We start from the raw sequence: 57,671 nt of genomic DNA, 5'->3' as shown, positions 1-57,671 counted from the left end.
TATTGTGGCTGCTATCTTAGAAAAAGACAACGCTGTTGAAGATTTTAGAACTTTAATCGGTGCTACTAATCCTGCTGAAGCTGCTGAAGGAACAATCCGTAAAATGTTTGCTACTTCTATTGGTGAAAATGCTGTTCACGGTTCAGATTCTGATGAAAACGCTGCTATCGAAGGTGCTTTTCATTTTTCTGGAAGAGAAATGTTTTAAGACCAACATTCTTTTTAAATATATAAAAACTCGCTACAATATTTTTGTAACGAGTTTTTTTACACTTATTTTCTGAAGCTATTTCCCGCTTTCCGCACTCGCTTTTTTTATTTTTTTAAAAGAAAAAAACAAAAAAGAGCTCAAACAATTGCTTCAATCGGGGCTAGGCATTTTTACTATTTTCAAATATTACACAAATAAGATTATTTTTTGCTTAAAAAAATTAAACAACATCTTTTACTAAGTCGTATTTTATTTCCGAATAATTAGCAATTACTTTTTGAGCTAACGAATAATCTTGTGCTTTAGAGTGTTCACTTTTATAAGCAACACAATAAATTCCACCGTCGTAAGCGGCTTTTATTCCGTTTGTAGAATCTTCAATTACTAAACATTCTTTTTTATCGAAACCAGCAATATCGGCTGCTTTTAAAAATATTTCAGGATGCGGTTTTGATGCTTTTAAATCGGCACCACTAATCTTACCTTTAAAATATTTATTTAAATCGAACTTATTAAAAACGTTATCAATAGTAACCATCGATGCCGATGAAGCTAAAACTAAGGTAACACCATTATTATAATAATCTTTAATTAAATCTAAAACTCCCGATAATAACTGTAAATCATTTTTATCAGAAAAAAATAATTCTTTAAAAAAAGCACGTTTATAATTTACTAATTCGGTCGCATCAATAGTTAAATTAAATTTAGCTACTAAATCTTTACAAATTTCTAAAGTTGATTGTCCTGTATAAGAATTATAAAGCTCTTGAGAAACCTCAATTTCTACTTTATCAAACATTAAAAAATATGCCTGTTTGTGTAATGGTTCAGTGTCTACAATTACACCATCCATATCGAATAAAACTGCTTTTAAAGCCATAGTATTTAGTTTGTGTTGTTTTGCAAAAATAATCATTTGACTTTAGAGAAAACACTATTTATGTTTACATTTTTTTAGGTATCTCCCCTACTTTTTCATCAAAAAAAGCATTTACTTTTACTTTATATTTATTGTTAATACTACATTTTCAGTAACCTTAAATTTTGCATCTTTATATTTTGGAGGTCCCATAAAACCTTTGGCATCATTAGAAATGCCTATTGGTTCTTTAGGAATACCTATAAAATTAGTATCCATTTTCTTGTTATCATTTACATCATGAAAAGCCGAAACTGCATACGTTCCTACTGTAATATCTTTTAATACTACCCTTGCTTTTTTATCAATAATTTTTATAATACTTCCTTTTAAAGGTTCTTTTAAAAAACGATCCTCTTTATTATAAATAGCAATGTATAAACTACCTTTATCAGATTTCATTCCTTTAAAATGCAATGTAACCGTATGTTTTTCTTGACTTATAGAATTTAAAATTCCGATTATAATAAATATTCCTGCTAAAATAATTTTCTCCATAATTTTATTTTTTATTAATAATTCAAATATTTAGACTTTATTTATTTTTAACATTAAAACGCTATTTAAAATATTTTCTATCAAAAAAGTTTTTCATACTGCTTTAATATAAATAAAAAATGATTAATTCTATTCGTATTTTATATCCGTAAATCACTATCATTTTAAAACTTAACGTAAAAATACCTACTTAACTTTATAAAATTAATAGTTAACTATTTTTTATCATAAACTTTAACACTAATAAGCGGATATCCCTATGTAATGTTAATATTTCTTTACTATTCTTTCTAAATTTTCTATTGAAATCGTTTAAATATTTGATAAAAAATGTATTTTTACATAGTATAAAAAATAATAATGTCACACGATTTAAGTAATTATAGAAAATCATACGAAAAAAAAGAGTTGCTAAAAAGTAACTGTCCTGAAAACCCTATTGAATTATTTAGAAATTGGTTTTTTGCTGCTGATGCATCAGAAATGGTTGTTGAAAGTAATGCCATGAATGTTTCATCGATAGGTTTAGATGGTTTTCCTAAAAACAGAATTGTATTATTAAAAAAATATACTTGGGAAGGGTTTATTTTTTACACAAATTACAATTCAGAAAAAGGAAAAGCAATACTTAATAACGGTAATGTTTGTTTATCTTTTTTTTGGGCAGGCTTAGAACAACAAATAATCATCAAAGGAAAAGCCGAGAAATTAGCTGAGAATTTATCAGATGGATATTTTGAGTCAAGACCAGATGGAAGTAAATTAGGTGCTTGGGCATCTAACCAAAGTGAGACCGTTAACTCTCGTAAACAACTTGATACACAATTAAAAGAAACCTCTGATAAATTTGAAGGAAAAGAAATTACACGTCCACCACATTGGGGCGGATTTATTGTAAAACCTATTTCAATTGAATTTTGGCAAGGACGACCTAACAGAATGCATGATCGTATAAGATATACTTTAGAAGAAGATTTCTCTTGGAAAATGGAACGTTTAGCTCCTTAAATTACATATTTACATATCTTTAAAATTAAATGAAAACACTTTATATTGTTCGTCACGCAAAATCATCTTGGTTATACGAAGGTATAGAAGATATCGATAGACCTTTAAAAGAACGTGGTATTAATGACGCACATCTTTTCTCAAAACATTTAGCTAAAGAAATTATAAGACCAGATGTTTTTGTTTCTAGTAGTGCTAATAGAGCTTTACATACTGCTATTATATTTTGTGATAACTTTAAATATCCGCTTTCTAACCTGCAGATAAAACGTCAATTATATAATTTTAGTGATGGATATTTAGTAAAAGTAGTAAATGCTTTAGATGATAATTTTGATAGTGCAATTATATTTAGTCACGATCATGGTATTAATACTTTTGTAAATAAATTTGGTGATACACCAATATTACACGTACCTACCTGCGGAATTATTGGTATTCAGTTTAAAGATAATCATTGGAAAAACTTAAAAAAAGGAAACACTATTTTAGTAGATTTCCCTAAAAATCATAGATAAAATTATATATTTTGAAAATTAAAAAATATGGCGCTATAGATATTGGTTCTAATGCCGTAAGACTCTTAATATCAAATGTTATTGAGCAAAAAGACAAAGAACCTTTATTTAAAAAATCATCTCTAGTACGAGTTCCAATTCGTTTAGGTAGTGACTCCTTTGTTTCTGGTATAATATCAAAAGAAAATATCGATCGAATGGTTGATGCTATGGCTGCTTTTAAACTGATAATGAAAGTTCATGGTGTTGAAAAATATAAAGCATGCGCTACCTCGGCTATGAGGGAAGCTGAAAATGGCACGGAAGTTATAGACACTATTTTAAAAAAAACCGAAATTCAAATTGATGTTATTGACGGTAAAAAAGAAGCTGCTATTATTTTTTCTACAGATTTACACCACTTAATTAAATCGGAATCAACCTATCTTTATGTTGATGTTGGTGGTGGTAGTACAGAATTCACCTTGTTTTCAAAAGGTAGAATTGTAAAATCAAAATCTTTTAAAATAGGTACTGTTCGATTAATTAATAATAAAAAAACAGAAAACAATATTATTTTTAAAGAAGTACAAGAATGGGTTGAAGAGAATACTAAAAACTACAAACGAATTTCTCTTATTGGTTCTGGTGGAAATATTAATAAAATATTTAAAATGTCAGGTAGAGAAGTTGGAAAACCAATCTCTTATATTTATTTAAATGCACAGTATCAATTTTTAAAAAATATGACTTACAAAGACCGAATTTCTGAGTTAAGTTTAAACCCTGATAGAGCTGATGTTATTGTTCCTGCAACTAAAATATATCTTTCAGCAATGAAATGGAGTGGTGCTAGAAAAATATTTGTACCTAAAATAGGACTATCAGATGGTATTATTAAAAGCCTATACTTCAACAACCTATAATTAACTTTAACATAGCTTTAAGACTCCTTAAAAAATGTTATATTTGTTTATATGTGACTTTCAATTATGTTGTGTGTCACATAACAAACTAATAATCTTTAAAAAAATTTTACTTATTATGAAAAAACTACTATTAACGGGAGCTTTATTAGCTTTCTACTTCACTGCCTCGGCACAAGATTTGCCGACAAATGCAGAACCCGGAAAATGTTATGTACGTTGTAAAACTCCAGAAGTATGGAAAAACCAAGATGTAACTATTGAAATAGCGCCAGCCTATAAAAGAATTGTTACACATCCAACTGAGTACAAATCTGTAACTGAAAGCGTTTTAGTTGACGAAGGAAGTCAGAAATTGGTTATTGTACCAGCTAAATACACAACTGAAACATATTCTGTTGTTAGTAAAGAAGCTAGTCAACGTATTGAAAGAGCTTTATCTAAACCTTCTTCTGCTACAGAAACTATAGTAACAAAAGAAGCTTCACAAAGATTAGAGTTAGTTCCTGCTAAATATGAAATGCGTGATGTTGTTGTTGTTACTAAAGAAGCTTCTCAACGTTTAGAAATCGTTCCTGCTAAATACGAAACAAGAGATGTTGTTGTTGTTACTAGAGAAGCTAGTCAACGTTTAGTTAAGATACCTGCTAAATCAAGTGTTGTAACTGAATCAATTGTTGTTAAAGAAGCTGCTCAACGTTTAGAAATTGTTCCTGCTAAATATGAAATGCGTGATGTTGTTGTTACTGTTAAAGAAGCATCTCAACGTATTGAAGTTGTACCTGCTAAATATGAAATGCGTGATGTTACTGTAATGGTAAAAGAAGCTTCTCAGCGTTTAGTTGTAGTTCCTGCTGTTTACGGAACTGAAACTATTTCTTACAAGAAAAGAGATTATGGTTCTAAATTAAGTGTTATACCTGCATCATTTAATAACGATAGTGAAACTATTGAAATTAAAGCAAAATCTGCTAGATGGCAAATGAGCGAAAAAGCACCTGATTGTGAATCTTCTGACCCTAACGACTGTCGTTACTGGTGTTATAAAGAAGTACCTGCACAATACCAAACAATTAATAAAACTGTTTTAGGTAAAAATGCTACTGTTGTTTCTACTCCTGAGTGTAACGAAAGTACTTCTCCTAATGGATGTGGTAACGCTACTTATACAAAAAGAGTTGTTAAAACACCTCCTACGACTAGAGTTATTGATATCCCTGAAGTAACTAAAGTTATTAAGAAAAGAGTTATGGTAACTCCTCCTACAACTAGAGCTATTGATGTTCCTGCTATAACTAAAGTTATCAAGAAAAGAGTTATGACAACTCCTCCTTCAACTAGAACTATAGCTATTCCTGAAGTAACTCAAACAGTAAAAAGAACTGTTATTACTCCTGAAACAACTAGAGTTGTTGAAATTCCTGAAATAACTAAAATAGTTAAGAAAACAGTTATGGTAACTCCTCCATCAACTAGAACAATAGCTATTCCTGAAGTAACAAAAATTATTAAGAAAAGAGTAATGGCAACTCCTCCTTCAACAAGAGTTATTGCTATTCCTGAAGTTACTACTACAATTAAAAGAGCTATTCCTGCAGTTACTACAACTAAAGTTATTGATATTCCTGAAGTTACTACTACAATGAGTAAAACTGTAATGGCAACTCCTCCTACATCTACAGAGATTAAAGGAAAAGCTGTTTATAGAACTTTAAAGAAAACTGTTTTAGTTAAAGATGCTTGGAAAGAAGAAATTCCTGTAGCTGCTAAATATAAATCAATTAGTCAAGAAGTATTAGTTTCTAAAGGTGGATTAACATCTTGGAAAGAAGTTGAATGTAAATTAGTTGAAAACACTCTGTTACCAATCAACTGGAACTTAGGTAGTTCAACATTAACTTCTGGTGCTAAACGTTTAATTGACACTAGGTTATTACCAATTTTAAAAACTGGTGTAGCTGCAGCTGTTGAATCTCATACAGATGCAAGAGGTAGTAATGTAAACAACCAATCTTTATCTGAAAGAAGAGCAAGATCAGTTGTAAACTATTTAATTTCTAAAGGAGTTAACGCTAGTCAATTAACTGCTAATGGTTATGGTGAAAGCAAATTAACTAACAGATGTGCTGATGGTGTTTCTTGTACAGAACGTGAGCATGCTGCTAACCGTAGAACAACTTTTAGAGTTATTAATCAGAAATAATTCTGAATACTACTTCTAAAAAAATAAATAAAAAAAACCGAGCTTATGCTCGGTTTTTTGCTTTTAAAATAGTTTTAACTATTGTTAAGAATTTTTTATCGCTAAAAAATTGAATCCGTCAAACTAAATTTATTTCAATTTCACATCCTGATTTTCCGTAGTTTTATCAAAAGCGATATTTTAATCCAATATTTGCTTGTAATTGATTCCCTTCTCTATTATTACTAAGTTCTTCTGTTAAATAACCAAACCCTACAGATACATTATAATTATGACTTACTGATTTTGTAGCTCCTAAATTTATATAATAAGAATTTAAATTTGGATTAGGTATAACCTGTGTAAATCTTGATGATTCATCAGGAGAAATACCTGTTCCTACTCTTAAAAATAAATAATCTTCGGCACTTTTATAATAATAACGAATATTTGCTTGATAATTCTGTATAAAATCATCACCTATTTTGGGTCCAATAAATACACGAGCATTTAAATAAAATTTATTTTGATAAGAAGTAGCTCCAATTACATAAGATGTAAAATCATCTGTATTATAACTTAAATAACGAAAACCAGCTTCAACCTCAAGCCACTTTAAAACAGTATAATATATTGATGATTTTATCCCTAAATTTTGAAAAAAATCTGATTTAGAAGAACCACTAACATTAACAAATCCATATATTTTTTGATTAAATACAGGATACGATTCTAGCTCATATAAAAATGCATCATCAATAAAACGTTTGCTATGAGTTATACGTACTCCTACTGAATGCATCCCTATAAAATTCATGTATTCTAATTGAGTAGTATGCCACGTTTTTTGAGTTGAGTATTCTTTTTTAAAAGTAGTTATATCGTAATAAACACCTATCTGATTCTTATTGATTTTTTTAAGAAGTAAACGATATCTATATTTTTGTTTATCATTTAATATACGCTTACTTATTTTATACATTACATTTCTAGTACTTCGAATGTCTTTAAATCGAAAATAAGATTCGGCAACAAATAAATCAAAATCAGAATTATTCTTATAAAACACATCAACTTCATTAATAAAATCGGTGAGTCTTTTAGTCGTTTCAATTTTATTTAGCTGATTAAATACAAATATTTTATAATCTTCAGATTTATCTAAAGACAAAAGCTTTAATAAGTCTTTTTTTGATGAATCTAAATCGAGTAATTGTTGAGATATTTTTATACGTAAAACACGAATATCAATATATTCAGGAGCTATATTAAGTGCCTTATTTACTATTAAAAATGCTTTATTATATTCTTTATTTTTGTATAAATAATTAGCTTTATAATATAAAGAATCTACATTTACCGAAATATCTTGTGCTTGAATTATCGTTAAATAAAATAGACAAAAAACAGTTATTATTTTTCTAAAAAACACAATCTCTTTATCAAATATCATCATTCGTATATTTTAACTTTCTTGGTTTTCTTCTTCATTAAAACCTTCTCTAGACATAGTACCCCAACCTGTATCTATTTTAAATATCTTCTTAAAAAAACCTTTTAACTGCGCATATAACATTATAGGATGACTATAAAAAGACTCTACATAAGAGGCTATTAATAATTGTAAAATCATTTTTGGTTTTGAGTAATGCTTATAGTGTATCGAATACATTAATATAGCAACAGTAGAAAATAAACATCCTAATAAATAAACAGCTATAGCCAAAAGAATTGCAACTGGCCAATAAATAAAATCATTAACTATATAATATATTATATATAGCATCCCTAAAAATTCTACTATAGGAGCTCCTAATTCAAAGAAAACCCAATATGGAAAAAAGAACTTCCCCATATTACCATATTTTTTATTGAAAAATAACTTTCTATGTTTATACATTGTTTCCCATAAGCCACGCGCCCAACGATCTCGCTGTGAAATGTAAATTTTAAAATCAGGAGGAGCCTCTGTCCAACATAAAACTTCAGGAATATAAACAACCTTATATGGTTCTTTTAAGTCTTCCATATGTTTTCGTAATCGTATACACAGCTCTAAATCTTCACCAATAGTATCTTTGTCAAGTCCACCAACCTCGAGTAATCTATGTCTTGAATACAAGCCAAAAGCTCCTGAAACAAGCATCAAACCATTAATGTGTCCCCAAGCCATACGACCTAATAAAAAAGCTCTAATATATTCGACTATTTGTATGCGTGGTAACATTTTTTCAGGCATTTTCACCTCTTTAAGAATACCATTTTTAATTACAGAATCATTTGCTAAACCAATGATACCACCACTCGCTATTACTTCTCTTTCTGTAGCTTCAATATAAGGACGCACCATTTTTAATAAAGCATCTTGCTCTATAATACAATCAGCATCAGTACATAATACCAAGTCTGATTTTGCGAAAATTATCCCACAATTAATAGCATCAGAACGCCCTCCATTTAGTTTATCTACTACTGTTAAATTAACATATTTTGGAATTGAACTTTTATAAATTGTTTTAATTTCTTCACATGATATTCCTGTTGTATTTTTTTTAAAAGGAATTTCAATTAAATTAAAAACATTTATTAATTGACTCATAGAATCATCACTACTTCCGTCATTTACTATAATTAATTCATAGAACGGATATTGTATCGACAATAATGATGTTACATTTGTTATAATTGTTTTTCCTTCATTGTAAGCAGGTGCTATTAAACTTATAGAAGGTAAATCATGAGAACCTTTAATATAATGAACGTTTAAAAAAGTAGCCTTTTTTTTTGATTTTTTAATAGCTTTTGATGCTAAAAAAATTAATAAGAAATAAATAAAAAAAATTAAAACACCGTAAATAAAAAAGAAGTATTCAATACTACTTCTAACAAAATAATCCATAAACTAAGCTTATTTTTAACTTTAATACACTGCAGAAAATAAACTAGTATACTTCTACTTTCATACTAGTATTATTACTTTTATTTAAAAATTCAACTTCAATTGTTTTGATTTCATCAACAGATGTTTCTAAAACTCTTAAGGTTTCAACAGCTATATTTATTAACTTATAATTATTCGAAAAAAGTTGCTCTGTAACATAAGATTTATACTGTTCTAACCTAAAATTTTTTATAATTCTGATTATTAATTCTATTACACTTTTATTTTCAGAAGCCAATGCCTTATTTAAATAAGCGAAATCTAACTCATCTTTGGTTTGTGCTAACTTTTCAATAATTCTGATTTGTTGCCACAATGAAATTTTTTTAGTTATATAAGGAAAAAAAGATAAGCTCCTCCACCCTAAAAAACTAACAATTGCTATTTGTGCTTCACGTCGTACTAAAGTGTTTTCATCATCTTTATAACGACTAATTATTTTAATGTTTTTTTCTAACTCAAATTCATAAGATAACCATATTGCTTTAGCTTTAACATACCAATTTTTGCTAAGCATTTTTTTAGCAAGTATATTATTTACTCGTAAATATTTAAAAATTTTTTGAAATTTCTTCTTCTTAGAAAACTTTACAACACGATTAAATTTAACAAATATAGCTGCTGATCTCCAAAGATATTCTGAATCTTTTTTTAGGTATTTTTTTAAACTTTTAAGCTTCTTTTCAGTTTCTTTTATTTCAACATTTGAATAAACGGAAATAATTCCTTCTAAAAATTCTTTTTCAAATTTTATTTTATTTTTAGCATGAACTTTTTTTTCTTTTATAAAAAAGATAATAAAACCCCATAATAAAACAAGTAAAAAAGATAAAACAGCTACAATAATACATAGGATATTAAAGACACTCATAAATAACAATTAATCGATTTTTGGATATCTAAAGAAGTAAAAGGAAAAGAAATAAAATCATTGATTCCTATTTTTTTAGCAAGATGTACAATAACATCTTGATCTATTTCAGACATTACAACAATGGGTGACTCATTCGCCATTTTTTTTAAGTCTTCTAAATATTGAAAAGTAAAACTACCTTTCATTGCTGCATCAGTAATAATAAGATCGTATTTATTATCTTTAAGCGTTGTTACTGTTTCATCATATGAATTAGTAATTTTAAAAATAGTGTTTACTGATGATAACATCATTTTAATCAAAGATGAAATACTAACATCATTATTTACTATTAAAATACTCTTTTTCATGTCTTATTAAATAAAGTGAAAACTATTTTTTAGTTTTATTAAATTCAAAAATAAAAGGGGAACTTTTATTTAAAAAGCACTAGAAATTCATACTTGATATAATTCAAACCAATTATATCAAGTATAAAACAGTAATTTTTAGACATGCAAATATTCCTATTTAACTTTAAATTAAATAGGAACATTGATTAATAAAACATTAATTTTATGTAAAAAGAAAGACTATTTAACTAAATTTATTTCTATTTTAAGTTCTTTTTGTAACCAATTTTTAAGTTCTTTTTCTTTGTCCTTAATTATTGAATCAGAAATTTTAGAACTCCATTTAACTGATAATTCTGGAATAGTATCAATCTTAATAAAGTCTTTTGAAGATAATCTTTTAGAAAAACTAATAGCTTTAATATCATTAAATCTAATTTTAGCTTCTTTTGCTATTTTACTAAATGGTACAGTATTTTTATCTCTATTTAAAGCCTCTTGTTCTATACTATTATTTAATGTTGAAATAGTTTTTTGTAAGTCTTGTATTTCTCTTTGTAATCCTTTAATAATATTATCTTTTTCATCTAAATCAACAATTGCTCTATCATAAGCATCAACTACTCTATCTACACTACGTGCTTTATTTTCATTTACAACTAACTCGTAAACATCTAATTTAGGATATGTTTTTAATTCATTTCTTAAAAAAGTTTCTGTAGCATCTGTTACATCACCATTAAAAAACAAGCTGATTTTTTTACTTTTCTTATCTATATTTTCTCGCTGTAACCATAAATCTTTATTAGCAAATACTTCCTCTTTTAAAAATTTATCATAATTAGCTTTAACAACACTCTCTTTATAAACACTAACAAAAGTAAATATTGCAGGAACCATTACTAAAAAAGCAACAAAAGAAGCAATTTGTGCTATTCTTTTTCTTTTTTCAGAATTCACATAACGAATCATTGTAAATCCTAATAATTTCAATACTACAAAAGTAGCTAATGCTATAAAAATAGTATTAATAGTAAACAGATACATTGCGCCAAAAAAGTAATCAAAATTACCAATAGCCAAACCATACCCAGCTGTACATAAAGGTGGCATTAATGCCGTAGCAATTGCAACTCCAAAAATTACCGATGCTATTGTTCCTTTTTTTGTACGAGCTATAATTAAAGCTAAACCACCAAAAAAGGCAATTAATACATCTCTAATATCAGGTTTTACTCTACCTAATAATTCTGATGTTTCTTCTTTTAAAGGAAACAAAAAGAAAAACAAAAATGCTGTTAATAAACTTAAAACAATCATGGTTGCTAAATTTACCATTGATTTTTTTAAGGTGTCAATATCATTAATAGCCAACGACATTCCTATTCCTAAAATAGGTCCCATTAATGGAGATATTAACATCGCTCCAATAACAACCGCTGTTGAATTTGCATTTAAACCAATAGATGCAACGAATATTGAACAAATTAAAATCCAAGCTGTAGCACCTTTAAAAGGAATATCTACTTTTATCGCTTCAATAGTTGCTTCTTGATCCGTATCATCACGAAAATCTAACAGCTCTACCAAAAACTTTTTAAAACTTTCCCATAAACCTTTTGCATCCTCATGAACAGCCTGTTTAGACTCCGCTACATTTTTATCTTTATTTATCTTTTCTTCCATATATATTTATTTTTTATAACGCAGGAAAGATACAAAATTTCGCTTTATTTTATAAAAACAAAAAAGCTCGAAGAAATATCTTCGAGCTTTTTATTTATAATTTTAAAATAAGAGTTACTTAATGTTTAGTTTCTTTTTTAAACCTTTTGAAACTCCATCTTTATGTAATAATACAGAAATTGTTTTTAATTTAAAATAAGGGACAGACATATAAATATATCCTTTATTTCCTACTTTTGAACCCCAAGAATTTTTTACTTTGAAATACTTATTTCCTTTCTGATCTTTCATTAATCCGACAATGTGCATTAAATGATCATCTGTAGTATTAAAGTTTTCAAATTCTGATTGACGAAAACTTGGTGTAATATTCTTTTCTTTAACTAATTCAGTTAAACCTTTTTTACCTTCTGAACTGCTAGCAGGAATAATTGCAATACCATTTTTTGATGAAAATGTTTTTTCAGAAACATCACAGTCTAAAGCAATTGTATATCCTTTTTTAATAGCATTTTCTGTTACTGAAACTAATTCATCTAATGAAACATTATGAAATGCCCCGTTTGAAAAATTATCAGGAATATTCAATACAAATTCATCATACATTTTTGCATGCTGAAAAGAAGTTAATGAAACATAATTTTCAGGGTTAATTTTGATGTGTTCTGCAAAACTTTTTGGAGTATAACTAGCTCCATCAAAATTAAATGTTTTTTTATTTTCACCTAAATAAACATCTAAAACACTTTCTGTTGCTTTTTTCCATCTAGGGCTTAATTCTTTAGCTGGATTTTTAATGTAAGCGTTTAACATCGATTTTAAAACTTCAACAACCTCTGCATGATTATGTCTATCTTGACCAGCATCTAAACCTGAAAAAACTTGCTCAGGAGCTAACCCGTAATTTGCTACCGAATTAATTACATCGTGTGCTAAACCTCCCTGACTAAATTGTGCTTTTCCTTGACGATATAAATAATTATTAGCTTTTTCTGAATACGTATTACGAACCGTATACATTTCTGATAAATCAATATTTTTACCTGTTAATCTTATAACTTCCGATTCTAAAAATGAAGTTGTTGAAAAACTCCAGCAAGTACCTGTACTTCCTTGACTTTTTACCTGAGTACTTTCTACGTCTTCTACTGTTTTGAATTTGTATTGTTGAGCTGTAATTGAACCGATACTTAAAAAGCAAAAAGCGGCTCCGATAAACAAGTTTTTCATGGAATAAATTTAAGTTAGACGAGCAATTTACTATTTTTTAACAGAATATTAAAAATTTAGACATATTAAAAATCTACAATCACTCCTATTCTTGGTAAAACATTACCCGATGTACTTTCTATTTCTTCTAAAACATATCTTGATGAATCATTAGGGTTTGAAACTCGTCCATCAGCATCTTCTATTGGTAATAAAAAAGGTTGCTCACTAGCACTACTAGCGTAAACATTCTGAATATCAACATATAAATTAATAGCTACTTTCTTTAAAAACCATGTTTTATCAACTCTTAAATCTAATTGTGTGTATGTATCAAAACGTTTTTCATTTAATCTTGAAAAGTCTAAAATAGCTCCATTTGCAACATCATAATTAGTTTTTAATGATGAAGCATTTCTATCATAAGGCGTGTAAGGTCTTCCTCCAACTAATCTAAATTTAGTTCCTATTTCCCAATTTTTCTTTAATTTTTTTCCTGCCGTTATTGTTAAAAGATGTTTATTATCCCAAGTAGAAGGAATATAACTTCCTAAAGCATCTTTAAATTCACTTCTCACAAAAGTATATGAAGCTAATCCGTATAAACCATTAAATGATTTTTTCTGAGCCAAAACTTCAAAACCATAAGCACGTCCTTTTGAATTAGAAACGACCTCTTCATTTCCTACAACACCAAAATCAGCTCCTAAATTTGCCAAACTAATTTGATTTCTTACTGAAAATGGATAATTATCATATGCTTTATAAAATCCTTCAAAAGTAATTTTAGAACTCGTATTTGGTTTGTATGATAATCCACTTACAAAATGGTCTGACTGTATATATTTTAATCCTTTTTTGTTGATAAATTCTCCTGAATTATCTTTAAACCCTAAAACAGTATAAGACGGTAATTGATAATAACGCCCTACCGATGAACTTAAACTCATTTTATCATTTAAGCTATAATTTAGTGAAAGCCTTGGCGAAAATTGATTGAATGAATTTTTCATTTCTTTATTATAATCAACACCATCAATTCTAAATCCGAAGGAAACACCTAATTTATTATTTAAATATTCTTTTGATATCTGACCAAAAACACCATATTTAATAAAATTGATATCAGAATTAAAAGTATCTTCAAAAACTCCTTGAGAATTTGCCACTTTTCGATACGTATTATTTAAATAAGTAGCCGTTTCTATGTTTGTACCTATGTTAACTTTATAATTATTTGAAGTGCTAAAATTATTTTCATATCGAAACTTAGTTTCTATTTCTTTAGAATTATAATCTAACAATAAATTTGCTGGTACTTCTTGATTCAAAAAATATTTTTCAGCAGTATTTTTCAACTCATTTCTACTTAAAACCACTAAATGTGTCGAGTTTTCAGCAAAATACTTATAACTAGCACCAACCGTATAATTCCATTGACTATTTACAGGAACAGTGTTTAAAACAATATTATTTCTTTTTAAAATATCTTCATCTGTTATATCATCATTTACAGATTCATTCAATTTAAAATTATCGATTGCTCCTAAAGCAATTATTGATAATTCACTATTTTTTGATAATTGCGATTTTACATTTAACTGAAAATCGTTATAAGTTGGTAAAAAAGGTAATTTTATCAGCTTGAATAAAAACTGCAAATATGATTGACGAACAGACAACATAAAAGTAGTATTATCACCTAAAGGACCATCTAAAGTAATTCCTGCATCAGAAGTTCCTAAAGTAGCTCTTGTATTTAAAGCAGTTGGATTTCCTTGTTTTTGTGTAAATTCTATAACCGAACTTAACGTATTTCCTCTATTTGCAGGAAAAGCACTCGAATAAAAATCAACCTTACGAATTAAATCGGCATTCATTATTCCTACAGGTCCACCAGTTGCGCCTTGTGTTTGAAAATGATTAATTACAGGAACTTCAATACCATCTAAATAAAATTTATTTTCAGATGTTGCGCCTCCTCTAATTATAATATCATTTCTAAAACCAGGATTAGAAGCAACACCAGGAAAAGATTGAATTACTTTTAAAACATCTCTATTTCCTCCGGGATTTTTTTCAATTTCAGCAACTCCTAAAGATTGTAAAGACAACGGACTTTGTACCGATTTTTTAAACAAATTAGCCTTTACCTCAACTTCATTTAAATTAGTCTCACTTTCTTTTAATTCAATGGTTACAAACGGGATATTATCATTTGTAACTAAATATTCATCAGAAATTAACGTTTCATAACCAATAAACGATACTTGTATTTTATTATATCCTAAAGGAATATTAGTTATTTTAAAAGCTCCATTTTCATCAGAAACAACTCCTTTTGTGGTTCCATAAACCAATACATTTACAAAAGGAATAACATCTCTTGTTTTAGCATCAATTATTTTTCCTGAAATAGCACCATTATTTTTATCTTGACTTACTACAATTAATGTCTGTAATAAGATTATTAATATAAATACTTTCTTCATAAATAAAACAATTTTCAACTAGCTAAAGTACATAATGTTCAATAAAAATAAATTGAATTTCATCAAAAAATATGAAAATTTTATATCAATAAAAACAGCTCTTTTAGTTTTATAAACTAAAAGAGCTATTATGTAAAATAGTCTGTTAGTGAACAAGTTTTAGTTCTTCTACAGGTCCAAAAAACTCATAATTTATATGATTATTATCAACATTTAAATCATCTAAAATATCTAAAACATTTGCCATAAAAGGCGTTGGTCCACAAAAATAGAAATCGCTATTATTAGAAATTTCTAAATAATTTAAAATTTCTTTTGTTAAATATCCTTGATAATCATAATTTTCACCTAATACATCACTTTTTAAAGGATTACTATAAACTGATACCGAAGCTGAGTTATCTCTTAGCAACGCATCAATTTCATTTTTAAAAGCATGAGTATCGCTATTTAAAGCACATTGGATAATTATAATTTCTTGATTTTTATTTTTAACAGCCTCTTTAAACATACTCAATATAGGTGTAACTCCTATACCTCCACTTATTAAAACTAATGGTTGAGTAGTTTCTTGTAAAACAAATTCTCCTGAAGGCATCCCTATTAATAAAGTATCACCAATAGTAACATCAGAATGTAGATAATTTGAAACTATTCCATCAGGATTACCAGTTTCTTTTTTAACACTAATTCTTAAATAATCTTTATCATTAGAATCTGACATACTATAATTTCGAGTATGCTTATGAGGTGTATTTGGTATTTCAATATTTAAAGCAATATATTGCCCAGCAATAAAACTAGGTACTGGCTCTTCATCTTTTCTTTTCAAATAAAATGATGTAATCACATCATTTTCAAATATTTTATTAACTACCACAAACTCTTTCATACCTCTAAAACCACCTATACTACTTTCTTTATCAGTATAAATAGCCTCTTCTTTACTAACAAAAATAGCTGCTAAATCTCCATAAGCCTCTGCCCAAGCATCCATTATTTCAGGGGTTGCTGCATCACCTAAAACATCTTTGATTGCTGCTAATAAATTTTCTCCTACAATAGGATATCCTTCTTTTGGTATAGACAAACTTACATGTTTTTGTACAATGGTATCTACCATACCACCTAACATTTCTAATTTATCAATATGTTGCGCATATTTAAAAACAGCATTTGCTAATGCTTTCGGTTGATTTCCTTTTTTTTGATTAGTCATGTTAAAAATATCTTTTAACTCTGGATGATTTTCAAAAAGTAATCTATAAAAAACTTTCGTAATAGCTTCTCCATGTTGTTCTAAAACTGGGGCTGTTGATTTTACGATTTCAATTGTTTTTTTACTTGCCATAATTAATTGTATTTAATTTATCTTTTAATTTTGAAAATGAATAAATAATTAATAAACCTGTTGTAATTGGATATAAAACATACCAATAACCTAAACTTTCTATTTCTGAATTAGACAATAACGGAATAAGAGTTATAGCTCCTGCAGGAGGATAACTTATATCAAGAAGGTTCATTATTAAAATACAAGAGCTTATCGCTAGTATTATTTTAATGATTAAATCGAAATCAAACTCATTTAACAATACACCAATAAAAGCCGCTAGTATCGAACTAATAAACACTTTAATAGCTGAATGTTTTATTGTATTATTTGAAAAAACTAAAACTGCAGAAGCTCCAAAAGCAGCTATAATATAAGTAGTCTCAATTCCATTAAATAAAAATTTATGAAACAAATAAATACAGGTAAAACATGCTATTGATAGTAAGTAGTTTACTATGTTATTCATTTTCTTAACTTTGTTGAGTGGCAAAACTACTTTACTATATTTGTAATAACCTATGACTTAAATCATATGATAAAAGAAAAAACATTAAAAGAATATGGTTGTGAAATCGTTCATTTTTCAAAAGGAGAGTATCTTTTTGAAAAAGGAAATAGTCCTAAATACTACTATCAAATTATAAGTGGTGGTGTAAAAATGAATTACTATAATGAAAGTGGTAATGAATTTATTCAAGGTATTTTTGGTAAAAACAGAAGTTTTGGTGAACCACCTTTGTTAATTGATACAAATTATCCTGCAAACGCAATAGCTTTAAACTCATTAAAGGTTTATCGTTTAAAAAAAGAAATTTTTAAAGAGCTATTATTAAATAATAATGAAGTGCATTATGCTTTTACAAAAATGATTTCTAAAAGACTTTATTTTAAAGCAACTATAGCAAATGGTATTACATCTAATTCTGCGGAAGAAGCTATTTTAACTCTTTTAAATTACTTAAAAAATGATATTCACGAAAACAACCTACCTTTTAATTTAAAAATAGATTTTACAAGAAAAAACATCGCCGGTTTACTAGGCTTAAGTATTGAAGCTACAATTAGAACCATCAAAAAAATGGAAGCTAAAAAATTAGTAAAAATCATTAACAAAAAAATATATTATTAAATTTAAAACATAAAAAAAAGCCTCAGTTTTACTGAGGCTTTTTTTATAATATACTTTTATTTAATAATTAAAAGTCCCAAATTCACTATTTATAGTAAGTTTTTTGGTTTCAGAAGCTTCTACTCTACCTACAATTTGTGCATTCACATTGTACGATTTTGAAATCGCTATAATATCATCTGCAACTTCAGGAGATACATAAATTTCCATTCTATGACCACAGTTAAATACTTGATACATTTCTTTCCAATCTGTTTTTGATTGCTCTTGTATCAATTTAAATAAAGGCGGAACTGGAAACATATTATCTTTTACAATATGTAACTCATCAACAAAATGTAAAATTTTAGTTTGCGCTCCACCAGAACAATGAATCATTCCGTGAACCGTATCAGAATTAAATTTTGATAAAATTTCTTTAATAATTGGTGCATATGTTCTTGTTGGAGATAAAACTAATTTACCTGCATCAATTGGAGAATTTTCAACAGCATCTGTTAATTTCATTTTCCCCGAATACACTAAATCCTCAGGAACAGCTGCATCAAAACTTTCAGGATATTTGGTTGCTAAATAGTTGTCAAAAACATCATGACGAGCAGATGTTAATCCATTAGAACCCATTCCACCATTATACTCAGTTTCATAAGTTGCTTGTCCAAAAGACTCCAAACCAACAATTACATCACCAGCTTTAATGTTTGCGTTATCAACAACATCAGTACGTTTCATACGAGCTGTTACGGTAGAATCTACAATAATTGTACGTACTAAATCACCAACGTCAGCAGTTTCACCACCTGTTGAATGAATAGTTACTCCAAAACCTTTTAGATCTTCAATTAACTCTTCAGTTCCGTTAATAATTGCTGATAAAACTTCACCAGGAATTTTACTTTTATTACGTCCAATTGTAGACGATAACATAATATTATCGGTTGCTCCAACACATAATAAATCATCAATATTCATTATTAATGCATCTTGTGCAATTCCTTTCCAAACAGAAATATCTCCTGTTTCTTTCCAATACATATAGGCTAACGAAGATTTTGTTCCCGCTCCGTCTGCATGCATAATTAAACAATAATCTTCATCATTGGTTAAATAATCTGGAACTATTTTACAAAAAGCTTTTGGAAATAAACCTTTATCAATATTCTTTATAGCATTGTGAACATCTTCTTTAGATGCCGATACTCCTCTTTGCGCGTAGCGTTTAGATACTTCGTTACTCATGTGTTATGTTGTTGTTGACTGCAAATTTAAAAGAATTCAAAAGGGTTTCCTATTTAATTTTTAGTTAATTCTTTTTATTACCTCTCTTTTATCTGATAAATAGCAATTCTCTATACTTTGTTAAAGGCCATAAATTGTCATCAACTAATAATTCTAACTTATCGCAATGATAGCGTATTTCATCAAAAAAGGGCTTTACTTTATTACAATAATTATCTGCATTTTTCTGACCAACAAACGTATTTGTTATTTTACGTTCTTCGGTCATTTGTTCTATTTTAGAGTTTATTCCTGCAATATGTCCTGATATTTTTTTGATTAAATCAAGCTGTTCTTTAGCATATTGTTCAAAACTAGTTCCAAAAATCTCTTTCAATCCTTTTACATTTTCGATTAATGTATTTTGATATTGAATAGCCGTAGGAATTACATGATTTCTGGCAACATCTGCCAATACTCTACTTTCAATTTGAATTCGTTTTGAATATTCTTCTAATTCAATTTCATGACGAGCAACTACTTCTATCTTATTCATCACATTCATCTCTTCAAAAAGAGCAATTGATTTTTCTGATATTTTAGCTTTTAAAGCCTCTGGAGTTGTTTTATGATTACTTAAACCACGTTTTTCGGCTTCTTTTTCCCATTCAATTCCGTAACCATCGCCTTCAAATCTAATTTTTTTTGATTCCTTAATATATTCTCTTAACACATTAAAAATGGCTTCATCTTTTTTAAGACTTTTAGCATCTATTAATTTATCTACCTCAACTTTAAATTCTTTTAACTGCTTCGCGATAACCGTATTTAAAACCGTCATTGGTCCTGCACAATTAGACCAAGAACCTACGGCACGTAATTCGAATTTATTTCCTGTAAAAGCAAAAGGAGATGTTCGGTTTCTATCCGTGTTATCTAATAATATTTCAGGAATTTTACCTACGATATTTAATTTTAAATCTGTTTTTTCTTGAGGAGATAATTTTCCTTTAGTAACGTTTTCTAATTCGTCTAATACTTCGGATAATTGCGTTCCTATAAAAACTGATATAATTGCTGGCGGAGCTTCATTTGCTCCTAATCTATGGTCATTACTTGCACTTGCTATGGATGCTCTAATTAATGCTTCATAATCATGAACTGCTTTAATTGTATTTACAAAAAAGGTTAAGAATTGTAAATTTTTCATCGGAGTTTTTCCAGGGCTCAATAAATTAACACCTGTATTGGTTGCTAAAGACCAGTTATTATGTTTTCCTGAACCATTGATTCCTTCAAAAGGTTTTTCATGAAATAAAACTTTAAACTGATGACGTTGCGATACTTTTTCCATCACATCCATTAATAATGAATTATGATCAACAGCTAAATTAGCTTCTTCAAAAATGGGAGCTAACTCAAACTGATTCGGTGCAACTTCATTATGACGTGTTTTTACAGGAACCCCCAAAAGCATTGATTCTTGCTCTAAATCACGCATAAAACTCATCACTCTATCAGGAATTGATCCAAAATAATGGTCATCTAATTGTTGTCCTTTTGCAGGAGAATGTCCTAAAAGTGTTCTTCCTGTCATCATTAAATCAGGACGAGCAGCAGCCAAAGCGGTATCGATTAAAAAATATTCCTGTTCCCATCCTAAAGTTGCATTTACTTTTGATACATTTTTATCAAAATACTTACAAACTGCTGTTGCCGATGTATCAACAGCTTGCAAAGCTCTTAATAACGGCGCTTTATTATCCAAAGCTTCTCCTGTATAAGCAACAAAAACCGTTGGAATACATAAAGTTGTACCGTACACAAATGCTGGCGATGTAGGATCCCAAGCCGTATAACCACGAGCTTCAAAAGTATTTCTTATCCCGCCATGCGGAAAACTAGAAGCATCAGGTTCTTGTTGTACTAATTGTCCACCATCAAAACGTTCCATTGCTCCACCACCTTCAATCGTTTCAAAAAAAGCATCATGTTTTTCTGCAGTTGCACCTGTTAATGGCTGAAACCAATGTGTATAATGAGTCGCATTTTTAGACAACGCCCAATCTTTCATACTTACCGCAATTTGATCGGCAATTTTTCTATCAATTTTATTTCCGAATTCAATTGCATCCATCACACTTTTATATGCAGCTTTTGTCATATACTGACGCATTGCTTGTTCGTTAAAAACATTTTTCCCAAACAATTCCGAACGACGCCCTTTTTCTTCAATAAAAACAGGTTTTCTATGTAAAATTTCTTTTAAAGCATTAAATCTTAAAGTTGACATTATATATAAGTATTAAAAAAAAAGTTAAAAAAAGTTAAAAAAGTATAAAACTGAACATCAAAAATACATAATATCATCAATTAAAAATAACAACCCCTAAAAAAATAGGGGGTAAATTAAATTAAAGTTAATTTTAAATATTTCACCCCTATAAATTTTAGCATACAATATATATTATTTATTTTTGCAACGAATTTGATCATAAAAATAGATTCTTATTATCATGGCAAAAATTAAGTTAGAGTACATTTGGTTAGATGGTTACAAACCAACACAAAACCTAAGAAGTAAAACAAAGGTTGAAGAGCACGAAAATTTTCAAGGAACACTTGAAGAGCTAAAAAACTGGTCTTTTGATGGATCTTCTACAAGACAAGCTTCAGGAGGCGCTTCTGATTGCGTTTTAAAACCTGTTGCAATTTATCCTGACCCTGCTCGTATTAACGGATATTTAGTAATGACTGAAGTTCTTAATTCTGATGGAACTCCGCACGAATCTAACGCTCGTGCTACTATTAATGATGATGATAACGATTTCTGGTTCGGTTTTGAACAAGAATATTTTATCATGGATAGAAAAACACAACTTCCTTTAGGATTTCCTGTTGGCGGATATCCTGGACCTCAAGGAATGTATTACTGTTCTGTTGGTGGAAGAAATACTCACGGTAGAGATTTCGTAGAACAACATGCTGATTTATGTATTGATGCAGGTTTAAACTTTGAAGGAATTAACCAAGAAGTTGCTTCAGGGCAATGGGAATTTCAATTATTTGCTAAAGGTGCAAAAATTGCTGGTGATGAAATCTGGATTGCTAGATATTTATTAGACAGATTAACAGAACAATATGGTTACTACATCGAGTATCACCCAAAACCTGTAAAAGGAGATTGGAATGGTTCTGGAATGCACGCAAATTTCTCTAACACTGTGTTAAGAACTTGTGGTTCTAAAGAAGTTTACATGAAAATATGTGAAGCTTTCAGACCAGTAACTAAAGAACATATCGATATTTACGGAGCTTACAACGACCAACGTTTAACAGGTTTACACGAAACTGCTTCTATTACCGATTTCAGTTATGGAATTTCAGATAGAGGTGCTTCAATTCGTATTCCTATTTTAACAGTTGATAACGATTGGAAAGGATATTTAGAAGACAGAAGACCTGCTTCAAACGGAGACCCTTATAAAATTGCTTCAAGAATTATACAAACGGTAAAACCTGTTTGCGATAATTTATAATATCTTATAAAAAATATAAAAAGCCCTTAAATTAATTTAAGGGCTTTTTTTTGTGCTATATTTTATAAAAATTATTTGAAGCAATTTCCCGCTTTCCGCACTCGCTTTTTTTATTTTTCAAAAGAAAAAAATAAAAAAGAGCTCAAACAATTGCTTCAATCGGGGCTAGAAATTTTGCTAAACTTAATAACCTTAAATTCTATTTTTTAAACAGATACTTAACTCAATTTTAAATATACAAATGTTGTATAAGCGACTAATAATATAATTCCGTGTATCCAGTTTAAACGTAATTTCTTTGGGAAAAATGCAAATGGCAATACAATAAATGAAATTGCCAACATCCAATAAATATCACTATTAACTAAACTTAAAGCATCAGTACCTAATTTTATAGGCGTAATAATTGATGTAATTCCTAAAACTGCCAAAATATTAAATACATTCGAACCAATTAAGTTTCCTAAAGAAATCGCTTTTTCCTTTTTTAATACTGCAATAATTGATGCTGCTAATTCAGGTACACTTGTTCCTACTGAAACTACTGTAACTCCAATAATTGCATCACTTACTCCCATACTTTTAGCTAAATTTGTAGCTCCATCAATTAACCATTCAGAACCTAACCACAAACAGAAACCTCCAACTGCTAAAAAAGCGATAACTTTATATACGGGCATATTTTCATCATCTTCTGAAATCTCATCAACTTCAACTGGTGTTTTCTGAAAACGTAGTAAATAAACTAAAAACACTACTAAAACAGTAAATAAAATAATACCTTCATATTGTTGAATCGTATGATCAAAAGCGATAAAGAAATACAATAATCCAGATGCAAGCATCATTATAGGCCAATCTGTTTTATAGAAATTTTTCTCAACTTCAATAGTCGATAAAATTAATGTAATACCTAATACCAAACCAATATTTGCAATATTAGAACCAATTACATTTCCCACAGCCAAACCAGGAGATCCGTTTAAAGCTGATTTAATACTAACAATCAATTCAGGTGCAGAGGTTGCAAAAGAAACAACCGTCATCCCAATTACTACTTTAGGGATATTTAATTTTAATGATAATCCTACAGCTGCTTTTAAAAGCCAATTCCCTCCAAGAACTAATAATAACAATCCTAATGCTATGTATACAATATCCATCAATATATTTTTTACGCAAATATAGAACTTTGACTTGAAAATAAACAAACACAAAAAATCTTTAAAAAAGAGCAAAACAACATTTATCAGCACTTATTTTAATTTAATTTTTAAAAAAAAGAACAAAAGCCCTTTACACAATTACACTTTAAAACAATAAATAAATTATTCAACTACAAATTAAAACACATTTATAGATAATGACATTTCATAATTAAACCATTTAATGTTATTTAAGTTATTATTTAAACTCAAATAAATCAAACTATAAATATCTTTTTGGAAATATACTTGGCTTTACTATATATTCATAAAAAATTCAAAAAACTAACTAACTTAAAATTCAAAAAAATGATTGCTATTACGCTTAAACTAATAATTATTGCAATAAAAATTGCAACAATTATCACCTTTTTATATTAATTAATTTTTAAAACCAAACAAAAATCTATGCTAACATTTATCGGAGTATTACTAATTATTACAGGATTAATAACCATTGTATTAAAATCTATTATAAAAGACAATAAAATATTAACTTGGTTTACTTTAAAAAGAAGTATTCAATTAACAGCACTTGGTGCTTTTATGAGTATTATAACAGGAATGTTTTTTTATGCAGATGCAGGTACTGCTTATGCCGTACAATACGTATCAGGAGGTGATAAAATGATAACCACTCAAGGTTTAAAATTAAAATGGTGGGGAAGAATTATTCCTTTATCATATGAAACATCAATAAAAGACATTATCGTTAAAGATGAAAGTGAATTACCAAAAAGTGATAGAGGAATTTATAATAGAAAAGCTCAAAAATGGGAATTTAGCGATGCTATTAAAGCTGAAATAAGTACTTCTGTAATTGTTGGTGTAAATATTAATGATGAAGCTGTTTTCTTAAACATGGCAGATAGAAATAGAAGTGAATCTAAATTGATTTACGGAAGAGTTTTACCAAATATTGATGCTGCTATAAAAAATACTTGTAAATTAATGGATGCTCAAGATTATATTTCTGGACAAGCTTCTGATTTTGATAGATATTTTAGAGATCAATTAGAAAATGGAATGTATCAAGTAGAACAATATTACGAAGCTGAAAATAATAATGAAATTGTAGGAGATACAACTACTATTAGAAAAATAAAAATTGGAAAATCAAGCAAACAAAAAAAGTTTAGAATAAAAAGAGCTAAAGATGGTAGTATTAGTAGAGATAACTCTAATACTTTAAAACAATATGGTTTAAAAATTTACCAAGCTCAAGTAACAGGTATAGATTGGGAAGCTTCTTTTGATGAACGTTTAGACTTACAAAAAAATGAAGTTGCACAAACTCAATTAGAAAAACAACAAGCCGAACGTGAATACTATAGAGCTAAAAAAGAAGTTGCAAAAGGAGAGTCTGAAAAAGCAAAAGAAAGAGCTAGATTAGAAAAAATTCAAATTCAACAAACTATAGAAGCAGAAACAGAAGCTAAAGTTGCTGGATTTAACCTAATAAAAGAAAAAAAGCAATTTGAAGTTGAACAATATAAAGCTAAAAGTAAAAAAGTTGCTGCAGATGCACAGTACTATGAAAATGCTAAATTAGTAAGTGCAGGTCTAACACCACAAGAAAAAGCAGAATGGGAATATAAAACAGCTGTAGGAGTAGCAGAGCAAATAAAAGACCTAAAACTACCTTCTACTTATATTGAAGGAAGTAAGAATGGAGTAAATACAAACGGAAGTCTATTACAATCCTTAATTGGTGCTAGTCTTGCTAAAAAAATGATGGAAAATAAAAAATAAAATTAGTATTTTTACTATTAGGTGAAGTAAAAGATATTTCACCTAATAGTAATAGGTTATTTTTTAAAGTATTTTTGAGGTAGAATTAAATATAAAATGAAAAAATATTTTTTTAAAGCTATAGCAAAAATAAATAAACTACTACTGCCCTCTTTTACAAAAAGAGATTTAGATATTTCTAAAGCATCTAAAATTCAATTAGCAATTATTGGGTGGCGTGCCTTTATTACTATAAATTCATTAGATTAAAAATTTTAAATTATGAAAGAACACATTAAAGTATACACAGGAACTTCAATTTTAGCAAATAGGCTTGCTTTTTTACTTGATGAAGCAAAAATTCCTAGTTTAATTAAAGATTCAAAAGAATCTGGAAGATTAGCAGGTTTTGGTTCTACAGGTGATTCTTCTGAACTATTTATATATAAATCTGATAATGAGAAATCTAAAGAGATAATAAATAACTTCAAAAAAGAGTTAGAATAATTTTTTTTTAAAAAAAGTAAAAAAAACACAATTTTATTTTTTTAAACCAGAAAACAGTTGTAGATTTGCACTCGCAATACGACGGCCTCGTGGCGCAACTGAATAGCGCACTTGATTACGGCTCAAGAGGTTGCTGGTTTGAATCCAGCCGAGGTCACAACAAAACACTAAGAATTTATTTTCTTAGTGTTTTTTGCTTTTAAAGAAGAATCTTCAAGCTATTTTTTCTTATAACAGCTCTTCAATTACTTTTACCTATCTATTTTTTATTCGTTTTGTCTTTTGTTGAAATCGTATAAATGTCTTATCGGTTTTTGTTTTTTTAATACTATCTTAGTAATTCATTAAAAATAAACGCCCAATACTATGAAAAAAACATTATTAATATTATTAATAATAATGGCACCTATTGCTATGGTAAGCCAAAAGAAAAAAACAGAAATTGTTAAAAATGTAATTGAAATTAACAAAACGAAAACTATAGATAGTTTAAAAAATCAAATAAACTTATTCCACTCCAAATTTGCTCATATTTCTAAAGAAATAACTACAGTAAAAGATTTAAATATTTCTACTGAAAAAGAATTAATTTCTTTAAGGTCAAAAACAGATTTTTATGCTACATCTTTAAATCTTCAAACAGGTTTTTATCTTTTTATAGTAGGTTTAATAGGGCTTATTACATTTGCATCTATTAATAAGAAAATAAAAAAAGTAGAAGTTAAAGCTAAAAAAAGAATAGAACTTCAAAAAGCAGAATTCGATAAAGAACTAGAAAGAATTGATAAGATTGAAGGAGATTCCTATTTTACTATGGGTAATTTAAATGTATCTCTTGCGCAATTCTGTGCTAAAGAACAAGAAACTTATGCAACAATTAATTATACATTAGAAGGAATAAAATACATCCTATTATATAGTTATTACCTCCATAATGAAAAAGAAGAAAAACTTGATTTTACTACAGGAATCTATAATTTAGAATATGTAAAAAAGTTAATTGATTTTATTTCTGATAATCCTACAGAAATAGAAAAATATGATATTAAATATGATCATAATAAGTTATTAAAAATATTAGATGAAATCGATCCAGCTAATCATACAGTTTTAAAAAATGAAATAGCAAAAGTAAGAGTAGCGTTAATTGAATTAAATAAAAAAATTGAAGAAGAAAATTTAAATTAATTTATAAAAACAAAAACCACACCTTAACACTAACCAAAAACAAAAAACACTTTTCATTTTTATTGAAAAGTGTTTCTTATTGATATCTAATCTGATTCTTTTTCTTTTAACATTTCTAAATAAACATCTTCAACATGCTCTCTAGCCCAAGTTGTTCTTCTTAAAAAACCAAGGCTTGATTTCATCGTAGGATTATTTATAAAACAACGAATATTCACACGTTCTCCCAAATACTCCCAACCATAATACGCAACTAAACTCTCTAAAATTTGAGCTAATTTTACTCCGTGAAGTGGATTATTTAATTGTTCTTGAGTAGCCTGTCTTCTTTTTCGTTTAACAGGTTTTTCTTCCTTCGAGTTTTCCTCATTTTTTAACGCTACATCTTCTGAAAACTTTGACTCCTGCTGTTTATCAGTTGGCTGATTATTATTATTATTGATATCCATTATTAATTACCCTATTTTTAATCAAAATTAGGAATTAAAATTTACTTATTTTTAATTTCAGAAGCTCCTTTTAAAACAAATTATATTAAAAAAACGAAAATATATAAAATAGAAAAGACCTTAAGCTTCCGCTTAAGGCCTTTTCATCTAACCAAACTTAGTATAAAAACTAACTACTACTATTTTTAATACTTTAAAATCTATTAAAACTTCTCTTTTCCGAAGGTTCCTAAAAAGGGAATCTATAGGCATTTATCTTACTCAGAGAAGTAACCGAGGACATTTTAAAGCTTTTATATTTCTTATTTTTATTTTGTAAACTACTTACACTATATAAGACACGCTTATATTTAAAGCGTCACATTAAAACAAAAAAAAACTCAAAAAAAGTTTTTTTTTGAGTTTTTAATATAAATATTTCCTTAAAAATACACGATGAGCTGGTATTGATTTATTATATTTTTCAACTAGTACCTCTAGTATTTCAGGAGGCTTAACACCTATTTCATTTTCATTATTATATTTAGAAACATATAAGTTATAAGTTTCTTTATCTTTCTCAAAAATTAAAAAATGTTCTTCATTTAATACTGTGTAGCAAATTTCATTTCCCGAAAAAGAAGCCGATTTATCATTTATAAAATCAGAAAATTCGTAATACCTAAAAATACTTTCCATATTAAATTATTTCTGCGGATAAACCTAATTGTAACAACTTACTACATCTTGGTTCTAAATCTTTATACTCACCTGTTTTTACGGCGCATTTACCCTTATAATGAACTAACACAGAACATTGCTCTGCTTGCTCTGGTGTATGATTACAAACATCAATCAAACTATCGATTACAAAATCGAAAGAATTTACATCATCATTATGTAAAATAATTTCATGCTGTTTTGTTTCTTCTACCAAAACATCAAGCTCTTCTTGTATTTTCTCTATCGTACTCATTTACACTGTTTTTTGATACTGCAAAGCTACCCAATTATTTCTTTTAATTGTTTTCTTTAATGTTAAACCGTATTTTGAAACTTCCGCATCTATCAGAGGAATATCTTCACTATAGAAACCGCTTAATAATAAAATACCTTTTTTATTCAAGCAACTTGTATATATTTCCATATCGCTCAATAAAATATTACGATTGATATTTGCAATAATAACATCATACTTTTTATCGGTTAATAAAGATGAATCTCCTTCAAAAACCGAAATATGCTTACCCCCATTTCTTTCTACGTTTTCTACTGAATTTTCATAACACCAAGCATCAATATCAATAGCATCAATAGGTTGTGCGCCTTTCATTTCAGCAAAAATTGCTAAAATTCCTGTTCCACAGCCCATGTCTAATGTTTTTTTATTGGTGATATCTAAATCAATTAAATGCTGTACCATCATGTGAGTTGTTTCATGATGACCTGTACCAAAACTCATTTTTGGCTCAATAACAATATCGTACTTTAAATTAGGGTTCTCATGAAATGGCGCTCTTATACTTACTAAATCATCTACTTGAATTTGATTAAAATTCTTTTCCCATTCAGCATTCCAATTTGTTTGTTCAATTTCTTTATGATTAAAAGATATTGAAAACTCTTCAGATTTTAATATAAAAACATCTTCTAAGATATTTTCTTTCCAATCATTTTGCTGAATATATGCTGTAACTCCATTATCATTTTCTACAAAACTTTCAAAACCAATACCACCTAATTCAGCAATTAAAATTTCAGTTGCTGGATCTTTAGGAGTTACTTCAAAATTATATTCTATATAAATATTATCCATTATTTTTGATTATATTGATTTAATAATCGTTACAAAGTCTTCTGCTTTTAAAGCTGCTCCACCAATTAATCCTCCGTCTACATCTGCTTTCGAAAAAATCTCTTCTGCATTTTCAGGCTTTACACTTCCACCGTATAAAATTGAAATATCGTTTGCTATTGTATCACCATATTCTTTTGCTATAGTTGCTCTAACAAAAGCATGCATTTCTTGAGCTTGTTCTGGTGATGCTGTTTCACCAGTTCCAATTGCCCAAACAGGTTCGTATGCTAAAATAATATTAGCAAAATCTTCTTTCTTCAGATGAAATAATCCATTTTTCAATTGACTTTCTACAACTTTAAAATGATTATCAGATTTTCTATCTTCTAATACTTCACCAAAACAAAAAATAATTTCTAAATTATTTTCAAGCGCAGTATCTACTTTTTGAGCAAGAATAACATCTGTTTCACCAAAATATTCTCTACGTTCAGAATGTCCTATTATTACCAAATTTAAACCTAAAGAAGCTAACATATCCGCAGATACTTCTCCTGTAAAAGCACCACTTTTAAATTGATGTATATTTTGAGCTGCTACTTCAATTTTAGATTTTTTAGTTCTTTTAACTGCAGTATTTAAATTTACAAAACTAGGTGCTATAATTACTCTAGTATCTTTACCTACTTTTTTCCCTGTCCCTTTCTTTATTTGCTTGATTAACCGTTTCGTTTCATCAAGGTTTTTATTCATCTTCCAATTACCTGCGACTATCTTTTTTCTCAAAATGACTTTATAATTTATGTTTTTACTACTGTTTTAATGCTGCTGCTAATCTTGGGTCAAATGGTTCTGTTACATTTGCCAAAGAAATAATACCACGTTCATTAACCACCATATATCCTGGTACATCTTTTATACCTAAACTTGTTGCATAGCCTCCTTTAAGTGCTGCAGGTAAATAATAATGATCTCCTTCTATATTAAAGAACCTAACATTTCCTTTTTTCCATTGTTTAATTGATTTATCAATCGATAAAAAAACGAAAACAACGTCAGGGTTTTCAGCCTTTAATTCTTTTATTTTAGGAATTCCAGATACACATTCGGCACACCAAGAAGCACAAATTTCAAACATTATTTTCTTTCCTTTATGTTTTGCAAGGATATCTTTAAACGTTATAGTTTCTTCTGTTTCAGTTAAAAATTTTTCATTTAAAACTTCTTCTGGAAATGCAGCAGGCTTATCTGCGTTACAAGATGCAAATAAAACAAAAACGAATAGGTAAATAATTTTTTTCATGATTTTTTTTTAAAAAATTTCTTAAAATATATTTCAGCTAAAAATACATTATTTTTTAGCTTGTTTAGTTATTAAATTATCAGTTATTTTTGTTTCATTAAAAACAACTATTTTTCCTTGTTCATTAATTACTAAATAACGAGGAATCCAGCTTAAACCTAAAAATTTCCCAAAGCGTCCTTCCCAGCCCGATTGCATAAAATAATGTTGTCCTTTTATATTTAATCTTTGAACTCCTTCTTGCCAAGAATCTAAATCTCTATCTAAAGACAAATATAAAAATACAACTTCAGGATTTTTCTCTTGTAATTTTTTAACATCTGGTAAACTTTTTAAACAATCTGTACACCAAGATGCCCAAACATCAATTACTATTTTTTTGCCTTTATTTTTTGCTAAAATATCTCTAAACTTTACCTCTTCTTTTTTATCTATTGAAGTAAAAACATCTTCTAAGGCTTCTTTTGAAAATTCAGTAGGATTTTCAACTGAACAACTGAATAATAACATTGTTACAAAAACGAATACTATCTTTTTTATCATCTTCTTTACTTTTAATTAATATTTATTGTTTACTTTTTTTGATACACTTGATGCTTTAAAAAGTGAAATTTCTCCTTTTTTATCAACAATCATAAATCTTGGAATTGTTTTTAACTTTAAAAATTTAGCCAATTTTCCTTTTCCTTTTTTAGAAATATAATAATGTTGTCCTTTTACTTTGATGTTTTCAAGTCCTCTTTTCCAATCAAAATAAGAATGATCTACAGATAAAAAAATATATTTAAACGATGGATTTTCTTTCTGAAACTTAATCACATCTTTAAAACTACGCTGACTAAAAGGACAATACGTTGCAAAAACTTGTATCAATTGCTGTTTTCCTTTATTTTTTTGAAAAATTTCTTTTAAGGTGATAGAATCTCTTGTTATAGTTACTAATTTTTCATCTAAAGCTTCGTTTGTAAACCTTTTTGGTTGAAAAACAGCACAACTTTGTAATATCAAAAACACTATAAAACACAAAAAATATTTCATCTTAATTTAATTTAATTCGTGGATCTAACCAACTATAAACAACATCAACCAATATATTTATAGTTATAAATAAGGTTGCAACTACTAATACACTTCCCATTATTACAGGCAAATCGAGTGTGTTTAATGAATTTACAATTTCTTTTCCTAATCCGTTCCAGTTAAAAATATACTCTACAAAAACCGCTCCTGCCAACATCGAAGCAAACCATCCTGAAATTGCTGTTACCACAGGATTTAAAGAGTTTTTTAACGCATGTTTTTTAATTACCTGATACATTGTTAATCCTTTTGCTTTTGCCGTTCTTATATAATCTTGATTTAAGGTTTCTAATAACGAATTACGCATTAACTGAATTACTACTGCTAACGGACGAACTCCTAATACTATTGCAGGTAATATTAAATTTTTCCACTGAATATGCATTCCTTCGCCAAAATCATCTACTTCATATAAACTACCTGTCATTTCTAAACCAGTATATTCATGCAGTATAAATCCGAAAAACCAAGCCGCCAAAATTGCCGAAAAGAAAGAAGGAACACTCATTCCTAAAGTACTAAGCACCGCTATAATTCTATCGAAAAAAGTATCTTTATATAATGCTGATAAAATCCCTAAAAAAATCCCTAGAAATAAAGCGATTATAATAGAAAAAACAGCTAAAACAGCAGTATTTGGTAGCGTTTCTGATATTACTTCGGATACATTTTTTCCGTTCTTCTGAAATGATTGTCGTAAATAAGGGTATTTAATTACCAAATTTACAGAATTTATCGTTATTATTTTTTGATATTTATATTTACCATCTGCTAAAAAGGTATAATCATCCACTTTATTACTGTGTAACGACAGCGGAGAAACATCATTTAAATAATATAAATATTGCGTAAATATCGGTTTATCAAAACCATACTTTTTTCTGATATTTTGAAGCTGTTCAGTATCCTCTCGCTGATCTAACATCATCCTTGCAGGATCGCCAGGTAACACATTAAATAAAAAGAAAATTACCGTAACTACGCCAAATAGTGTTAAAAATCCGTAGAAAAATTTATTGATTACATATTGAAACATATCTAACAAAGATAATAGAAAGTCTTAAAAAAGTGTACTTTTGCTTAACTTTTACAACAACACATGACTACACAAGAATTAGTTAAGCAAATTAACAAAAAGAAATCGTTTTTATGCATCGGTTTAGATGTCGATTTAACTAAAATCCCAACACATTTACTAAAAGAGGAAGACCCAATTTTCGCCTTTAACAAAGCTATTATTGATGCAACACATCATTTATGCGTTGCTTATAAACCGAATACAGCTTTTTATGAAGCTTACGGAATAAAAGGTTGGAAATCTTTGGAAAAAACAATCAAATACATCAACGAAAAACATCCTGAAATTTTTACTATTGCAGATGCTAAACGTGGTGATATTGGTAATACCTCAACAATGTACGCCAAAGCTTTTTTTGAAGATTTAGCCTTTGATTCGGTTACTGTTGCGCCTTATATGGGTAAAGATTCTGTTGAACCTTTTTTAGCTTTTGAAGATAAACATACCATTATGTTAGCTTTAACATCTAACCAAGGTGCTTTTGATTTTCAAACAAAAATAATAGATGGTAAAGAGGTTTATAAACAAGTTTTAGAAACGTCTAAATCTTGGAAAAACTCAGAAAACTTAATGTACGTAGTAGGCGCTACCAAAGCGGAGTACTTTACAGAAATACGTAAAATTGTTCCTGATAGTTTTTTATTAGTTCCAGGAGTTGGTGCTCAGGGTGGTAATTTACAAGATGTTTGTAAATACGGAATGAATAAAAATATTGGTTTACTTATTAATTCATCTCGTGGAATTATTTATGCTTCTAATAAAGAAGATTTTGCAAGCAAAGCTGCTCTAAAAGCGAAAGATTTACAAATACAAATGCAAGATATTTTAAACTAAAAATATGCAATTCAAAGACCAATTAAATACTGTTTTTGAATTAAATAGTACTCCAAAAAGAATTATTTCTCTAGTTCCAAGTCAAACAGAATTATTAGTTGACTTAGGACTTGAGAGATTTCTTGTTGGTGTAACTAAATTTTGTGTACATCCAAATTATTTAAGAAAAAACAAAACAATTGTTGGTGGTACAAAAACCATTCATATTGATAAAATAAAAGCCTTAAATCCTGATATTATTCTTTGTAATAAAGAAGAAAACACTAAAGAAATTGTCGAAGCATGTAAAGAAATTGCACCAACTCATGTTTCTGAAATTTTTACTTTTGATGATTCTAAAAACCTTATAAAGGAATATGGAGAATTTTTTTCATGTAAAACAGTTGCAAATACAATAACAAAATCATTAGATGAAAAGCTGAATGATTTTAAGCGGTTTATTAAAAATTCAAGCCAGAAAAAAGTTGCTTATTTTATTTGGAAAGATCCTTGGATGGTTGCAGCAAACAATACTTTTATTAACCATCTTTTAGAATTAAATAATTTTAAAAATATTTATAGTAACAAAGAACGATATCCTGAAATTGATTTAAAAAATATAATTAAAGATGGAAATCCTGATGTAATTTTACTTTCTTCGGAACCTTATCCTTTTAAAGAAAAACACATTATCGAAATAAAAAAACACTGTAATAATGCCAACATAATATTGGTTGATGGCGAACTATTTTCATGGCATGGTAGCCGATTATTAAAATCTTTTAATTACTTTAAAGAACTACATAGCTGTATTTGATAAATCTTCATCTAAATAACGCACTCTATTTAATTTTTCTAACACTCTCATTGCTTTAAAAGCTGAACGATCACTCTTACATTCATCTTCATATTTATAATTATTAGCACGTTCTATTAATTTATGATATCTTTTCTCTAGATATTGCCTGTACTCTTGTAATTGATTGACTTTTGTCATAGCTATTTAATTAGGTGAGCTATAAATATACGTAATTATTTAATTATCAGATCTATATACCAAAAAAATCATAGATAAATTTTAACAAAACTAATATTATATCAAAAAATATAATTATACAAAAAAACACCTCATCGATTTTAAAAACCAATGAGATGTTATTATATTTTAATTCAATAAATTTATTAGTACTTATCTTGCAAAGCAAATACCTTACGTAATAAATCGGTATTACGTAAACCTGATTTTTCACGAATTCCTTTTTCTTCAACAGCAATCATTTTAAAAACACCATTTAAAGCCTGACCAGTTACGTAGTCTGTTAAATCCGGATTTACTCTTTTTACAAAAGGAATACTATTATACTTACTTATTAAATTAGACCAAACTTTATCTGCTCCAACCTTTGAAAATGATTTTTTAATTACTGGATTAAACTGACTATATAATGCTGTATTTGTTTTTCCTTTTAAATAAGAAGTAGCAGCATTTTGCTCTCCTAATAAAATAGTTTTTGCATCGTTAAAAGACATTCCTTTTACGGCATTTACAAAAATTGGTGTTGCAGTTTTAACGGCATCTTCAGCTGTTCTGTTAATCGCTTTTAAACCTTCATCAGCTAACTTACTTAAACCTATTTTACGTAAACCTTTATCTACCGCTTTTAATTCTTCTGGTAATGCGATTTTAACTAATTCATTTCTGTAAAAACCATCTTTAGCTGTTAATTTAGCTACTTGATTTTTAATTCCATTATCTAATGCTTGGCGCAAACCATTTCCTATTTGTTGTTGCGATAAAACACCAGTTGTCGTTCCTTGTGGTAATTGATTTACTACTTTTTGTAATTCTGCACATCCTGTCAATAAAACGATACATGCTACTGCTGCTATAATTTTTTTCATCTTTGCTTGGTTTATATCTTTTAGATACATTTTGTTAATAATTGTCACACTATTTAAAGCTATCTGTCTTTTTATCATATCCAAACGGACAATGTTTACAGCCACTTTTACAGCAATAACCTCTTCTTAAATGATAAGTTTCTTTAAAAACTCGATACCCTTGTTCATTTTCGTAATACTCCTCAGGGGTTGCTTTTAAAATTGTATTTCTCATTGTACAAATATCATAAAAAAGATGCGTTAATTAGAATGTTTTATTTTCTTATTAACGCATCGTTTTATAAATATATTTATTTTATTGTTTTTTTCCGCTTTCTGGCGGATACTTTGCTATTATTTCTTTTACAAATTCTTTAATTCTAGCTTCTTTTCTTTCAACACTACTGATACTTAATGCACCAGTTCCAACACCTTGCCAAACTAATTCTTTCTTTTCGGCATCTAATAAATCGATAAATAATGTTCCCTCAGTATATTGAGATATATTTACTCTATTCATGTTCATACCATAATAATATGGATAATAAAATCCGCCATACATATTATCATTTAGATTAGTTCGTTCTCTCGATTTCGTAAACAAACTTACCAAAACATCTGGCGAAGTTGATTTTGTCATACCTTTTGCTATTAATTCTTGTTCAATAGCACGCAATATGCGTTTTTTATCTAAATCAGAAATAGTAGCTTTATCAATTCCTTTTTTATAGAAAGCAAATGTTTTGTATTTATTAAAATCTACTTTAGTATCGTAATCTGTTACAACTCTAACAGAACTACACGAAGTAATTATTAAAGCCATAATTGGCAAAAAAAGTAATTTAGCTATTTTCATTTTCTTTGGATTTATAAGTTTTCGAATAACGCATCATCAACCAAATTAGGAACTGTAACTTGTAATTTTTTTTCTGATTTCATTGCTCTTTTAATAGCAAACACAGCTTCCTTATTTCTTGCCCAACTTCTTCTTGCTATTCCGTTATTTACATCCCAAAAAAGCATTGATTTTAAGCGTCTTGATGCATCTTTAGAACCATCAAGAAGCATGCCAAATCCACCATTAATAACTTCTCCCCAACCAACGCCACCGCCGTTATGAATAGAAACCCAAGTTGCACCTCTAAAACTGTCGCCAATTACATTTTGTATCGCCATATCAGCCGTGTAACGAGAGCCGTCGTAAATATTAGAAGTTTCACGATATGGAGAATCTGTACCCGAAACATCATGATGATCACGTCCTAACACAACATTTCCTATTTTACCTTTTTTAATAGCTTTATTAAACGCTTCGGCAATTTTTGTACGTCCTTCGGCATCGGCATATAAAATACGTGCTTGCGAACCAACTACTAATTTATTTTTTTGTGCTCCTTTAATCCACTGAATATTATCAGCCATTTGCTGTTGAATTTCCTTTGGAGAATTCTTTTTTATTTCTTCTAAAACTTCACAAGCAATTTTATCTGTTTTCGCTAAATCTTTTGGATTACCCGAAGCGCAAACCCATCGAAAAGGGCCAAAACCATAATCAAAACACATTGGCCCCATAATATCCTGTACATAACTTGGATATTTAAATTCTCTTCCAATAGTTGGTTTATCTGACATCACATCAGCCCCTGCTCTACTTGCTTCTAATAAAAAAGCATTTCCGTAGTCAAAGAAATACGTTCCTTTTTCGGTGTGTTTATTTATCGATTTTGCATGACGACGCAATGTTTCTTTTACTTTTTCTTTGAATAATTCAGGCTCATTTGCCATCATTTCATTTGCATCGGCAAAAGAAATATCCGCTGGATAATAACCACCCGCCCAAGGATTATGTAACGATGTTTGATCTGAACCTAAATCTACATGAATATTTTCTTCATCAAATTTCTCCCAAACATCAACAATATTTCCTAAATAAGCAATTGAAACTGTTTCTTCATTTTCTTTTGCTGATTTTACTCTTGTCACTAAATCATTTAAATCGATTATTTTTTCATCAATCCAACCTTGCGATAAACGTATTTCTGTAATCTTCGGATTTACCTCAGCACACACCGTTATACAACCTGCAATACTTCCTGCCTTTGGTTGCGCACCGCTCATTCCGCCTAAACCAGCTGTTAAAAACAAGTTTCCTTTAGGCGATTTTTTAATTTTACGAAAAGCATTTAACACCGTAATTGTAGTTCCGTGTACAATTCCTTGCGGGCCGATATACATATAACTTCCTGCAGTCATTTGCCCATATTGTGTAACTCCTAAGGCATTAAATTTTTCTAAATCATCGGGTTTTGAATAATTCGGAATCATCATTCCGTTAGTAACCACGACTCTTGGCGCATCTTTATGTGAAGGAAATAATCCCATCGGATGACCAGAATACATGGTTAATGTTTGCTTATCTGTCATTTCAGACAAATATTTCATAGTTAATAAATATTGAGCCCAATTAGAAAACACACCGCCATTTCCTCCATAAGTAATTAATTCATGCGGATGCTGTGCCACGGCATAATCTAAATTATTCTGAATCATTAACATGATTGCTTTTGCCTGTGTACATTTTCCAGGATATTCTTTAATATCTCTGGCATACATTTTATAAGTCGGACGAAAACGATACATGTAAATTCGACCATACTCTTTTAATTCCTTAGCAAATTCAGGCAATAAAACTGCGTGATGTTTTGCATCAAAATAACGCAAGGCATTTCTTAACGCTAATTTTTTTTCTTCGGATGTTAAAATATCTTTACGTTTCGGCGCCCTATTTATTGACGAATCATAAACTGGAATTTTAGGTAATTCATTAGGAATACCTTGCTTAATTTGTTTTTTAAATGATATCATATATATATTTTTAACGAACTGTAAATTCTCTATTTTTAACCATGTTTATCAATGTGTTAATATCATCTTTAAGCACACGATCTTCTTCTAACTTAGCAACTTTATTTCTAATAATTTTAAAATTTTCTTCTAGTATTAATGAAAATGTATTTGGTCTTCTAAAATCCATTGCTTGTGCTGCGTACATCAACTCGATGGCTAATATTTTATCAATATTTCCTAATATCTGATTGAATTTTCTTCCTGAAATACTTCCCATTGACACATGATCTTCTTGTCCTAATGAGGTTGGCACACTATCTGCCGAAGGCGGAAAACACAACGATTTATTTTCAGTAACCAAAGCAGCAGTAGTATATTGTGGAATCATAAAACCAGAATTTAACCCACCTGCCGATGTTAATAATCTTGGTAAACCGTGCTTTCCTTCTAACAATAAATAACAACGTCTATCGGCAATATTTCCTAATTCAGAAGCTGCAATTGATGTATAATCTAAAGCCATTGCTAAAGGTTGTCCGTGAAAATTACCTCCAGAAATTGCTTCTGTTTCGCTTAACACAATAGGATTATCGGTTACCGAATTCATTTCTACCTCTGCCAATTCTTTTAAATGTGCATACGCATTTCTCGACGCTCCGTGTACCTGTGGCATACAACGAATCGAATACGGATCTTGTACTCTTGGAAAACTAGTATCAGCTGCATTTTTAGAATTTTTCAACAACATTCTCATACGTTTTGCTACTTTTAAATTTCCTTTAAACGGACGAATTAAATGTAATTCTTCTTTAAATGGTGATACATTTCCTGAATATCCTTCTAAAGTCATTGCTCCTGTAATATCGGCTAAATCTAGCACATATTTCATTTTATCTAATCCTAAAATAGCGTGTGCTAAAATAAATTGTGTTCCGTTAATTAAACCTAAACCTTCTTTTGCTTTTAAAGTTAAAGGCTTTAATTTATGTTTTTTTAACACTTTTTTTGCTGAAACAATTTCTTCGGATTTCCAAAATTCTCCTTCGCCTAATAAAGGTAAAAAAAGATGTGACAAGGGCGCTAAATCTCCAGAAGCACCTACCGAACCTTGCTCAGGAACAACAGGCAATAAATCGTTTTCAATAAAATAGATAATACGTTCAATTAATTCTAAACGAACTCCTGAAAAACCTTGACAAAGTGCATGAACTTTACAAATCATCATCATTTTTGATAATTTCTTATCAATAGGATTTCCAACACCAACGGCATGGGTTATCAATAAATTCTCTTGTAATTTACTAGTTTCTTTTGGTGAAATTTGCACATCGCATAAAGGACCAAAACCTGTATTGATTCCGTAAACAGCAGCATCAGAATTTGCCATTACTTCAACCATCCTTCTACATTCATTTATTTTGATTACCGCATCATTTGTAACTACAGCTTTTAAAGTTCCTTTTGAAATTTCAATTACTTTATTTACCGTTAATGTATCTATTCCGTACTTAAACATCGACTTCTATTTTATTTTAAACAAAGTTATTTCTATTTTTGATACCTAATAAGACTTTAAAAGTCATCAATTGATACTTATGAGTAATCAAATAGAGTTACGCCATATTCGTTATTTTTTAGCTGTTGCCGAAGATTTACACTTTAGAAAAGCAGCAGAACGCTTGTTTATTTCGCAACCAGGATTAAGCCGACAAATAAAGCAAATGGAAGCCAATTTAGAGGTGCAATTATTTATTCGTCATAACAGAAAAGTAGCATTAACGGAAGCAGGAAGTTACTTAAAAATTGCATTTACTCAAAATTTAAAAAACTTAACGCACATTTTTGAACATGCAAAATTGCTACAAGAAGGTAAAAACGGGCATTTGAATTTTGGCTATGTCGGTTCTGCAATGCAAGAAATTATTCCTAATTTATTAATTGAATTTAAAAAAGAACATCCAAATGTGCAATTTGGATTAAAGGAAATGGATAATCAAAAACAAATTGATAGCCTACTTTCAAAAGATATTGATATTGGTTTTGTCAGATTAGATCGAGTACCCAGAGGACTTGCCATAAAACCTATTTTAAAAGAACCATTTTGTTTAGTTTTACCGAAAAATCATCCTGTAAATAATGATAATTTTAAAGGATTATCAGCATTAAAAAATGAATCATTTATTCTTTTTGATCCTTCTTACAGCCCTTCTTATCATGAAAAAGTGATGCAAATTTTTGATGATGCAAAATTCACACCTATAATATCACACAATACAATTCATGCAGCTTCAATTTATAAACTGGTGGAAAATAATTTTGGACTGTCTATTGTTCCAAAATCGCTTCAATACGGTTATGATATGGGCGTACAATTTATTGAACTAACCAATATTCTGCAACGCACTACTTTATCTGTTGTTTGGGATAAAAATAATAGCAATCCTATTTTAAAATCGCTACTATCTAAAACAATTTCTTAACAGCTAACTTACAAAAACAACATATTTACTAAAATATAAATGAGTATTTTTACCCGTAAATCCCCTATAAATTTCTATGATTTTTGTTTCAAAATTTCTCATTCCTAAAGGATTTGTTGGTTTAACCTTATATCCTTTTATCTTCCTAAAAAGAAAGGAATTAAAAGAAAATTATGTTTTAATAAATCATGAGAAAATTCATTTAAAGCAACAATTAGAATTATTAGTTATATTCTTTTATGTTTTTTATGGAGTTGAATGGTTTATAAAATGTTTTAAATATAAAAATGGATATTTAGCCTACAAAAACATAAGTTTTGAAAGAGAATCTTATAGTAACGAAGAAAACTTAACATATATTAAATCACGCAAATTTTGGAGTTTCATTAATTATTTATAATTGATAAAGGATTACCATATCTTTTAAGAAATTCGTAAATTGCTTGACCAATTTTATTTAAAATTTACGAATGGAACAAATAACACCATATAAACCAGTACATAAAGTACGAATTGTAACTGCGGCTTCATTATTTGATGGACACGATGCTGCCATAAATATTATGCGTCGAATTATTCAATCTACTGGGGTTGAAGTAATTCATTTGGGGCATGACAGAAGTGTTGAAGAAGTTGTAAACTGTGCAATTCAAGAAGATGCCAATGCTATTGCAATGACTTCTTATCAAGGTGGGCATATCGAGTATTTTAAATATATGTTCGATTTATTGAAAGAAAAAGGTGCTGGTCATATCAAAATATTTGGTGGTGGTGGCGGTGTAATTCTTCCTGAGGAGATTAAAGAATTAATGGATTATGGAATTACACGTATTTATGCTCCTGATGATGGGCGTGAATTAGGTTTGCAAGGAATGATTAACGATTTAGTGAAAACTGCTGATTTTGCCATTGGCGATGTTTTAAACGGAGAAATAAATAATTTATCAAAAAAAGAAATCGGAAGTATTGCTAGAATTATTTCTTCTGCAGAAAATTTTCCTGAAGTAGCAAAAGAAACGTTACGCACAATTCATGAAAAAAATAAAAATTCGAAAACACCTGTTTTAGGAATTACAGGAACTGGTGGTTCTGGAAAATCATCTTTAGTTGATGAATTAGTCCGCAGATTTTTAATTGATTTCCCTGAAAAAACTATCGGAATTATTTCTGTTGATCCTTCAAAAAGAAAAACTGGAGGTGCTTTATTAGGCGACCGTATTCGTATGAATGCCATCAATAACGACCGTGTTTATATGCGTTCGTTAGCAACTCGTCAATCAAATTTGGCATTATCAAAATATGTAAATGAAGCTATCGAGGTTTTAAAAACCGCAGAGTTTGATTTAATTATTTTAGAAACTTCTGGAATTGGACAATCTGATACCGAAATTATAGAACATTCTGATACCTCATTATATGTAATGACTCCAGAATTTGGGGCTGCAACACAATTAGAAAAAATCGATATGCTTGATTTTGCTGATTTAGTCGCTATCAATAAATTTGACAAACGTGGGGCTTTAGATGCCATTCGTGATGTCAAAAAACAATACATGCGAAACAATAATCTTTGGGATATTCACATGGATGATATGCCTGTTTTTGGAACAATTGCTTCTCAATTTAACGATCCTGGAATGAATACGTTGTACAAACGTATTATGGATAAAATCGTTGAAAAAACAGGCGTTGATTTAAAATCAGAAATGGAAATCACTAAAGAAATGTCTGAAAAAATCTTTGTAATTCCACCAAGAAGAGTTCGTTATTTATCTGAAATATCAGAAAGTAATAGAGCTTACGATAAAAAAGTAGATAGCCAAGTTATTGTTGCTCAAAAATTATATGGTATTCATCAAACCATTTTATCTATTCTTCCGAAGGAAATAAAAGAAGGTTTTCTATCTAAAAATGGATTAGAACAAGATGATATTTTAAATGAAACACCAAAAGATGAAATTGATTTTGCTAAATTATTAATAGCACAATTTGATAAAGTAAAACTAAATCTTGATCCACATAATTGGGAAGTAATTTTAAATTGGAAAACCAAAGTTCAAAAATATAAAGACCCTGTTTATAGCTTTAAAGTAAGAGATAAAGTTATTAATATTGATACACACAGCGAATCTTTATCACATACACAAATTCCGAAAGTAGCCTTACCCAAATACCAAGCTTGGGGCGATTTATTACGTTGGAATTTACAAGAAAATGTTCCTGGAGAGTTTCCATATACCGCAGGATTATATCCTTTTAAAAGAACGGGTGAAGATCCAACAAGGATGTTTGCTGGTGAAGGAGGCCCTGAACGTACCAACAGACGTTTTCATTATGTAAGTTTAGGAATGCCCGCAAAACGTTTATCAACTGCTTTTGATTCGGTTACTTTATACGGAAATGACCCTGGAGAAAGACCTGATATTTACGGAAAAATAGGAAATGCTGGGGTTTCAATTTGTTGTTTAGACGATGCTAAAAAATTATTTTCTGGTTTCGAATTAACACACGCTTTAACTTCTGTAAGTTTAACAATTAATGGTCCTGCGCCAATGTTGTTAGGTTTTTTCATGAATGCAGCAATCGATCAGAATTGTGAAAAATACATCAAAGAAAATAATTTAGAAGATTTAGTTGAAGCTAAATTCGATGAAATTTATGATTCAAAAGGTTTAGAAAGACCAACTTATCAAGGAGATTTACCACAAGGAAATGATGGTTTAGGATTGATGTTGCTCGGTTTAACTGGTGATATGATTTTACCTTCGGATGTATATGCTGAAATCAAAAAAACTACTTTAGCACAAGTTCGTGGTACGGTTCAAGCGGATATTTTAAAAGAAGACCAAGCGCAAAATACCTGTATCTTTTCAACAGAATTTGCCTTGCGTTTAATGGGCGATGTGCAAGAATATTTTATCAAAGAACAGGTACGTAATTTTTATTCGGTTTCAATTTCTGGATATCATATTGCTGAAGCTGGTGCAAATCCGATTACACAGCTTGCCTTAACACTATCTAACGGATTCACTTATGTGGAATATTATTTATCTCGTGGAATGGATATTAATAAATTTGGCCCTAATTTATCGTTCTTTTTCTCTAATGGAATTGACCCAGAATATTCGGTAATTGGTCGTGTTGCTCGTAAAATTTGGGCAAAAGCCATGAAACATAAATACGGAGCAAACTCAAGGGCTCAAATGTTAAAATATCATATTCAAACTTCTGGACGCTCTTTACATGCTCAGGAAATTGATTTTAATGATATTCGTACAACTTTACAAGCTTTATATGCGATTAACGATAATTGTAATTCGCTACACACAAATGCTTATGACGAAGCAATTACAACACCTACGGAAGAATCTGTACGTAGAGCAATGGCAATTCAATTAATCATCAATAAAGAATTAGGCTTAACTAAAAATGAAAACCCGATTCAAGGTGCTTTTATTATTGAAGAATTAACCGATTTAGTGGAAGAAGCTGTATTAACGGAATTTGATAGAATTACCGAACGTGGCGGTGTTTTAGGTGCTATGGAAACCATGTATCAGCGTTCTAAAATACAAGAAGAAAGCTTGTATTATGAAACGTTAAAACATACGGGAGAATTTCCAATTATTGGTGTAAATACTTTTTTAAGTTCGAAAGGCTCGCCAACGGTACAACCTGCGGAAGTGATTCGTGCTACGGAAACCGAAAAGAAATTCCAAATTCAAACCAAAGAGTTAGTAAACAAAGCCAATCAAGAAAAAGTTCAAGAGCAATTAGCAATTCTTCAAGAAGCAGCGGTTCAAAATGAAAACTTATTCGATAAATTAATGGAGGCGACTAAATTCTGTTCTTTAGGACAAATTACCGAAGCTTTATTTAAAGTTGGTGGTCAGTATAGAAGAAATATGTAAGCTGATATTTAATAATAAATATTATTGAAATTAACACATTACACCTCACAAGTTTTAAAAACCTGTGAGGTGTTATTTTTAACCACTATTTCTTACAGATAAAAATAAATCAATAAAAAACAAAAGCATGATAAAAGTCATTAATTAAGATGAGTAACTAGCGTAAATTAGCTGTAACAAATAAAAGATTAATTATGATATTAAACGCAACAGAAGGACAGTTAGAAATTACAATGGATAAACCAACTTTTAACAAGTTTTCTTTTAAAGATGCTGGATTAAAAGAAGATTCATATACAGTTGAAGGTGGTAATTTACGTTTAAAAATAGAGTTGGGATATATTCAAGATTATCGTTTTTATAAAATGCCTATTATTGAGTTAGAATACGAAAACAACATTAAAGAAAGCGGATGGATTGTAGAATTTAATGGTGAAAATATTTTAGAAGCAAAAGACCACTCTGGTTCTAAAACTGTTTTATTATTAAACCGTAATAAAATGAGTAAATTAGTTCATCGTCATGAAAACACTTTAATTATTCATGGTGATTTTTCTGAAGAAGTAAAAATTAAAAATTCTAGTACACTTAACATATTAGAAGAAATAGGACATTAATATAATAGTATTGTTATACTATAAAGTGGGGAGGGGTAAAAAGCTCAGATAATTAATTTATCTGAGCTTTTTTAAAATATTATAATCCTAACCATTTTTTTGCAAGATAGTTAACCCAACTCTTATTTCTCCATACGGAACTTTTTCTCCTAAAAACTCGAAATAAGGTTTTAACGTTGGTTCATTTTTTAAAACTTTTTTAGCATTTGCTATTAATTTTAAGGTATCTACAGAGATAAATTTATTTAGATTAATATCTTTTCCTTCCAAATATAATTTTGATAAATGAGAAAATATTGTTGGCGTTTTTAAATTTCGTTTCTCCGCTATTTCATCAATTGAAAATCCTTCTTTATATAATTTATACGTTTCTAAAGTCGTATCTTTTCTACCTTGTTTTTTATGTTTGATAAATTTTTTAATTTCTTCCATAAACTCACCTCCATAAACTTCTAACTTTCGATTTCCTACACCACTAATGGCTAAAAATGCCGAATCTGTTTGCGGACGTTCATTTTCTAAGGCTCGTAATGTAGCGTCACTAAAAACCAAATAAGCAGGAATATCTTCTTCTTTTGCAATACGAGTACGTAATTTTCGTAAAGCCTCAAATAAACTACCTGTCGGCGTTTTTGTTGTTGATTTTTTCTTTTTTACACCTGCTACTTTTACTTCTTTTTTGAATTCAACAGGAGTTGTTAATTGAACTTTTTCACCATCAAAAAGAACTTTTTTAGAAAAATCAGTTAATTGCAAAGTATTATTTAAATGAAAAGCTATTTGACAATATCCTTGATTTATCAACTGAATAATATAATGTTGCCAATGTTGCCAAGAAATATCGTTTCCGATACCATAGGTTTTTAAACTTTGATAATTTTTATCTAAAACATTCGCATTTTTCGCACCTCGAAGCACATCAATAACAGTTCCCATTCCTTCTTTTTCTCGCAATCTGTAAACAGCCGAAAGGGCTTTTTGAGCGATAATAGTTCCATCAAAAAACTGAACTGGATTTTTACAAACATCACAGTTTCCACAATTTTTTTCGATTAACTCTCCAAAATAACTCAGTAAAATTTTTCGTCGGCAAACGGTTGCTTCAGAAAATTGTTTCATACGGTCTAACTTTGCGTTTTCTAATTCTTGATTATTTCCATTTTCAATAAATTGACGCAACTGAATTACATCCGCATAACTATGAAAAAGCAACGCTTGAGCAGGTAATCCATCTCTTCCTCCACGCCCTATTTCTTGATAATATCCTTCAATATTTTTGGGCATATTATAATGAATTACCCAACGCACATTTGATTTATCGATTCCCATTCCAAACGCCACTGTTGCACAAATAATTTGCACATCATCTTTAATAAAATCTTCTTGATTTTTGGCTCGTTCTTCAAAATTTAAACCTGCATGATACGCTTTTACATTGATATTATTTTGCTTTAATTTACTCGCTAATTGCTCAGTCGATTTTCTGCTTAAACAATAAATAATCCCCGAATCGTTGGGTTTTTGCTTAATAAATTTAATAATCTGTTGCACTCTATCATTTGCAGGTCGCACCTCTAAACTGATATTTTCTCGATTAAAAGAACTCACATATTTAGTTGCATTTGGTACAGCTAATTGTGCTAAAATATCTTCTTGAGTCGCTTTATCAGCAGTAGCAGTTAAAGCGATAATTGGTACATCCGGTAAGGTTCTTTTCAGAAAAGATAATTGTTTATAAGAAGGTCTAAAATCATGTCCCCAAGAAGAAATACAATGTGCTTCATCAATAGCAACACAACTAATATATTGCTGATTTAACAAATTTTGAAGCAATGCTAAACTCTCAGGAGCAACGTATAAAAGCTTCACTTTTTTATTGATAACCGCATCAAAAACGACTTCTTGCTCTTCCGAAGATTGACTACTATTATAATACGTTGCAGGTATTCCGTTGGCTTTTAAACTATCAACCTGATCTTTCATCAGCGCAATTAATGGCGATATTACCAAAGTAATTCCTTCAAAAAATAATGCAGGCAACTGAAAACAAATAGATTTCCCTCCTCCTGTTGGCATTATTACTAAGGTATCTTTTTTAGCTAAAACATTTTCAATAATTGCTTTTTGCTGTAACCGAAAACTGTCGTATCCAAAATTAGTTTTTAATTTTACTAATAAATCTTTTTCTGTTAGCTGTATCATTTTACAAAAATAGTCAAATATTATATTTAGTTACCTACACTTAAAATTAATAAATATTGATAAGTTATATTTTTAAAATTTATGATTTATAATTTTCATGTATCTTTAATTTTTCAACCAAACGAAACGATTATTATGAGTTTACACCTTAATAAACTGAAAGAAAAAACACCTAAACTAAATTCTAAAAAAGAAGGTATACAGTCTATTCAATTTAAGGATAATAGAACAAATAACACCAAAAACAATACTACTTTAAATGCTATAAATAATAGTTCTAGAGTTATAGCACAACGTGTAAAAAGTGATTCTATATCAAACACTCCTATTCAAAGACAAGAAAATAAAACGGGTTTACCTAATCAATTAAAATCAGGTATTGAAAATCTATCTGGTATTGATATGAGTGATACTCGAGTACATTATAACTCATCTAAGCCTGCTCAATTACAAGCTCATGCTTATGCTCAAGGTAACGATATTCACTTAGCCTCTGGTCAAGAAAAACACTTACCACACGAAGCTTGGCATGTTGTACAACAAAAACAAGGACGGGTAAAAGCAACTACACAGTTAAAAGGAAAAACATTAATAAATGATGATGCAGGTTTAGAACACGAAGCAGATGTTATGGGTGCTAAAGCTTTACAAATGAAATCAACTTCTAATCAAAAAACATTATCTCAAAAAACTTCTAATACTGTTTCTAAAACACCAATACAGTGTTATAGTGCTCATAAAGATAAATTAAGTCAAACTATTTATAATGTTTCAAGAAGCAATAAATTTGTGGTAGGTTTAGGATATCCAAACCATGAACTATATATAAAAAACCCTAGTATTTTAGAAGGATTAAATGACAGAGCTAAAGAAGGATTTTTAAAATTTACTACAGGTGATGATACTACTTCTTTTAAATTTGGTGATAGTAATGAAAACTACTATAAAGTAAAACCAATGTTTAATTTAAATGATAAAAAAAGACAAATAAATCCTGCTACTCAAATTGCTGATGAAAGTGAAGAGACTACTCAAAATCACCTTTATGAAGGTATTAAAAAAAGTTATGTAGAAAACCTTGCTTTACCTGAAGATGCAGATAGTTCTGATGATGAAATTATGACTAAATACAGTACCAATGTTGATGAAGCTAAAAACATGTATAAACTACGTGTATTAGCCGAAACGATAAGAAAAAGTATTGTACAAATGGATTATAAAGATGATGGTGATGTAGCTGGATTAAAAGGAAAATATACCACTGCTTTTTTTAGAATTATAGAATATGTAAAAGAAGAAGCTTTAAATGAATCTATACAAAAAAGTCAATTAGCATCACAAGGTAATGATGAAGTTAGAATCAAATCTATCATGGCTCAAAAAACTAGGACTAAAAAATCTGATATTATGGGACCTTTTAATGAATTTAAAGAAATGATACCCCAAGATTCAGACCTTATCCTTATGGAAACCGTTCAAACAAATGCTACTAAAATAGCTCAGTTACTTGAAGGTTTACCTAACGAAAGTTCTAAAAGACAAAGTATGATTGGGCATTTTAACGCTCAAGTTTCGTCAATAGAAAATAAAGAACTGATGTTAATGAGAGGTTGTGATTATGTTGCAGGAACCACAATGGGTAAAGTACATAAAGATAATATTGAAGATACTTTTTCTTTACTCTTTCAGCTTAGAAGTGGGGCGAAAGAACATCATCATTATTCTACCAAATTACTAGCTGATGGATCTGACTTTATATCAATAGAAGGTTTTGCTGGTGGATATCAAACTCATGATAACACTTGGGAGTTCTTTTTACATGGTGGAGAAGATACTGAAGCTGAATCTTTCAAAAAATATACAACAAGTAGGTATGACTTTTTTCCTGATACAAAAAGTGAACTTGCAGATATGAAAGGTGATAATAATGAAAACTTCACATTACATACTGATAAAACCCAAGAACTTGACAATGTAGATAAAACAACCAGAACCTTAAATAAGTTAGTTTCAAAAGGTGGAGCTAATAAAACTTACAAATTTTATACAGAAGATCAACAAAAAAGAGATCACTTTAACAATATCACTATACCATTACTTTATAATGCTGGTATAGCTGTTTTTGATAATATCCCTGATAACTTAAGAAATGTACTTAATGATGGATATGACGCTTTAAAAAATAACTGTGAAGAAATTTTTTGGAATAATATGACTACTAAAGAAGAAGTTATTTCAAACTATCAACATCAACTAGAAAGGTTAATTAATACAAAAATTATATATCATGAAAATTACATGCACAGTATTGCAAACTCTAAAGACTACTTAACTAATAAAATTAGTACTAACTCTATTACCGTTGATGAAAAAGCAGATGATTTAATTACTGCATGTGATAATTATATAAGAACATCTAGAATGAATTACGCAAGTGCTACTTACAAAAAAAGTCAGTTTAACAGTATAAAAGCAAAAGTAAGACAATTAGAACTTTACAAACAAAATAGTCAAAATACTTTAGACCATATAAATTAAAAGCACCTGTTTTTTACTCTAAAAAAAACTAATAGAAATAATTAAATATACAGTAAAATATAAATTATTATATTTTACTGTATATTAGTAAACTAACCTAAAAATTATTCTATTGCTATGAACTATTATGTGAATAAATTAGAAGAAAAAACTACAAACGTTAACAAACAAAAAGCTTCTGAAGAAGCTATTCAATTTAAAAATAATAGAGAAAATTCTACTCAAATAAACAGCTTTAAAAACAACATAAATACAAGTTCAAAAACTATTGCTCAAAGAGCTAAAGCTGATACTATTAATAACTCTCCTATTCAAAGACAAGAAAATAAAACTGGTTTACCTGATCAATTAAAATCAGGAATAGAATCTTTATCAGGCTTAGACATGAGTGATACTAAAGTACATTACAACTCATCAAAACCTGCGCAACTGCAAGCACATGCTTATGCTCAAGGAAATAATATTCACTTAGCATCTGGACAAGAAAAACATTTACCTCACGAAGCTTGGCATGTAGTACAACAAAAACAAGGTCGTGTACAAGCAACAACACAATTAAAAGGTAAAACTCCTGTAAATGATGATCCTGTATTAGAACATGAAGCTGATGTTATGGGAGCAAAAGCATTACAATCATCAACATTAAATACTATAAATAGTACTTTTCAACATAAAAAAATCAGTAATAATGTAACACAAGGTTTTTTTATTAAGAAAGACAAAAAAGATGGTATCACTTATATGATGACCACAGGTTACTTAAAACAAGAAAAAGCAAATAACGGGCTAGATAGTTTAAGCTCATTAGATTGGAAATATGTTGATAAACTTGTTGACTTTACAAACTATTCTAAGACATTTGTGATGGATGAAACTGGAAAATTTGATGCTGAAATAGTTAAACAAAAGTGTTATGAAATTGCAATGGCTATAAAATTTGCAAATGAAATAGACCAAGGTAATTTAGTTGCTTTTGGTGATAAACATGGTGTTTTTGCTGATTTTGAATTTGCTCAATTAGTAAGTAAAATTGCGACTAAAAAAAGTACCCTTTTATTAGAAGCTCCTGATATTAGCATTAAAGAAATGGAAGAATGGGGAAAAGGTGCTGCCGATACTAGAAACATAGCAAAACTTGGTAAAACTATAAATAATGATGAAGGCTGGGACGTAAAAGGAATCGATGCCCTACACCCCAATGGCGGTGGTTATTTAAAAGGTAATAAAAAATACCTTAAAGACTATGAAAGAGAGGGAACTTATGGAAAAGAAAAACCTTATCCCGAAGCTGCTTTAGGACCTGGACGCCGTATAGGTCCTTTAAGACAAAAGTATATTGCTAAACAATTGACTAAAGCAATTCAAAAAGGAGGTTGTCTTTTAGTTATTGGAACAACTCATATTAAAGGAAAAACAGGACGTGATACATATACTGTAAATGATGTAAAAAAACAACGAAAAAAATACACTACACCATCATTACATGAACTCTTAACAAAACATAAAGGACAAATTACTAAAGTAAAAATGACTAGAAATACTTACTATGTTCAAGTAATTAAAAAAGGAATGATACAGTAAAAAATATTTATAAAAAATAAACTCATCTAATATTGATGAGTTTATTTTTTTAAGCAATATCAACATCTTCTTCACCTGCATCTGAAAAAGAAACAGAACCTTCCCATAAACAATCACAAGTACTTCCGTCATCCAAAGCATTCATTCCATTAATTAATACATCTGAAATTCCAGGAGACCAAGGTGTAATAGTACTTGGTATACACGGTGCTGTTGTTGTTGCACCACTTGACGACGCTATAATTGCAGATACTGTTGGGTTTAATTCTGATGAACATTCACCAAAAGACATAATATTTACTAACGGAATATAATCATTTACCGTAGCCGCAGGCATACTATCTGAATTTACTTCATTAATTGGTAATACTGTAAATGATGATGTTGCCGAACCGAAAGAACAAGAAATACTTGCTCCTGTACACACTAAATTAGCCATATATTTTAGTTAAAAGTTTTATTTGATTTTTGATACTCTCTTTTTATACCTGTCATAATGTTTGTAAAATTAATTTTGTTTTCACCTTTATTGGCTGCTTTTATAGCACAATAACGCACCACATTAATCATTTCTCCTCCTGAAATTTCGTACTCTTTTGCTATTTTATCTATAACTTCCTCTCCATTTTCTATTTCAAAACTATTATTTAACAAGTTTTTCCATAAAATTTTACGCTCTCTGTATTTAGGTTTAGGAAAATTAATAGTATTTTGAAAACGTCGTAAAAAAGCTTCATCAATATTTGTTTGTAAATTCGTTGCTAGTACTACTAAACCATCAAAAGTTTCTATACGTTGTAATAAATAAGCAACTTCTTGATTTGCATGTCTGGCATTAGAAGAACTAGCATCGGTACGTTTACTGAATAAAGCATCTGCTTCGTCAAAAAATAAAATCCACCCTTTTGATGAAGCAATATCAAATAAATTACCAAGATTTTTTTCTGTTTCTCCAATATATTTAGATACAATCATAGATAAATCTATTCTAAAAACAGGTGTTTTAAGAGATTTTCCTAATAAAGTAGCTGCAAGTGTTTTTCCTGTCCCTGGGGCACCATAAAATAAAACTTTGTAACCAGGTTTTAATGTTTTGTCTAATTTCCATTCATTTAAAATTAGGCTACTATGTTTAAGCCATTCTTTAACTTCATTTAATTGATTCTTGATACTTGTATCTAAAACTAAATCAGCCCAATTCATTTGTGTTGTAATTTCTTGCGCAGGAAATTTAGAATTATACTTAGGTATATATTTTTTATTAGTAATAATAATACTTAAAAATTCTTCAGATAATTGTAACGGTTCATTAAGTTCTATTGGTTTTTTTTTAGCTTCTAAAACACCTTCTTTATATAAGTTATTATTTTTATAAACAACTTGCATAAAATCCATTTTTATAGCTAAATCGTCTGCACCACCTAAAAGAAAACATACTGTTTCTAGTGTTGGTACAAAACCTCGTTTTTTTTCATCTATAACTCCTCCAAACTCTGAAAAAACAGTATCAAAAGTTTTATTTTTGATTAAAAAAAAGTCTAAACTCTGAGGTTTTAAATACCTCACTAAGCTCATTATAAAAATTAATCGTTCTTCAAATGTTAAATCGTATTTCTTTAATATTTGAGCGTATCCAGATTCATCTTCATCTATAACTAAAGGAGGTACTAATTCTTTAATTAATTTATATGCACAGTCATTTTTAAAATACAATGCAAATGCTGTTTCAATAACCATTTCTAGCCATACAATATCATTTTGTAAACTTACTTGTTTGCTCTCCATGTTATATCTATTAATTTTTCCATCCAACTTAATTTTAATTGCCCAATAGACCATGGTATTTGATCTAATAACATATCATACGATTTTTCTTCAACCGTAAGTATAAAAGTATCTTTACCAACAATAATACTACCCGATCTACATAAAAAAGAAACTCTAAATCCATCAACAGAAGTATTACCAATGGCACTCCAATGCGTTATTATTGCTTTAAGTAAACTATCTACTAAATCTTTTTCTTGGGTAGATAAAGTAACAACAAATCCTAATGGTATATGAATATCCATACCACATATTATTTTGTTTAATAGCAATACTTGTTCCTCTGATTCAGTTTTACCTGTAACCGCATATTGCAACATATAAATAGCTTTTTGTTGACACTCATCATTCTTAAAAGCTTTATTTTCTATCAATCCTATTCGCTCAAATAGCATAGATATATAAGGGCCTAAAAGAATCATGCCTGCATTTTCAATAAATATAGTACCTTCTACTGTTTCATTTTCAATTACTTCTATTACTAGCTCTTCTTTAGTTTCTTTTTGTTTTTGAATTGTTAGTTTTTTTAAATCAGCTACTATTTTTTCTGGTATATTATTAGATACAGAAACCGCTGTTATTATTTCTGTAATATTTGTATTTTTTATCGAATTAACACTTTCGAAAATTAATAAACTCCAATCATTAACAGACCATTTTTCAGTTGATAACAAAGCTATTTTCAATAAAACTCTATCAATAAAAAAACACCAAATAGTATTGTATTTATTTACTGAAAATTGTTTTTTAAGTTTACTAAAAATTTCAAAAACACTAAATAAAGTTGACTGATTTGTCACCGAAAAAAACAGGCTTGAAACCTCTTTTTGATACTTTATACTTAATTTATTAATTATTTTATTTCTAAAAAAAGGTTTTTTTAGTTGAAAAGCTAATTCATTAAAATTCTCTTGATTAATAATTTTTAAAGTTTCAAAAACCTCTTTTGAATTAGAAAAAAATATTGCTTCATTCCATGGAATTTCTTTTTCTATTTTTTCAATTTGATTTTTATACTTAAATACAGGTTGCAACACCTTACCTTCTAACCAATTCTCAACTTTTTTAAGATTTTTAAATATCGGCTTGTCATATTTAATTCTCTCTAAGATTAATAAGTATAAATTTTCTTTTGATAAAACAATCATTTCTGATAATTTAACAACAATAAAAACTATCAATTTAGAAGTATCAACTTGTTGATTTCTTTGGATATATTGTAAGAAAAAGTATCGTAATTCTTTACGATGTTTTGGTAAAATATTTTTAATTCCAGAAATATCTTTTTGTAAAACACTATCGAATAATAACTTAATCGTTATTATATTTTGAGATGATGAAGGGTTAATTTGCGTTAAAAAAACCTCATAATTTTTATCATCTAATAAATTTATAATTACTTGTTGATTTTTAGCTTTTTTAAACCAAAAAACAAATTTATCTGGATATAAATTTAAAACTTCATACATCGATTTTAATAATGAAACTGACGATTTATTATTTGCCCACCAAGGCAATGCACCTTTAACAATAAAAAAATGAGTAAGATTTAAGTGATATTTTACTTTATCATTATTGTTAAATATTTTTTGTTGATTATTACTTATATCTTCTAAAATTAAAGCGATAAACTCAGGAATATTCTGAATAATATTTCTTTTTTTAAGTATTTTTAAAACATCATTTTTATCAATATTATATTTTTCAGAAAATGATTTTAATAATTCTTCAACACAATATTGTAAACTTTTTTGTTTACGTGTAAAAATTATTTTTTTGATATTTAAAACAAGCTCTTGATAGGCATTTTCAGGAATTAAAACGGCATCAATACTTTCATATTCTGATGATATTAATTTTTGTTTTTTCTTATAATTTATTAGTTCTTCAGATTTTAAAACAGCTTGATATATTTTAAAATCCACTTCTAATTTTTTAATTATTATAGTTATTTCATTTAAAATTACTCTTATTTCTTTTCCATTAATATGTAATTCATCCAAACGTTTTTCAATCCATTCTGCAAGTATATTGTCTGAACAATTTTTATTTCTCGAAAAAACCTCCAACATTACTGTTATCAATTTTAAAGAAACTTCTTTATAATTATTACTTTTTAAATCTACTTGAAATTCCTTTAAGGAAATATTTTTTTTATTTTGATAATAAGAATATAATTTTATCGAATACTTCGAAAAAGAAGGTTGATAAACTTCATTAAATATTACATTTTCATAAATATTTTTTGGTATAAAATCATTTATAAAAAGCAATAATACTTTATAAGATTCTATACTTTTATCTTTTGATAAACTTTTTAAAATATCAATAAAAGCTTCATCAATAACAGTTTCATTTATTATTTGAAATAAAAATTCTTTAATTGCATCATTTGAATTTAAATGCGTTCTCGAAAATGTTTTTAAAGAAATTTCACCTATTTTTTCATCTAACTTATTTAATGTTATCGATTTTATTAATTTTTTATTTGAAAGCTCTTTTATCTTCTTAAAAAAAACAAGTATGTTTACTAATATTTTCTCTGTCGTATTTGTTATAATGTATTTTAGTAATTCCTCTGAAAATTTATTTACAAACCGAATAACATTAGAAGTATCTTCTTTTATAAATTGAAAAAAAATAGCATAAAATTTACTAGTATCCTTATGGATAAAGGCTTTTATCTCTTTTATAAAAAAAGATTTTTCTGTTATAACGCTATCTATTGGTAAAGTATTATTTTTCAGAAAATACCTAAAAGTAGTTTCAAAATCTAAATTATTACTCTTTATTGAAACTTCATTTACATTGATTTCTTCTTGTAACTGAATTGCTATTCTTGCAAAACTAGGAATCCGATTTACTTTATTTTGACTTTTTTGAATTCCTAAAACTATATTTTTAAGTAAAGCTTGATATGTTAAATTATACTTTGAAGCTATTTTATGAATTAAATATTTTAAAAAGTTTTTTTGATTAGACTGTCCTGAAACCTCTGTAAAAACATAAGCCAAAACAATTTCCCAAATAGCACTTCTAAAATAATTTTTATTAATTTCAACAAGAGCAAAGTTATTTTGATATGCTACAATATCAGAACGTGATTGATTAATAAACACACCTTCTTCCTCTTTAACAGCCAAAACAATTTGTTCTAAAACAGGATCTTTTAACTGCGAAATTAACCGTTTTCTTATGTTTTCTTTTTTTCCTTCTTTTTTTAAAGCCGTGATTAATGCTTCTTTATTATTTTTAAGTGCTTCTTTTAATAATTCTATTGGTTTTGTTGCTGATGGAGTATCCCATTGCATGTAACCATTTTTAAGAAAAAAAACAAACTGATCTACTTGAGTTTTATAAATAGATCGTCTATTTCCTTTTATTAATGTACCGTTATCATAAGTATTATTCTTAAAAAAATTTATAAATGCTTCTTCTATTTTATAAGTTAATTCACGCTCAAAATTTGATGCAGAAATTGATCCTAAATCAAGTGTAATTTTGTCATACTCATCTAAATATTCTGTAATATGATATCTGTCCATTACTTTTTGTAAGATAGACTGAATACTATGCTCTTGAAGCTGACTTATTTTAGATTGATATAAATATCCTTCAGATGAATCGTTTAACTCAATTTCATATTGCTGACTTTT

General features: G+C 28.7%; 52 protein-coding genes and 1 tRNA gene (2 of these 53 cut by a window edge). 20 read left to right on the top strand and 33 right to left on the bottom strand.

Annotated features, from left to right (window positions below; translation table 11 throughout):
- Nucleotides 1–208: the final stretch of a nucleoside-diphosphate kinase gene (locus AB0T67_RS10770; protein ID WP_369220306.1), read on the top strand. 212 nt of this gene lie to the left of the window's left edge; only the last 208 of its 420 coding nucleotides appear in the window; its start codon lies beyond the left edge, outside the window; its stop codon occupies nt 206–208.
- A 223-nt stretch (nt 209–431) separates the two neighbouring features.
- Here AB0T67_RS10770 and AB0T67_RS10765 read toward each other — a convergent pair whose 3' ends face one another.
- Nucleotides 432–1,094 carry an HAD family hydrolase gene (locus tag AB0T67_RS10765; protein ID WP_369220305.1) on the bottom strand — a complete coding sequence of 221 codons (663 nt, stop codon included), beginning with the start codon at nt 1,092–1,094 and terminating at the stop codon, nt 432–434.
- A 117-nt stretch (nt 1,095–1,211) separates the two neighbouring features.
- Nucleotides 1,212–1,631, bottom strand: a complete 420-nt coding sequence (locus AB0T67_RS10760; RefSeq protein WP_369220304.1) for a DUF2141 domain-containing protein — start codon at nt 1,629–1,631, stop codon at nt 1,212–1,214.
- A gap of 360 nt (nt 1,632–1,991) precedes the next feature.
- Between AB0T67_RS10760 and pdxH the strand changes: the two genes are divergently transcribed.
- From pdxH to AB0T67_RS10740, 4 genes are all read left to right on the top strand, one after another.
- A complete protein-coding gene (gene pdxH / locus AB0T67_RS10755) occupies nt 1,992–2,639 on the top strand; it encodes a pyridoxamine 5'-phosphate oxidase (RefSeq protein ID WP_369220303.1) in 648 nt (215 codons plus the stop codon).
- 29 nt (nt 2,640–2,668) lie between these two features.
- Nucleotides 2,669–3,157, top strand: a complete 489-nt coding sequence (locus AB0T67_RS10750) for a SixA phosphatase family protein (RefSeq protein WP_369220302.1) — start codon at nt 2,669–2,671, stop codon at nt 3,155–3,157.
- A gap of 8 nt (nt 3,158–3,165) precedes the next feature.
- Nucleotides 3,166–4,062: a Ppx/GppA phosphatase family protein gene (locus AB0T67_RS10745; RefSeq protein ID WP_369220511.1), complete on the top strand. Its 897-nt coding sequence runs from the start codon at nt 3,166–3,168 to the stop codon at nt 4,060–4,062.
- 118 nt (nt 4,063–4,180) lie between these two features.
- Nucleotides 4,181–6,265 (top strand): OmpA family protein, encoded by a 2,085-nt coding sequence (locus tag AB0T67_RS10740; RefSeq protein WP_369220301.1) that lies wholly within the window; start codon nt 4,181–4,183, stop codon nt 6,263–6,265.
- 166 nt (nt 6,266–6,431) lie between these two features.
- Here the strand turns inward: AB0T67_RS10740 and AB0T67_RS10735 are convergent, their stop codons facing one another.
- The 9 genes from AB0T67_RS10735 to AB0T67_RS10695 all read right to left on the bottom strand — a co-directional run bounded on the left by AB0T67_RS10735 (nt 6,432) and on the right by AB0T67_RS10695 (nt 17,580).
- Nucleotides 6,432–7,700, bottom strand: a complete 1,269-nt coding sequence (locus tag AB0T67_RS10735) for a YaiO family outer membrane beta-barrel protein (RefSeq protein WP_369220300.1) — start codon at nt 7,698–7,700, stop codon at nt 6,432–6,434.
- 9 nt (nt 7,701–7,709) lie between these two features.
- Nucleotides 7,710–9,143 (bottom strand): glycosyltransferase family 2 protein, encoded by a 1,434-nt coding sequence (locus AB0T67_RS10730; RefSeq protein ID WP_369220299.1) that lies wholly within the window; start codon nt 9,141–9,143, stop codon nt 7,710–7,712.
- A gap of 43 nt (nt 9,144–9,186) precedes the next feature.
- On the bottom strand, nt 9,187–10,056 hold the full coding sequence (locus AB0T67_RS10725; protein WP_369220298.1) for a hypothetical protein: 870 nt from the start codon (nt 10,054–10,056) through the stop codon (nt 9,187–9,189).
- Nucleotides 10,053–10,409 carry a response regulator gene (locus AB0T67_RS10720; RefSeq protein WP_369220297.1) on the bottom strand — a complete coding sequence of 119 codons (357 nt, stop codon included), beginning with the start codon at nt 10,407–10,409 and terminating at the stop codon, nt 10,053–10,055. The genes AB0T67_RS10725 and AB0T67_RS10720 overlap by 4 nt, the downstream gene beginning before the upstream one ends.
- A gap of 222 nt (nt 10,410–10,631) precedes the next feature.
- The gene (locus AB0T67_RS10715; RefSeq protein WP_369220296.1) at nt 10,632–12,077 is read right to left on the bottom strand and encodes a DUF389 domain-containing protein; all 1,446 of its coding nucleotides are present in this window, start codon (nt 12,075–12,077) and stop codon (nt 10,632–10,634) included.
- A 114-nt stretch (nt 12,078–12,191) separates the two neighbouring features.
- Nucleotides 12,192–13,307, bottom strand: coding sequence for a C1 family peptidase (locus tag AB0T67_RS10710; RefSeq protein ID WP_369220295.1), 1,116 nt, complete (start codon nt 13,305–13,307; stop codon nt 12,192–12,194).
- A gap of 65 nt (nt 13,308–13,372) precedes the next feature.
- Nucleotides 13,373–15,778 (bottom strand): TonB-dependent receptor, encoded by a 2,406-nt coding sequence (locus AB0T67_RS10705; protein ID WP_369220294.1) that lies wholly within the window; start codon nt 15,776–15,778, stop codon nt 13,373–13,375.
- A gap of 145 nt (nt 15,779–15,923) precedes the next feature.
- Complete coding sequence (gene hmpA, locus AB0T67_RS10700) at nt 15,924–17,129, bottom strand: NO-inducible flavohemoprotein (protein WP_369220293.1); 1,206 nt, start codon at nt 17,127–17,129, stop codon at nt 15,924–15,926.
- Complete coding sequence (locus AB0T67_RS10695) at nt 17,119–17,580, bottom strand: HPP family protein (protein WP_369220292.1); 462 nt, start codon at nt 17,578–17,580, stop codon at nt 17,119–17,121. The genes hmpA and AB0T67_RS10695 overlap by 11 nt, the downstream gene beginning before the upstream one ends.
- 66 nt (nt 17,581–17,646) lie before the next feature.
- Between AB0T67_RS10695 and AB0T67_RS10690 the strand changes: the two genes are divergently transcribed.
- Nucleotides 17,647–18,243, top strand: coding sequence for a Crp/Fnr family transcriptional regulator (locus AB0T67_RS10690; RefSeq protein ID WP_271230562.1), 597 nt, complete (start codon nt 17,647–17,649; stop codon nt 18,241–18,243).
- Nucleotides 18,244–18,303: 60 nt separating this feature from the next.
- Here the strand turns inward: AB0T67_RS10690 and AB0T67_RS10685 are convergent, their stop codons facing one another.
- Both AB0T67_RS10685 and AB0T67_RS10680 read right to left on the bottom strand, forming a co-directional pair.
- On the bottom strand, nt 18,304–19,482 hold the full coding sequence (locus tag AB0T67_RS10685; protein WP_369220291.1) for an AIR synthase related protein: 1,179 nt from the start codon (nt 19,480–19,482) through the stop codon (nt 18,304–18,306).
- 88 nt (nt 19,483–19,570) lie between these two features.
- Nucleotides 19,571–21,754: a glutamine synthetase III family protein gene (locus AB0T67_RS10680; RefSeq protein WP_369220290.1), complete on the bottom strand. Its 2,184-nt coding sequence runs from the start codon at nt 21,752–21,754 to the stop codon at nt 19,571–19,573.
- Between the two features lie 223 nt (nt 21,755–21,977).
- On the opposite strand from AB0T67_RS10680, the gene AB0T67_RS10675 reads away from it, so the two are divergent.
- On the top strand, nt 21,978–23,000 hold the full coding sequence (locus tag AB0T67_RS10675; protein WP_369220289.1) for a glutamine synthetase beta-grasp domain-containing protein: 1,023 nt from the start codon (nt 21,978–21,980) through the stop codon (nt 22,998–23,000).
- A gap of 218 nt (nt 23,001–23,218) precedes the next feature.
- On the opposite strand, the gene AB0T67_RS10670 is transcribed toward AB0T67_RS10675, so the two are convergent.
- Nucleotides 23,219–24,163 carry a calcium/sodium antiporter gene (locus AB0T67_RS10670; RefSeq protein ID WP_455432247.1) on the bottom strand — a complete coding sequence of 315 codons (945 nt, stop codon included), beginning with the start codon at nt 24,161–24,163 and terminating at the stop codon, nt 23,219–23,221.
- A gap of 450 nt (nt 24,164–24,613) precedes the next feature.
- Between AB0T67_RS10670 and AB0T67_RS10665 the strand changes: the two genes are divergently transcribed.
- From AB0T67_RS10665 to AB0T67_RS10645, 5 genes are all read left to right on the top strand, one after another.
- Nucleotides 24,614–25,957, top strand: coding sequence for an HlyD family secretion protein (locus AB0T67_RS10665; RefSeq protein ID WP_369220287.1), 1,344 nt, complete (start codon nt 24,614–24,616; stop codon nt 25,955–25,957).
- A 96-nt stretch (nt 25,958–26,053) separates the two neighbouring features.
- Entirely contained in the window at nt 26,054–26,206 is a 153-nt protein-coding gene (locus tag AB0T67_RS10660; RefSeq protein WP_369220285.1) for an SsrA-binding protein, read from the top strand.
- A 12-nt stretch (nt 26,207–26,218) separates the two neighbouring features.
- Entirely contained in the window at nt 26,219–26,443 is a 225-nt protein-coding gene (locus AB0T67_RS10655) for a putative signal transducing protein (protein WP_369220284.1), read from the top strand.
- 83 nt (nt 26,444–26,526) lie between these two features.
- A tRNA-Arg gene (locus AB0T67_RS10650) sits at nt 26,527–26,600 on the top strand.
- Nucleotides 26,601–26,809: 209 nt separating this feature from the next.
- Nucleotides 26,810–27,631 carry a hypothetical protein gene (locus AB0T67_RS10645; RefSeq protein ID WP_369220283.1) on the top strand — a complete coding sequence of 274 codons (822 nt, stop codon included), beginning with the start codon at nt 26,810–26,812 and terminating at the stop codon, nt 27,629–27,631.
- A gap of 86 nt (nt 27,632–27,717) precedes the next feature.
- Here the strand turns inward: AB0T67_RS10645 and AB0T67_RS10640 are convergent, their stop codons facing one another.
- The 9 genes from AB0T67_RS10640 to AB0T67_RS10600 form a co-directional block, all read right to left on the bottom strand.
- Nucleotides 27,718–28,080 (bottom strand): VF530 family protein, encoded by a 363-nt coding sequence (locus AB0T67_RS10640; RefSeq protein WP_369220282.1) that lies wholly within the window; start codon nt 28,078–28,080, stop codon nt 27,718–27,720.
- A 405-nt stretch (nt 28,081–28,485) separates the two neighbouring features.
- Nucleotides 28,486–28,758: a hypothetical protein gene (locus tag AB0T67_RS10635; RefSeq protein WP_271230568.1), complete on the bottom strand. Its 273-nt coding sequence runs from the start codon at nt 28,756–28,758 to the stop codon at nt 28,486–28,488.
- Nucleotide 28,759: 1 nt separating this feature from the next.
- Nucleotides 28,760–29,035 carry an ATP-dependent Clp protease adaptor ClpS gene (locus AB0T67_RS10630; RefSeq protein ID WP_369220281.1) on the bottom strand — a complete coding sequence of 92 codons (276 nt, stop codon included), beginning with the start codon at nt 29,033–29,035 and terminating at the stop codon, nt 28,760–28,762.
- Entirely contained in the window at nt 29,036–29,875 is an 840-nt protein-coding gene (gene prmA, locus AB0T67_RS10625) for a 50S ribosomal protein L11 methyltransferase (protein ID WP_369220280.1), read from the bottom strand.
- Between the two features lie 9 nt (nt 29,876–29,884).
- Nucleotides 29,885–30,643 carry a triose-phosphate isomerase gene (tpiA, locus tag AB0T67_RS10620; RefSeq protein ID WP_271230571.1) on the bottom strand — a complete coding sequence of 253 codons (759 nt, stop codon included), beginning with the start codon at nt 30,641–30,643 and terminating at the stop codon, nt 29,885–29,887.
- 25 nt (nt 30,644–30,668) lie between these two features.
- The gene (locus tag AB0T67_RS10615) at nt 30,669–31,160 is read right to left on the bottom strand and encodes a TlpA family protein disulfide reductase (protein WP_271230572.1); all 492 of its coding nucleotides are present in this window, start codon (nt 31,158–31,160) and stop codon (nt 30,669–30,671) included.
- 48 nt (nt 31,161–31,208) lie between these two features.
- Entirely contained in the window at nt 31,209–31,703 is a 495-nt protein-coding gene (locus AB0T67_RS10610; protein ID WP_271230573.1) for a TlpA family protein disulfide reductase, read from the bottom strand.
- 15 nt (nt 31,704–31,718) lie between these two features.
- Entirely contained in the window at nt 31,719–32,198 is a 480-nt protein-coding gene (locus AB0T67_RS10605) for a TlpA family protein disulfide reductase (RefSeq protein ID WP_369220279.1), read from the bottom strand.
- Between the two features lies 1 nt (nt 32,199).
- Nucleotides 32,200–33,276, bottom strand: coding sequence for an ABC transporter permease (locus AB0T67_RS10600; RefSeq protein ID WP_369220278.1), 1,077 nt, complete (start codon nt 33,274–33,276; stop codon nt 32,200–32,202).
- 63 nt (nt 33,277–33,339) lie between these two features.
- Here AB0T67_RS10600 and pyrF point away from each other — a divergent pair, with 63 nt between their 5' ends.
- Both pyrF and AB0T67_RS10590 read left to right on the top strand, forming a co-directional pair.
- Nucleotides 33,340–34,152 (top strand): orotidine-5'-phosphate decarboxylase, encoded by an 813-nt coding sequence (gene pyrF, locus AB0T67_RS10595; protein ID WP_369220277.1) that lies wholly within the window; start codon nt 33,340–33,342, stop codon nt 34,150–34,152.
- A gap of 4 nt (nt 34,153–34,156) precedes the next feature.
- The gene (locus AB0T67_RS10590; RefSeq protein ID WP_369220276.1) at nt 34,157–34,948 is read left to right on the top strand and encodes an ABC transporter substrate-binding protein; all 792 of its coding nucleotides are present in this window, start codon (nt 34,157–34,159) and stop codon (nt 34,946–34,948) included.
- Here the strand turns inward: AB0T67_RS10590 and AB0T67_RS10585 are convergent.
- From AB0T67_RS10585 to hutH, 6 genes are all read right to left on the bottom strand, one after another.
- A complete protein-coding gene (locus tag AB0T67_RS10585) occupies nt 34,931–35,128 on the bottom strand; it encodes a hypothetical protein (protein WP_369220275.1) in 198 nt (65 codons plus the stop codon). The genes AB0T67_RS10590 and AB0T67_RS10585 overlap by 18 nt on opposite strands.
- Before the next feature lie 185 nt (nt 35,129–35,313).
- Complete coding sequence (locus AB0T67_RS10580; RefSeq protein ID WP_369220274.1) at nt 35,314–36,033, bottom strand: DUF4197 domain-containing protein; 720 nt, start codon at nt 36,031–36,033, stop codon at nt 35,314–35,316.
- Between the two features lie 49 nt (nt 36,034–36,082).
- A complete protein-coding gene (locus tag AB0T67_RS10575; RefSeq protein WP_271230579.1) occupies nt 36,083–36,247 on the bottom strand; it encodes a DUF5522 domain-containing protein in 165 nt (54 codons plus the stop codon).
- Nucleotides 36,248–36,328: 81 nt separating this feature from the next.
- Nucleotides 36,329–36,868, bottom strand: coding sequence for a DUF4136 domain-containing protein (locus AB0T67_RS10570; protein ID WP_369220273.1), 540 nt, complete (start codon nt 36,866–36,868; stop codon nt 36,329–36,331).
- An 11-nt stretch (nt 36,869–36,879) separates the two neighbouring features.
- On the bottom strand, nt 36,880–38,874 hold the full coding sequence (locus AB0T67_RS10565) for a urocanate hydratase (protein ID WP_369220510.1): 1,995 nt from the start codon (nt 38,872–38,874) through the stop codon (nt 36,880–36,882).
- A gap of 13 nt (nt 38,875–38,887) precedes the next feature.
- Nucleotides 38,888–40,375, bottom strand: coding sequence for a histidine ammonia-lyase (gene hutH, locus AB0T67_RS10560; RefSeq protein WP_369220272.1), 1,488 nt, complete (start codon nt 40,373–40,375; stop codon nt 38,888–38,890).
- Between the two features lie 79 nt (nt 40,376–40,454).
- Here hutH and AB0T67_RS10555 point away from each other — a divergent pair, with 79 nt between their 5' ends.
- From AB0T67_RS10555 to AB0T67_RS10540, 4 genes are all read left to right on the top strand, one after another.
- Nucleotides 40,455–41,339 carry a LysR substrate-binding domain-containing protein gene (locus AB0T67_RS10555; protein WP_369220271.1) on the top strand — a complete coding sequence of 295 codons (885 nt, stop codon included), beginning with the start codon at nt 40,455–40,457 and terminating at the stop codon, nt 41,337–41,339.
- A gap of 76 nt (nt 41,340–41,415) precedes the next feature.
- Nucleotides 41,416–41,739 carry a hypothetical protein gene (locus tag AB0T67_RS10550; protein WP_369220270.1) on the top strand — a complete coding sequence of 108 codons (324 nt, stop codon included), beginning with the start codon at nt 41,416–41,418 and terminating at the stop codon, nt 41,737–41,739.
- Nucleotides 41,740–41,809: 70 nt separating this feature from the next.
- Nucleotides 41,810–45,250 carry a methylmalonyl-CoA mutase family protein gene (locus AB0T67_RS10545; protein ID WP_369220269.1) on the top strand — a complete coding sequence of 1,147 codons (3,441 nt, stop codon included), beginning with the start codon at nt 41,810–41,812 and terminating at the stop codon, nt 45,248–45,250.
- A gap of 194 nt (nt 45,251–45,444) precedes the next feature.
- A complete protein-coding gene (locus tag AB0T67_RS10540; protein ID WP_369220268.1) occupies nt 45,445–45,867 on the top strand; it encodes a hypothetical protein in 423 nt (140 codons plus the stop codon).
- Between the two features lie 87 nt (nt 45,868–45,954).
- On the opposite strand, the gene recQ is transcribed toward AB0T67_RS10540, so the two are convergent.
- On the bottom strand, nt 45,955–48,069 hold the full coding sequence (gene recQ, locus AB0T67_RS10535; RefSeq protein ID WP_369220267.1) for a DNA helicase RecQ: 2,115 nt from the start codon (nt 48,067–48,069) through the stop codon (nt 45,955–45,957).
- A gap of 81 nt (nt 48,070–48,150) precedes the next feature.
- Here recQ and AB0T67_RS10530 point away from each other — a divergent pair, with 81 nt between their 5' ends.
- Both AB0T67_RS10530 and AB0T67_RS10525 read left to right on the top strand, forming a co-directional pair.
- A complete protein-coding gene (locus tag AB0T67_RS10530) occupies nt 48,151–50,607 on the top strand; it encodes an eCIS core domain-containing protein (RefSeq protein WP_369220265.1) in 2,457 nt (818 codons plus the stop codon).
- Between the two features lie 117 nt (nt 50,608–50,724).
- Nucleotides 50,725–52,188 carry an eCIS core domain-containing protein gene (locus AB0T67_RS10525; RefSeq protein WP_369220264.1) on the top strand — a complete coding sequence of 488 codons (1,464 nt, stop codon included), beginning with the start codon at nt 50,725–50,727 and terminating at the stop codon, nt 52,186–52,188.
- Nucleotides 52,189–52,237: 49 nt separating this feature from the next.
- On the opposite strand, the gene AB0T67_RS10520 is transcribed toward AB0T67_RS10525, so the two are convergent.
- The 3 genes in view from AB0T67_RS10520 to AB0T67_RS10510 are tightly spaced (at most 5 nt apart) and all read right to left on the bottom strand, a layout consistent with a single transcriptional unit that may run on beyond the window.
- Nucleotides 52,238–52,627 carry a DUF4280 domain-containing protein gene (locus tag AB0T67_RS10520; RefSeq protein ID WP_369220263.1) on the bottom strand — a complete coding sequence of 130 codons (390 nt, stop codon included), beginning with the start codon at nt 52,625–52,627 and terminating at the stop codon, nt 52,238–52,240.
- A gap of 5 nt (nt 52,628–52,632) precedes the next feature.
- On the bottom strand, nt 52,633–53,973 hold the full coding sequence (locus tag AB0T67_RS10515) for an ATP-binding protein (RefSeq protein WP_369220262.1): 1,341 nt from the start codon (nt 53,971–53,973) through the stop codon (nt 52,633–52,635).
- On the bottom strand, nt 53,955–57,671 hold the 3' portion of the coding sequence (locus AB0T67_RS10510) for a contractile injection system tape measure protein (RefSeq protein ID WP_369220261.1). Its footprint extends 27 nt past the window's final position; 3,717 of the gene's 3,744 nt are visible here — the last part of the coding sequence; its start codon lies off the right edge, out of view — the gene reads right to left on this strand; the stop codon is at nt 53,955–53,957. Before AB0T67_RS10510 ends, AB0T67_RS10515 begins: the two co-directional genes overlap by 19 nt.

Origin of the sequence: Tenacibaculum salmonis (genome assembly GCF_041053065.1) — a bacterium.
In the GTDB taxonomy this organism is placed as follows: Bacteria; Bacteroidota; Bacteroidia; order Flavobacteriales; family Flavobacteriaceae; genus Polaribacter; species Polaribacter pacificus_A.
The sequence above is the reverse complement of the archived record's forward strand: the minus strand, read 5'-3'. Positions and strand labels throughout refer to the sequence as shown.

Bases quoted from the DNA above. Each gene is read 5' to 3' on its own strand.
- AB0T67_RS10660 (WP_369220285.1), top strand. From the start codon at position 26,054: ATGAAAAAATATTTTTTTAAAGCTATAGCAAAAATAAATAAACTACTA.
- AB0T67_RS10575 (WP_271230579.1), bottom strand. From the start codon at position 36,247: ATGAGAAATACAATTTTAAAAGCAACCCCTGAGGAGTATTACGAAAAT.
- prmA (WP_369220280.1), bottom strand. From the start codon at position 29,875: ATGGATAATATTTATATAGAATATAATTTTGAAGTAACTCCTAAAGAT.
- AB0T67_RS10525 (WP_369220264.1), top strand. From the start codon at position 50,725: ATGAACTATTATGTGAATAAATTAGAAGAAAAAACTACAAACGTTAAC.
- AB0T67_RS10615 (WP_271230572.1), bottom strand. From the start codon at position 31,160: ATGAAAAAAATTATTTACCTATTCGTTTTTGTTTTATTTGCATCTTGT.
- AB0T67_RS10720 (WP_369220297.1), bottom strand. From the start codon at position 10,409: ATGAAAAAGAGTATTTTAATAGTAAATAATGATGTTAGTATTTCATCT.
- AB0T67_RS10640 (WP_369220282.1), bottom strand. From the start codon at position 28,080: ATGGATATCAATAATAATAATAATCAGCCAACTGATAAACAGCAGGAG.
- AB0T67_RS10570 (WP_369220273.1), bottom strand. From the start codon at position 36,868: ATGAAAATAGCTAAATTACTTTTTTTGCCAATTATGGCTTTAATAATT.
- AB0T67_RS10765 (WP_369220305.1), bottom strand. From the start codon at position 1,094: ATGGCTTTAAAAGCAGTTTTATTCGATATGGATGGTGTAATTGTAGAC.
- AB0T67_RS10690 (WP_271230562.1), top strand. From the start codon at position 17,647: ATGATAAAAGAAAAAACATTAAAAGAATATGGTTGTGAAATCGTTCAT.
- AB0T67_RS10550 (WP_369220270.1), top strand. From the start codon at position 41,416: ATGATTTTTGTTTCAAAATTTCTCATTCCTAAAGGATTTGTTGGTTTA.
- AB0T67_RS10555 (WP_369220271.1), top strand. From the start codon at position 40,455: ATGAGTAATCAAATAGAGTTACGCCATATTCGTTATTTTTTAGCTGTT.
- AB0T67_RS10655 (WP_369220284.1), top strand. From the start codon at position 26,219: ATGAAAGAACACATTAAAGTATACACAGGAACTTCAATTTTAGCAAAT.
- pdxH (WP_369220303.1), top strand. From the start codon at position 1,992: ATGTCACACGATTTAAGTAATTATAGAAAATCATACGAAAAAAAAGAG.
- AB0T67_RS10680 (WP_369220290.1), bottom strand. From the start codon at position 21,754: ATGTCAACTTTAAGATTTAATGCTTTAAAAGAAATTTTACATAGAAAA.
- AB0T67_RS10725 (WP_369220298.1), bottom strand. From the start codon at position 10,056: ATGAGTGTCTTTAATATCCTATGTATTATTGTAGCTGTTTTATCTTTT.
- AB0T67_RS10670 (WP_455432247.1), bottom strand. From the start codon at position 24,163: ATGGATATTGTATACATAGCATTAGGATTGTTATTATTAGTTCTTGGA.
- AB0T67_RS10675 (WP_369220289.1), top strand. From the start codon at position 21,978: ATGGCAAAAATTAAGTTAGAGTACATTTGGTTAGATGGTTACAAACCA.
- AB0T67_RS10610 (WP_271230573.1), bottom strand. From the start codon at position 31,703: ATGATAAAAAAGATAGTATTCGTTTTTGTAACAATGTTATTATTCAGT.
- AB0T67_RS10645 (WP_369220283.1), top strand. From the start codon at position 26,810: ATGAAAAAAACATTATTAATATTATTAATAATAATGGCACCTATTGCT.
- AB0T67_RS10530 (WP_369220265.1), top strand. From the start codon at position 48,151: ATGATTTATAATTTTCATGTATCTTTAATTTTTCAACCAAACGAAACG.
- AB0T67_RS10585 (WP_369220275.1), bottom strand. From the start codon at position 35,128: ATGACAAAAGTCAATCAATTACAAGAGTACAGGCAATATCTAGAGAAA.
- recQ (WP_369220267.1), bottom strand. From the start codon at position 48,069: ATGATACAGCTAACAGAAAAAGATTTATTAGTAAAATTAAAAACTAAT.
- AB0T67_RS10665 (WP_369220287.1), top strand. From the start codon at position 24,614: ATGCTAACATTTATCGGAGTATTACTAATTATTACAGGATTAATAACC.
- pyrF (WP_369220277.1), top strand. From the start codon at position 33,340: ATGACTACACAAGAATTAGTTAAGCAAATTAACAAAAAGAAATCGTTT.
- AB0T67_RS10710 (WP_369220295.1), bottom strand. From the start codon at position 13,307: ATGAAAAACTTGTTTATCGGAGCCGCTTTTTGCTTTTTAAGTATCGGT.
- AB0T67_RS10630 (WP_369220281.1), bottom strand. From the start codon at position 29,035: ATGAGTACGATAGAGAAAATACAAGAAGAGCTTGATGTTTTGGTAGAA.
- AB0T67_RS10545 (WP_369220269.1), top strand. From the start codon at position 41,810: ATGGAACAAATAACACCATATAAACCAGTACATAAAGTACGAATTGTA.
- AB0T67_RS10605 (WP_369220279.1), bottom strand. From the start codon at position 32,198: ATGAAATATTTTTTGTGTTTTATAGTGTTTTTGATATTACAAAGTTGT.
- AB0T67_RS10740 (WP_369220301.1), top strand. From the start codon at position 4,181: ATGAAAAAACTACTATTAACGGGAGCTTTATTAGCTTTCTACTTCACT.
- AB0T67_RS10540 (WP_369220268.1), top strand. From the start codon at position 45,445: ATGATATTAAACGCAACAGAAGGACAGTTAGAAATTACAATGGATAAA.
- AB0T67_RS10735 (WP_369220300.1), bottom strand. From the start codon at position 7,700: ATGATGATATTTGATAAAGAGATTGTGTTTTTTAGAAAAATAATAACT.
- hmpA (WP_369220293.1), bottom strand. From the start codon at position 17,129: ATGGCAAGTAAAAAAACAATTGAAATCGTAAAATCAACAGCCCCAGTT.
- AB0T67_RS10580 (WP_369220274.1), bottom strand. From the start codon at position 36,033: ATGAAAAAAATTATAGCAGCAGTAGCATGTATCGTTTTATTGACAGGA.
- hutH (WP_369220272.1), bottom strand. From the start codon at position 40,375: ATGTTTAAGTACGGAATAGATACATTAACGGTAAATAAAGTAATTGAA.
- AB0T67_RS10715 (WP_369220296.1), bottom strand. From the start codon at position 12,077: ATGGAAGAAAAGATAAATAAAGATAAAAATGTAGCGGAGTCTAAACAG.
- AB0T67_RS10635 (WP_271230568.1), bottom strand. From the start codon at position 28,758: ATGGAAAGTATTTTTAGGTATTACGAATTTTCTGATTTTATAAATGAT.
- AB0T67_RS10760 (WP_369220304.1), bottom strand. From the start codon at position 1,631: ATGGAGAAAATTATTTTAGCAGGAATATTTATTATAATCGGAATTTTA.
- AB0T67_RS10515 (WP_369220262.1), bottom strand. From the start codon at position 53,973: ATGGAGAGCAAACAAGTAAGTTTACAAAATGATATTGTATGGCTAGAA.
- AB0T67_RS10520 (WP_369220263.1), bottom strand. From the start codon at position 52,627: ATGGCTAATTTAGTGTGTACAGGAGCAAGTATTTCTTGTTCTTTCGGT.
- AB0T67_RS10750 (WP_369220302.1), top strand. From the start codon at position 2,669: ATGAAAACACTTTATATTGTTCGTCACGCAAAATCATCTTGGTTATAC.
- AB0T67_RS10600 (WP_369220278.1), bottom strand. From the start codon at position 33,276: ATGTTTCAATATGTAATCAATAAATTTTTCTACGGATTTTTAACACTA.
- AB0T67_RS10730 (WP_369220299.1), bottom strand. From the start codon at position 9,143: ATGGATTATTTTGTTAGAAGTAGTATTGAATACTTCTTTTTTATTTAC.
- AB0T67_RS10705 (WP_369220294.1), bottom strand. From the start codon at position 15,778: ATGAAGAAAGTATTTATATTAATAATCTTATTACAGACATTAATTGTA.
- AB0T67_RS10695 (WP_369220292.1), bottom strand. From the start codon at position 17,580: ATGAATAACATAGTAAACTACTTACTATCAATAGCATGTTTTACCTGT.
- AB0T67_RS10685 (WP_369220291.1), bottom strand. From the start codon at position 19,482: ATGAGTAACGAAGTATCTAAACGCTACGCGCAAAGAGGAGTATCGGCA.
- AB0T67_RS10590 (WP_369220276.1), top strand. From the start codon at position 34,157: ATGCAATTCAAAGACCAATTAAATACTGTTTTTGAATTAAATAGTACT.